Raw genomic sequence first — 44,679 nt, 5'->3', positions numbered from 1 at the left:
TATTTACATAATGGTGATCAATTGCCTTTTTAATCTTTTGCAGTTTATTTATTTCGTCTGAAAGTTCTTTTGATTTTTCTCTTAATAAACTCAAATAATCATTTTTTTCATACGAAGTTAACATGTCTTTAATTTGTGCGATTGAAAGATTTAAGTTTCTCAACATTAATATTTGAGCAAGTTGATAAATTTCCTTCAGAGAATATTTTCGATACCTATTATTATCCGTGAAGGATGGAAATAAGAGCCCTTTTTCTTCGTAATATCGTATTTGATGATGACTAATATCAAATATTTTAGCCAATTGATTTATTGTAATTGTTTCATCCATAATATCCCTCTTCTCTAGATAAATATAAACTTTAGGGCTAGCCTAATGTCAAACAATAAACCTAGGATAAAACAGTAATCATTGATAATAAGAGGATTGGAAGCGTTTGTAGGCATAAATTCCCTGTGATAAATCTAAAGGATTTGCGCTGTGAAGGTTATATTGGGCAAATGAATTGTGAGTTGGGCAAAAAAAGTCGGTTTGACATTAGGTCAACCCTATAGTTTATATTGATGATGTATTAAGCAGAGCGCTATAACATAAGGAGGAACATTTATGACCGAACAGTTACAATCTAAACGGATTGAAGGATTAGATTTTGCTCGAGCCTTGGCTATGTTTGGGATGCTTATAGTCAACTTTAAAATTATTATGGGAGCAACAGGAAGAGGGCCGGATTGGTTAATATGGTTTACTGAACTTTTCGAAGGAAGAGCATCTGCCACTTTTGTTACGTTGGCCGGTATCGGAGTTGCTTTGATGACAAGAAAAGCTAGAAATGGCGGAGACCTTTTTACTATTAAAGAAAATAGCTTGAAATTATCGAAACGTTCCGCTTTTCTTTTCATTTTAGGTTTACTTTTATATGTGGCGGATTGGACTGGAGATATCCTCCATTATTATGGTATTTATATGCTGATTGCATCCTTTCTTATCGTAGCTTCTACAAAGCTCATGATCTTTCTATCAAGTTTTTTTTTAATTACCTCACAAGTCTTACAAGTGAAGATGAATTATTTGAAGGGATGGCATCCAGACCAACCATTTATGGAATATCTAGATTTTTGGACTATAGAAGGTTTTATCAGAAATCTTTTGTTTAATGGGTATCACCCAGTATTCCCTTGGATCTGTTTCTTTTTACTTGGAATGATTCTTGGCAGACTGAATTTATCGGAGAAAGCAATTAGAAACAAAATGTTAATTATTTCTATATTTTCTCTCATTACTATAGAGGTACTTTCACAAGTTTTAATGCGCCTATCTCTAACGATGTTGGATGTAAACAGTGCAGAATTCTTGTTTCAAACAGGGCCAATTCCACCAAACATTTTATATATTTTATCAAATTCAGCTTCTGCAACAATCGTCATCGTTGTTTCTATTTATATTGTAGAAAAGTTTGCTAGACAATGGTTGATACAATCACTTATTCAAACAGGACAATTAACCTTAACCCATTATGTAAGCCATGTATTCATCGGTGTTGGTATATTGGCATTGTTAAATAGGTTAGAAAACCAAACGTTAGCATTTTCATTAGTATTTACACTATTGTTTTTCGTAGCGAGTATTTTATTTTCTGTTTTATGGAGCAAAAAATTTAACAGAGGACCGATTGAGTGGGTGATGAGAAAAATGACAAATTAGTCAGCAGAAGTGAATGTTTGTTTCATATGGGGAGATTCGAAAGCGTTCCCGTAATAAGCAGGAACGCTTTCTACAAAAGAAGCAGGTTATAGCGGGATTATGTTTATATACAGAATGCGAATATCTATTTTTGACGTCATACTAAATGTTGTTTGCAGGGCTAAATAATGCTCAAAATACTCGTCTCGATACGGTTTGATTTAATTTATTAAAAATTATTTTTATGTGCCTGCTAAATAGCATTTTAGAAGGCTACGGTTTTTTCATTCATTACACCCGCTTATATAATATTGTCCGATAAATACTCAACATCCTAAATTCTTCATAGTAATGTGGGCTTTCAAGGACAGCCACTAAATGGTTATCGATATTAACGGACAGACCAATGCCATTTAATAGCCTCTTTTTCAACACTTTTGACAAAATCGTTTTTCCCGTTACAATAGCCATCAATATCATTTGGATACTGCTTGGCAAGTTGGCTCTTTATTTCCCCATACTGCCTGCAAACTTCGGGATGCTCTCGAAGGTAGTCTCTAAATGCTAAGTGTCTTTCTATTTCTGCAATGTTGTTATATTGAAAAGCGTGAATTTGGTGTGTGCGATGATCGCCACCTTTCCGGAAATATCTTCTTCCTGTTATCCCGAATTCGCCCTTAACTTCGTAGCCAATCTCTTGAAATTGCTTAGAAAATGACTCCAATTTATGAATATCATTGACTACTAGTAAAATATCAATAATTGGTTTTGCTTTTAAGCCTGTAACTGATGTGCTTCCAATATGAAAACAATTCACCAATTCTTCTTGAAGGATCGCCCTAATTGAACGTTCCTCTTTCAGATAGTCGTTGCTCCATTTGTGGTTATGATCTACAACTTTTATAATCCTCATTTAATACACCCCATTCTTTGTTTTCATGCCGCTTGACAAATTTTACGCATTATTACAAAATATAAAAAATCTAATGCATTGTCAATGATGTTGTAAGAAAATAAAGGATATTTTTCTATTCTCTAAAAAAGTAGGTGTTCGTTTTTTCATGGGCAACTCTTCATCAATCTAAAGTGGAGGAAAGCAACACTCAATTTTTATTTTTGTGTTGCTTTAATTAATGCGAAATATTGAGAATCCCCTAAACCATATTGAGGAAAAGATGCAACAAGTTTCGAATGATTTCACGGTGAGAAAGATTTTGATGTGTTTGAATGTATTTTATTATTTCATTATCGCTTTGCAACAATTCTAAATACAATTTAATTTCTCTTCAATCCAATCATATTTTGAATCATGTTGTGTGTTTTTTGAATGCACCGAACTGAATTCAACGATATGGTGGACATGATGTAATATCAAGAATCTTTGTGTATGCCTTTACATTATTTCTTAGTGTGGGATTGCGAAATAAATGGAAAATAAACCATATGATAGGGCTAGATGGCCATGAAATTTGGTATTAAATAAATAAAAAGAATGAGGAGAGTAATAGGTGAAAAAAAGAAGATTGCTTATTTTTGCGATATTACTAGGTTTGTTAACATTATTTATAAGTTTTAGCCAATTTTTAAGTCCTTCATCAGAAGAAATGGGGGGAACTGAAAAGGATTTTTCATCAGAACGAGCTCTTGATTATTTAAAGGAAGTTGCAAAGGAACCACATCCAATGGGCTCTTCTGCAAATAAAAAGGTCAAAGATTATATTGTCAAATACTTTCAAGATATAGATGTGCCTGTTGAAATTCAATCGAAGCTAGTTAGAGATATTAGAGATGAGAAGTTTGCTGCGGAAATAGGTCCAGAGACTGTTGAAAATATTATTGCGAAAATCCCGGGAACTTCAGAAGATGACCATGCGATTTTATTAACAGCTCATTATGATTCTGTATCAGAGGCCCCAGGAGCTTCTGATGATGGTTACGGCGTTGTCACAATTTTGGAGACTGCAAGAGCGTTAAAACAAATGCCGGCACCTAAAAATACAATCTATTTTGTGCTAACAGACGGAGAGGAGGTAGGTTTACTTGGAGCGAGTGCTTTTAAAGATCGAACGGTTGTTTTAAATAAAATAAGTGTAATGTTAAATTTCGAAGCAAGAGGAAATAAAGGGGTACCGATTTTGTTTGAAACGAGTCCAAATGATTTAAAGTTAGTGCAATTGTATAAAGAGACCGTTCCATACCCCGTGGCTTATTCATTTGTTTCTGAAATGTATAAAAGGATGCCGAACGATACAGATTTTACTGAATTTAAAGTGACAAAAAAATTAGGGTATAATTTTGCCAATATGAATGGATTAGAGGCGTATCATACGGAGGTAGATCGTGTGGAAAATAGTGATGAGGGAACAATTCGTCACTTTGGGAGCTATGTTTTTCCTTTAGTGAAAAAGTTTATGATGATGGATGCAAAAGAGTTTAAAGTCATAGAAGAAAGTAAAAGTGATGCAATTTACTTTCCACTAATGAAAAAGATAGTAGTCGTGTACTCTCAAAAGGTAGTCATCCCATTGATGGTTGTTTTACTAGTCCTAACAGCTGCGATATTCTACTACTGCTTTAAAAAGCAAGTGATACAAATTAAGGGTTTTGTTTTAATTTTCTTTGCGATGATAGGTAGTCTTGTTGCCATTTTCATCTTCTATTTCCTTTTAGTTCATCTCTTAACTATCGTATTTTACGGTGGAATAAATGAATATAGTATGGTTATGTTTGGTACTTATGATACGACGATTCTTACGTTGATGCTCCTACTCGCTATTGTGTTCAGTTTCTTTTTTACGAAGTGGATTGCGAAAAAATGCGGTCTAGCGAATTTCGTGATGAGTACGCAGGTATTATGGATTTTGTTGGCCGTGATGACTAGTTTTACGTTCAAAGGTGTTAGTTACGCATTTACGATCCCAGCGATCATTAGTTTACTGTTGATTTTACCAATTGTATTAAAAGCGAATTGGGCTATTGGCGTATACCGTTATATAGCAGTTGGAGGATGGACAGTTCCAAGTATTCTATTACTTGCGCCAATTATGTACTTGATGTATGTTGCACAAACAATTAGTGTTGCACCTATAGTTGCAATTCTAACAGCATTAATCACATTCCCGATAGTAGCGATTGTAAATTGGTTAAAGACAGATGATGGTAAAGCATAACTGTGTTTTAAAAAAGAGGAGAAAAGTGCTTTTCTCCTTTTCTTTGTTTGATTAAAATCATTTATACTCAGCTGGGCAACCCCAAAAATTATAATTTTTTGAAGTGATCTAAGAGGCTTTCTACTTTAGCTTGAATACTTTGTTTTAATGATTCAGGCTTCACTGAAATAATAGTTTGACCGTACCATCGGGAAAACAAAGATAATGATGGCAGAGAATACAATGGATGTCACAGAAAAATATGTAGTAGGGAACAACACCTCATTGTGTATACAAAGTGCGAACTTAGAAGAAATCAAACATTTTTACAAAAGCTTGACGACAGATGAGAGAGTAAGAATTATTGTTCCGTTATCAAGTAATGTTTTTAGTAAAGCATATGGGTTACTTGAGGACCCGTTCGGTATTCAAATACAATTAATGTTTGATGATCGATTACATTAAAAAATGGTGATTCGTAGCTCCTCCTTTTTCAAAGAACGTGCAAAAAGCTGGGATGTTGTCCTAGCTTTTTTATCTACATAAAAAAAGCCACCAATGATGGTAGCTTATAAATTTATATATCCTATTGACTTGTAAATTTGAAAATCTCATCGACAGCTTTGTGATACCCACCTGATTTTTGGAAGGAGTCTTTAATATTTGCAACAGCTATATGGAAGGAAGGGGTGTTTAACACATGATTTGCAGTTTCATATAGTTGAGTTGCCGTCAAACTTTCCATTTGTAATTGAATACCTGCTCCGATAGTGGTTACCTGCTGAGCGATTAAAGGCTGATCCGCACTAAGTGGGATAACGATTAGCGGAACCCCGTTATAGAGCGCTTCATTCGTACTGTTCATGCCACCGTGTGTGATAAATAATTTAGTGTATGTTAGCAATTCGGTTTGTGGAACATAAGGTTTCACAATGAAGTTGTCAGGAATTTCTCCCAATTCATCAAGTTTTGTTTGTCCTCCAATAGACATAACAACGGTATGCTCAGTATTTCCAAATGCTTTAAAACAAAGTTTATAGAAATCAATAGCTTGATTTAAGACTGTACCGAGTGAAATGTAAATGGGGCTTTTACCTTCGATTGCAGTAAAGTCGAAATCTTCTTGTGTGGATCGTGAAGAAATGGATGGGCCTACAAATTTATAGGATTGATCAAATGCTTCTCCGTTAAGTTGAAATTCCCTCGTTGTATAAACGATTGTAAGTGGTGCGGGATTACAAAAAACTTCATAAGGTGAATGGATTTCAACGCCATATTTTTCTTTAATTTTTGCTGTTAGCTGTTGAAAATCATCGTTCACCTTTTTTAAAACTTCGGTTGGAATATTTTTTGAAAGATGTTCTAATGTTTTATCAAATGATTGTTTAGTCTCGGCAAAAGATGTACATGAACTGATTGCTGGAAGCTTAAGGATTTTGGCAAGTAAATAGCCACAGCCAAACATAGAATCGTGGATGATGTAATCAAAATGTTCTCCTTTAATCTGTTCAAGAACGCTAGGTATGACGACATCTGCAGTAAGTAAAAGTCCATTGACCCTTTCAAGTAAATGATTTCTTCCACCTGAAATAAAAGCTTTGATAAATTTTTGACCATCAAATGTGCGCACAGTCGCTCCCGTCTGCTCAATACGCTCTCGAAAAGCTTCAATCGTAAAGAACACGACCTCTTCTCCACGCGAAATTAACTCCTGCACAACGCCAATAGTTGGATTGATATGTCCTTCTGATCCACCGTTAATAAATAAAACACGTGCCAAATCTACCACTCCTTCGGTAAGATATTTTTAAGATTGTGTAAGAGTAATGGATACTGTCACATATCATTGCTTAATTATGTTAAAGCAGAATAAGTTCTTTTAGCAAGTTTAAGCATTTATCTTTTTTAGGTGGATAGCTTAAAGTGAAAGGCAGAATGGTAAAAGGAGTAAAATAGTCACTTGCTATTATACCCGTAGTCGAATTTTACACATGAATTAAAGTGTCGTATTTAATTGAAGATGTTTTGTTAAAGTATCTGTGGTTTTGAAAAATATCGCAAAAAAAGTCAAAAATTATTAATTTTTATTCGTTATGATTATAAGTGAAGAGGAGGTGAAATACCGTTGAAAAATGATTGGCTAATTCAAAAAACAATAAATTGGATTGAATCACATTTACATGAGCAAATTTCTGCCAATGATATTGATGCGGTAAGCGGATTTTCAAGATATCATTTTCACAGAGTTTTTCAAACCTCTGTTGGCATGTCTGTCACGGAATATATTCGAATGAGGCGACTTGCAAATGCTGCAAGTATACTTCTTCATACGAATGAAAGAATTATTGATATCGCGTTCTATTATCAATTTGAGTCACAAGAATCCTTTACACGAGCATTCAAAAAATTATATAGTTTGCCACCAGGGCAATACAGAAAAGTAATGAGAGCTATGAGAAAAAACAAGGAGGAATCAATAATGGAAGAAAAAATGAAAGGCTGGTTCATAAGTGGAAGTCATCCTTATAATTATGAAATAGGAACAGATCGGGAAACTGTTCATCAAGGCAAAGCATCGGGCTATTTAAAATCAAAAACGGTTCGGGATCCAGATGAATTTGCAACAATGATGCAACAATTTAAGGCAAATGAATTTAGAAATAAAAGAGTTAAACTATCGGGGTTTATTAAAACTGAAAATGTTAAACAATTTGCAGGACTTTGGATGCGAGTAGATAATGCATCGGAGGATATCCTGCAATTTGATAATATGAGTGATAGACCAATCATTGGTACAAATAGTTGGAATCAATATTCTATAGTTCTGGATGTACCAGAAAATAGTGCAATTATATCGTTCGGTATTTTACTGACAGGAAAAGGAGAAGTTTGGCTGGATGGGCTTAGTTTTGAGGTAGTTGAAAACGATATCCCTACAACCCACATTTGCTTTGAAAACCATCTTTTAGAGGAACCGACAAATTTATCATTTGAAGAATAAGGTTTTTAAAAACCTAGAGCTGTTTCGACGGCTCTTATTTTTGTTAGGAAAAGAATTACTTCAGAATCCCGTTGCTTGGTCAGAGTATCATCTGGCATCTCCAATTCTCAAATGGTATTATATGGTTATGTAGTTCGATAAAGATTTTGCATCAAAGGTAGGAGAGGAAAATGTACACGATTGGGCAAGTAGCTAATTTTTTAGGTGTATCTAGAGATACGTTGAAATTTTATGAAGAAAAGGAATTAGTAAAGCCAAAGCAAAATATGGAGAATGGATATAGAATTTATAATCGTTTTGATATTTATGATATAACAACTGTCAATTTCTATAGAGAAATTGATATTGAAATTAAAAAAATTCAGGAATTAAGAAAAAGTAAGAGTATTGAGGGGATACAATTATTATTAGAAGAGAAAGAACAAGAAGTTTTACGGGAAATAGAATATAAAAAACTTCTATTAAAAAAGCTTCAAATAGTAAAAGAAGATTGTGAGAATATTCAACAATTTTCAGGGCAATACATAGTTAAGGAAATGAAACCTCTAGAAATAAAGGGGGAAATAGAACATTATACTGCATATGATGAATATGACACTTTAAAAAAGAATGCGGACAGTTTAAAAAAAGCAGTTACGCTCACATCTTTAAGAAGAGTCATCAGCTTTAATGAAGATGGTATTATAGAAGATAAGTTTGTCATTGTAAGAAGATTGGAAGACTTGGATGAAAAAGTAGACGGTGAAATCCTATCCCATCCAAAATGTATTTATACAATAATTGAAGATGGAAGATGGTCAACTGGCGGAAAAAATATTGATCAACACGTGGAAGCTAGTTTAAGAAAAATCGCAGTAGAAAAAGGGTATGAACTTTTGGGACAAGTTTATATAAACCTATTACTGACTACTTATGAAGATGGACTTGAACGGGTATTTTTAGAGATTTATGTACCTATCAAGTGAAACTTATTAGTTCCCTCGCTTTACTGAAGAGCCATACTTTGTTCAATTTTATCAAGGGAGAGCCCTTTATATAGGGGTTCTTCCTTTTATTTGAAAAAACACTTGCGAAATTTAAAGTCATAGTGTACTATTTAACTAGTACACAGAGGGCGCGAAATGTATAGCCTGTAATCATTTATTGTAAAATGGCTCGATCATTAAGGAAGTAGAGACGATTTTGTAAATGAAGGCGAATTATAAGAAAGGTCAAATTAATGACAAAATGGATGAAGAAGGAGATACATATGAAAAGATTTACTTTATTTTTATTCATGGTGTTCACGATTGTATTGATGTGTGCTTGTTCACACGAAACAATGCCTAACGAAGAAAACAATAAAGAAAGTAAGGAAAAACCTGTTAACAATGTACTCGTTAAAATTCCTGACGATATTTTTGTTTCTAATAAAAAGAATGAAACGATTAGCGAAGAAGAAATGAAAGCCAGTATAAAAAAATATATGGATTATAGTCATGTGTTAGACAAAGAAATGCAGATAATTGTTTCTATATATGAGGATGCTTCTAAATCTGATCAGGAAAAATTACATACTTTAGTAGCTGAAGGGGAAAAGAATGATGCGAATTTCATTGATTTTATTAGTAATAATACTATCCCTGATGATTATAAAGAACCTTCAAAGACAATCTATGAATTTGTTTCATCGATCAGAAAAACGTTAATACAATTTGAAGATGAAATTGATGGGATGGTCGAAAATGGTAACCTTACAGATATATCAGATTTTGCTTCAGAGCATTTTACTAAAGCGAACGGAAGGCAGCAATTAAAAATCGAAAAATTTCTGGACGAGAAAAATATTAAAACTTCCTATTTCGATGAATAAATTGAGGTTAGGACAAAAGTAGTATAGTGTAAAACCCGAACAAATTTGCAAGACACTCAAACGGTGTTTTGCCATTTGTTCGGGTTTTCTATATATATTGCTTCATTTATTTGAAAGAAGTGTTGACCTGAGAGTAACCCCTAGGTTTAAGCTAAAGGTATTCTTAAAACGAAATTTAGTTTGAAACGGGGAATATGTATGAATAGAGAAAAGAAACTAAAAAAACCGGTAGCAAGTTTTATTTTACTAACCAATATCATTTTTTTGCCACTTTTTTGTCTTGTCGGAGCCACAAGAGTGTTAGGATTTCCTAAATGGATTTTTGATGTAACGCTCTGTATATCAGCTTGGTCCTCAACCTTTGCTTTTGCCATATTGTTTAAAAAAATCTATCCTGGGCAAAGTTTTATGCAATTTGTTAAAGATAAATTTAACAATAAGCTTAAGTTTTCGGTGATTCTTTCTGTGATGCTGATTCAAACATTTATATTTTTGATGATTGTATTTCTCGTATCGAAAAACAGTGAAGTAGACTCTGTTTTTACGATTTCTTCATGGGGAATGCTGATCTATTTCTTTTTTAAAAACCTACTTTCTGGGCCGCTAGGTGAAGAACTAGGATGGAGAGGATTCGCTCAAATGGAGCTTCAAAAGAAGCATTCGCCATTAAAAGCTTCGATTATCATTGGATTTTGGTGGGGGATGTGGCATCTTCCTATTTGGTTTACTACAGGGTATATGGGCATGGATTTACTAAAATATATACTATTCTTTATGATTGCACTTATTTCCACTAAAATCGTCATGACAGCATTTTATAACTTAAATCAAAATTTAATCATTCCAATCATCATCCACCAATTATTTAATTTCTTTATTGGCTTAATAAATGGTAACTTACTGGAACTAATCAAGTACAGCGCAATTCTTTATTCAGTAGTAGCGGTTTTACTTATCGTGATCAATCCAAAAAACGTATTGTATGGAAAAGAAGATACAAAAATTGTTAATGGAAAGCATTACATGGTTTAGAAAAAGAGGATAAGTGATCATCAAAAATTTGTCATGAACTTTCTGCCTCGACATTGAAAATATAACTGTCATTACTAAATCCATTCAGAACCTTTATGGTAAGGATGGCTATTTAAATAAAATTATGTTTAGATCACGACTTGAAATAAAGTACCAAACTTTGTGCGTCCAAACCGATTTTCAGAGTAGCTTGGCTGTCATTTGAAAAACAATGATAGCATTTTTGTTGATGAGGTAGGGCGTACATCACAGGAAAATGTTTTGCAGTGTGGGAGACAGCTAAAGATCAGTCTTCATTAATAGATACAATGGCAGTTGTTTTTGCTCTATTGTGGACATTAAAGGTCTTTAATGTGTGATGAAAGGGAGAGTAGGGTCTAATAATAATTTTAAGCATATTATAACTTCAAGATTTTTATTTTCACAAGGGAGGAAAAGAATTATGTCGATTGTTCATGTAACAACAAAGAAAGAATTAAGAGAACAATTAAAAACTAAAAAAATTGTGTTATTAAATTTTTGGGCCGAGTGGTGCGGCCCATGTAAAATGCTTGCAGGGGTTCTTAATCAACTCAGTGAAGAATTCAGTGGTAAGATAAAAATTATAAAGGTAAATGTAGAAAAAAGCCCAGATATTGCAGCAGAATATAAGGTAATGGGAATTCCTTATTCTCGTTTGTTTATTCACAATAAATCATCTGAACCCATCATTGGATATGTCCCTTTTGAACAACTCAAGCAGATGATTGGTATTTGATGTATGGAATTTTGATTGAAGTATCGGCATAATAGATCTTTCTTGGTGGAACTTATAACAAAGAAAGGCTGCCAATAATAACATTAAACCGATGACGTATCAATATTTGTAGTGAGGCGTTAGATGAAGGTATCTTGAATCTGTTTTATTATTTACCAGTTCATGTTATAATAAATAGCTTAAGGTAATGAAAGAAGTTCCTTATAACTGAACGGATGCTAGAAAAGCCTCCGCATGAGATAAAATATAGAGGTGTAAGAGATTGAATAAAAAATGGACGATTGATAAAATTAAAGAATTTGTAGAGAATAATTCAGAAAGTAAGTTACTAACGACTGAATATCACGGTTTCTCTCAAAAATTACTATTAAAATGTGCATGTGGTAGCAATTTTGAAAAAACATTTACAAAATTTAAAAATAAAAATCAACGTAAATGTGAAGTTTGCCAACCACCAAAAGAATCACGCTAATTATGATACGATTGATTAGCTATACGTATTACTACAGATAAAAAAGAGCAAATGCTACAGCTAAAAAAATATATTAAAAGTGAGTAGGAGAACAAACATGATAGAGATAAAAACATCTCCTTTAAGTGATGGAGAATTCAATAGAGGGGTATTTGCAACATGTGATATCAAAAAAGGAGAGCTTTTACACGAAGCACCTGTTATTTCTTATCCAAACGAACAGCACCAATACATTGAGCAAACTTTACTCGGTGATTATGCTTTTGAATATGGAATCGGTCAATCAGCCATCCTTCTTGGTTATGGAATGTTGTTTAACCATTCTTATGAACCTAATGCAACTTATGAGATTAATTTTAAAAATCGCACATTTGACTTCTTTGCTTACACAGATATAAAAGCTGGAGATGAAATTCTTATCAATTATAATGGCGACGTTGATGATAAAGAGCTACTATGGTTTGATCAGGAATAAAAAGAATTTAAAATAAATCAGGGCGTTAATCCAACAAGGATTGACGCTTTTTTTTTGAGGTTATTGCAAGTAATTTAACTTAGGGTTCTTCATGGCAATAAAAACCCCGAAAGGAATATTGAAATCTGTTGCTTATGTAATTATCGGTGGTCTAGTTAATATTGATTAAAGAAAATCGCTAATATTTTAAAAGTGTCTTCTTTAATTAACGAGGTTCTTTACTTGAAGATCATCAGCTCTTTTTTCTTTATTGAACTAACGGTGCAGGATATTTGAACAAGCAAGTTGTATTATATATTGGAATTGAAAGAAAAGTGAGGAGGGTTTTTCTTGATTTTGAAATCTGAAATATTAACATTTAGAAATACCGAATTAAAGGATATAGATTTTGTTTGTAGCTTAGAATCAAATGAAGAAAATGCAAAATTTATCATCCCATGGTCTAAAGAAAAGCATGAAAAGGCAATCGAAAATACTGATATATTACACTTGATTGTAGAAGGTGGGAAAGGAAATCATCCAGTAGGCTATATGATTATTGCTGGATTAGAGAATCCTGATTTAAGCATCGAGCTTGTAAGGATTACTATTAGGGATAAAGGAAAGGGTTATGGGAAGGAATCAATCAGACTTATTAAAGAATTGGTATTTACGAAACATAATGCTAATCGTCTATGGTTAGATGTAAAAGTAAACAATTTGCGTGCCTTTAATCTTTACAAAAAACAAGGATTTGTCGTTGAGGGAACATTAAGGGAATGTATAAAAAATGATAAAGGTTTCGAGTCTTTATATATTATGTCTATATTAAAGAATGAATTTGAAAAAAGTAATCAAGGCTAATGTATTACTTCACGATAGGGGTGCCTTACTTGAAAAAAATTGAGTTGCATATGCAGCTCTTTTTTCTTTATGAACAACACAGGATAGTTGGAAAAGAGATTTATTGACAATAATTACAATTTTATATAAAGTGTTAAAAAATTCTAAATGTATCAAGCGTTGATGAGAAGTAATTAAGAGATTATTTACAGAGAGCTCCTATTTGCTGAAAAGGAGTAATAGTGATCTTAATGAAAAAAGCCTCTGACATCTTACCATTAACTGAAAAAAATAGGATCGTGAGACGGGTTCTGACAATATTAAGTAGGGTAAGAGGTTTATATGGTGACATATCAATAAACTAAGGTGGTTCTAGTCTTCAAGATGAATGTCTTAGGAAGGAGAGGTTTTTGTTGTAATTTTTATTTATCTAGAAATTGATTTGAAAGGGGAAAATGAAATGTATAATCCTTTACTATTAGATATTCCAACACAATTAACAACAGAAAGGTTAATTCTTCGTGCTCCAAATTATTCTGGAGACGGAAATATTGTTAGCCAAGCAATTAGAGATTCCTTTACTGAATTAAAAGCGTGGATGCCCTTTGCTCAAGAAATTCCTAGCATTGAAGAAACAGAGATTAACCTAAGAAATGCTTATATCAACTTTTTAAAAAGAGAAAGCTTTCGTTTTCTTATCTTTCATAAGGAAACTGATGAATTTATTGGAGTAGCGAGCTTTCAGGGGGTTGATTGGGATATTCCAAAATGTGAAATTGGATACTGGATTAATTCAACTTTTAGTGGAAATGGATATATGACAGAAGCTATAAAAGAGTTAATTAATTTCGGATTAAATCAAATCTTATTCAGAAGAATTGAAATTAGGTGTGAATCAACAAATTATAAGAGTCGTTCCATTCCAGAAAAACTCGGATTTAAGTTAGAAGGAACACTAAGGAATGAGGATTTGTCAGCAGATGGATGTCGATTAACAGACACTTGCATTTATTCAATAATAAAATAACTTTGTGAATAAGTTCACTTAAACTAGGAATGGATTGTTTTGTAGAATGAGCTAATTTCATAAATTTAATCCCTTTAGTATTAAGGGTTCTAAAACAATAAAAAGAAGAGCCAGAGCGACGGAAAGAAGAAGCGAAGTGACGGAAAGAAATTCGAGCGACGGAAAGAAGAGCCAGAGCGACGGAAAGAAGAACCAGAGCGACGGAAGGAAGAGTCGAAGTGACGGAAAGAAATCCGAGCGACGGAAGGAAGAGTCAAAGCGTCGGAAAGTAGAGCCAGAGCGACGGAAAGAAGAGTCGAAGTGACGGAAAGAAATCCGAGCGACGGAAGGAAGAGTCAAAGCGATGGAAAGAAGAGGCGAAGTGACGGAAAGAAGAACCAGAGCGACGGAATATCCGCAACGAAGGAGAGTATCTTGGATTTGATGAGCATTTCAGACCGACATGTGTACGTAAACATAGCTACTGTTACGACAGCTTCGATGAAAAGTATCGGACACTAAAATTCGCAAGGCCAAAGGAATGTGTAACCTGTCCGTTTCGTGATGATTCACTCTGTCAGAAGGTAATCAAGTGTAACAATGATTTACGGTTATAATATGGCTAAATCCATAAAATAAGCCACTGGCAATGCTGGTATCTTTTTATTATATTAATCGTCCCTTTGTTAATACTAGAATTTGAATACAGGATAAGAAACTATGGAGGTATGAAATATGAAGATCAAAAGAATAGATCATGTGGGTGTAATCGTAAATAATCTCTCTGCCGCTAAAGAGTTTTTTCTCGATTTTGGACTTGAGGTGAAAGGGGAGTGGGAAATGGAAGGAGAGTTAATGGGATATGCAGTTGGGTTGAATGACGCTAAAGTAGCGTGTGTAGGATTGGGAACGACAGACGGTCAGACATGGATAGAGCTAATTAAATTTTATACACCGTCAGATGAAAAAGATATTCAGCAACCCTTTGCAAATACACTGGGTCTCCGACATATTGCATTTACTGTTGAAGATATTGAAGCTGTTGTTGCCAAATTGAAAAAGAAGGGTACGGATATCTTTAGTGAGATACAGCAATATGAAGAAAGTTATAAATTATGCTACGTTCGTGGTCCAGAGGGAATTATTTTGGAGTTGGCTGAGGAAATTAGCGTTGATTAAAAATTATTGAGTATATAAGCTGCTCTTTTTCATTTATTGAACTACCAAAAACAATTAGTTCAATAAATGGATTTGTTGCGTAGGTTTATTATGTAGATGGAAGATGAATAATATCCAATTATAGGATAAACCTTTTTACAAGAAATATTTATTTAATAATATCCAGTTTCTAATTTCTTTCCATAGAATGCGCTACATAGAGGCTAACGAGGTGTCTTACTTGAAGATCATTAAGTTGCATAGGTAGCTCTTTTTTTATTAATGAACGAACGGAGCAGCGTAGCTCTTTGAAAAAGGTAAATATTATCATTTTGTAGTATTATGAATGTACTTATAGAAGGGTGGGGTGAGTTTAGCTGAGTAAAATAAAGCATAGTACTAAGTTAGATTTAGAGAGAATAATTTTCATTGGGAGAACTTTTGAAGAGTATTTGGATATGTTCTCCCTTTCAGAAGAAGAACTCCGAGGAAAGAAAATACTTGATTGTCCAGCAGGAGCTTGTTCATTTACGGCCATTGGCAACAAATTAGGTTTCGATGTAATCGCTTGTGACATTGCCTATTATCATTCTGGTGAAGACCTAAAAAATAAAGGTCTTCGAGATATTGAACACGCAATGAAGCATATGGAAGAAGCTAAAACCAACTATAAATGGGACTATTTCAAGGATATAGAAGGTCTTAGAAAATTTCGTTTAACGGCTTTACAAGATTTTGATAATGATATGAAAAAATCGAGTGAAAGATATGTTCCTGTTAAATTGCCTACTTTGCCATTTAAGAATAATGAATTTGAGATTCTTCTCTCAGCACATTTTTTATTTATGTACGCAGATAGGTTAGATTATCAATTTCACTTAGAAACGCTAAACGAGCTGTTGAGGGTTACAAAAGAGGAAGTTCGTATTTTTCCTTTAGTTGATTTAGAGGGAAAAAGGTATCAGCATCTAGACAAAATAGTAAATTATCTTGCTGACAATAACTGTACAGTTGAAGAAGTGAAAGTTCCATATGAATTTCAAGAAAATGCTAATTCGATGTTGAAGATAAAAAAGGGGAGAACGGACTTTTTGAAATGAATACAGATGGTTGAAGAAGGCTCATTTTTATAATACTCCATTTTGATCAAATTTTTTCAAAATGGAGTTTTTTGCATTTTTGAATCTAAAATCTAGTAAATCAATGGGGATTCATCTGTTTTGTTATTTCGTTAATTTGAAAAGTAATAATAGTCCATTAAAAAATAAACAACGAACGAAGGTGGCTTTTCTTATCTTAGATGCGATAGTTAGGGGATTGGGGTGAGAGGTAGCTGATCGATAAAATTTGCTGATGTCCAAATCTTCTGTTGATTTTTCACAAAGGGTTATGTCACAATATATGGGTGGGGTTATATCCCAATTTTTTCTACGAAAGGAGATGTTTGTAATGACAACTTATATGGTATTGGTGGTTTTAGCTTAACCGAAAATCGGGCATAGTAAATTCCAATCTTTAATTAAAACTTGGAATGAGAGCAACCGGGTGGATTACCCGTGTTTTTTGCTATGCCGTAAACAGTAACCTTTCGTGAATACTGCTGTTAGCGGGATACGATGAAGGTCGTATTCCTTTTTGATTTTAGTCGACTTTTGACTTTTATCCGCGAAACAGCAGCTTCTTAGGAGGCTGCTTGTTCGCGGTATTTTTTTGCCCAAAAACAACTTTAGGAGAGGATCGGTTCAATGATTGATTTGAAACAATTCGGCTATATCGAAGTCGAATCGCCGCCGATAGGTTTAATACCTGGAAGGGTTACGGAATTACAGCGAGAGCAATATACCGTCATCACCGAACGAGGAGAAGTGACGGCTGTATTGAAGGGCACTTTCTATCACACCGCGGTGACGCGGGAGGATTTTCCGTGCGTTGGCGATTTTGTATTTCTGAAATACAACGAAAACGGTGCTTCGCGCATTGCCAAACTGCTGCCTCGCCGCTCGAAATTTTCCCGCGCTGACTATTCGGGACATGCAGCAGGGTATGTCAAAACAATACTGGAGCAAGTCGTAGCAACGAATTTTGATTACGTATTTATCATGTCGTCCTTAAACTGGGATTTCAAGGTCAGCCGCATCATGCGCTATCTGACACAGGCACGGCAGAGCAGCGGCCAACCTGTCGTAATTTTAACAAAAGCCGACTTGGCCACGGATTTCAGCGCATCGATAGCTGAAGTTCAGAAAGCTGCTCCTGATGTGCCAGTACATGCAGTTTCCAGCCATACCAGGGATGGTTTAGACGGGTTGAACGAATATCTGCAACCAGGAAAAACCGTGGTATTACTCGGTATGTCTGGTGTGGGAAAATCTTCGTTGCTAAACGCTTTAATGAATCAGGAGGTGATGACTGTCAAGGCTATCCGCGAGGCCGACAGTCGGGGCCGGCACACAACAACGCATCGCCAGCTGTTCATGCTCCCTTCCGGTGCGATGGTTATTGATACACCTGGTATGCGTGAACTTGGGCTGTTTGATGCAGACGACGGGATTAGCGCAGGATTTAACGATGTGGAGGAATTATTCACACAGTGTCGCTTCAATGACTGCCGCCACCAGACGGAGCCTGACTGCGCAGTTCTTGCAGCTCTTGCTGATGGTTCATTGGCACCAGAGCATTGGGAGCGTTACCTTGTACAGAAGCGGGAAAACAAATTTGTGGATGATAAATCGGGGTATCTCATAGATAAACGGGCGTGGCAAAAGTCGATTGCTATGCGACATAAGGATAAAAAGGGAGGATACAAGAAATGAACAACAATAATGAAAAGTTTGTAAAGCCCGAAATACTGACGCTTGTTTTAAATAAAATGCTCGACAAGACGATAATCCACGCAGATTATCAACTTAAAGAGTTGCAAGGCGGGACAATAGGAATTGTTCAGCTTGTAACAGGCATGGCTGAAACTTCTGAAGGCGAACATGTGCCATATAAGATAGTTTGGAAAACACAGAAAAAATTTGAGCGTTATGGTGATCCGGATTCATGGCGTAGGGAATACGACCTCTATACATCAGATTTTAAAAAGATATTCTTTGACTCGTTCCGTTGGCCGGAGTGTTATCACGCCGAAATAAATGGTGATGAGATTCAACTGTGGATGGAATATATTGATGGTGTGTCAGGCTTAAATCTAACTTCGGAAATGTATGAACATATAGCTGAGGAATTGGGGCGATTCCAAGGCAAGTTGTACACTGAACGACCAAAATTGTTGCAAAATTTATCCAATTTAAGCAAGGTTGAGTATATGAAAAACTACTATCAGCATTATCGATCATGGAATGTTTTGTATGATTATATACGCTCCGATGACTGTGAAATCCCGAAGCACTTGTGTAAAATGCTCATAGACTTAGATAACAATGCGAGGGAAATATTCAGTCGAATTGAAAAGCTACCAGTAGTGCTTTGCCACAGAGATTTTTGGGTGGCCAACATATTCTATTCGGACAGTAAAATCGTACTTATCGATTGGGATACCGCCGGATGGGGGTACATGGGCGAGGATATCGCCAGTTTAATAACGGATGAAGCGGATGTTAGTCATATGCTTGAATACTACCAAAAATGCATTCCGGCATATTACAGGGGTTTTTCGGAATATGCGGATGTGTCCCATATATCCGATCATTGTATCTATGAACTAATTCTTGCTATGTTCGGATACAGGCTCGTGGAGTGGTATAAATTCGCTAAATCGCCCGAAGATAAATCATTGCACCTTAATACCTTACAAAAAATCTATGAGATGAGAAATTTATAATAAAAAACTGAATGTATCTTTAATATATGGAATTTAACAATTTTAAAATAAGAAAGTAGAGAAAATAAATGAAAACAACAAATTATCCTTTAATGAATAATTTGAGTTTTGTTTATTATTTCTCCTATGTATTTCTTAGAACTAAAGGTTACAAAACCATTTGGTAGAATTATCCTATTTTGAGAATTATAGAAATGTACAGGGTATGTGTGAAAGTGGCTCGTCTTAGGAGAGGAGATAAAAAAATGATTGAATTACGAAAAATAACAAGGGATAACATAGATGAAGTAATAGCGCTTGAAGTTGGGGAAAACCAGAAAGACTTTATAGAAACTACTAACCTCAGAAGCTTTGCAGACGCTCATGTGTTGAACGCAGACGGGGTACCAGCGACTCCTTTTGCTATTTATGCCGATGAAGTTGTCGTTGGATTTTTGATGTTTATTTATGATACGTTGGATCACGAATCATTTGAAAATGAAGTTTTTTACGGGAAGAAGTGTTATTTTATTTGGCATATTATGATCGAAAAGAGTTATCAGGGGAAAGGATATGGCAAACTAGCCTTTGAAAAAATGTTGATGGATATTGAAACTATGCCATATGGGGAAGCAGAATATGTAGCCCTCTTTTATCGAACAAGTAATATCAAAGCTAAAACATTATACGCTTCATTTGATTTCGTAGATACAGGCATCATTCAGGATAATTCGATGTTGGCGATGAAAAATCTAGATACGAAAATAACAGAATCCTTAGTAAAATAGGATCTCTCGGAAAAAAATGTCGAAGAAAAAACCGATTATATAATATTTATATCGATCGGGCGCGATTGATCATAATCTTTTAAGAGATTCATTTTTTATATCAAACTTAAATCTGCTAAGTGAGAATCCATTTTGATCAATCTTTGTTCAAAGTGGATTCTTTTTATTTAAATGAAAATTGCAGGCTTGCGAGGGTGTTTTGAATAGGGGCGCGAAATGCTAACTGTAAGATCAGCCTGACAGACGATTTTTGATTTCTTCTGATAAAGGTATCTTATATAAACTGCAACTGTATTGAATGTACAATGTATGAACTACAGAACAAATGATGATGAGACAGTATCTTTTAGCCTTTTAGAATGAGATTGAAAGAGGTTGTGCTCAGCTCTGATATTGTAGGGGCTGGGGTGGCGGTTTGTATTACTGGCCATAGGCTACTAAACAGGGCTGTGAATGGATCCGAAGAAGCTTAGGCATTTTTTATAAAACTAACAAAAAGAGACCTAGATAGTTGTCCAGGTCTCTGTTTTATGTAAGCAAATTGCCGCTTATGTTGTACCTAAAAACTAAGTTATTCACATAAAAGAATTTGACGTAAAAACGATTGTTTTTTAGCAACGCATCGATCTTTTATTATCAAACCTGCAGCTTCTATCATGTCATCAATTGTTTCAATTGTAACGACAACAACTTTATCGGCAATTCGGCGAGCATGTTTTATAATATCAAATTGATCTTCTGGTGATGAATGCGTAAATAAGTTATAAGGTAAATCAATTATAGCAACATCATAGTGTTCCGTTACTTCCGAGATGGGACCTACTGTAATTTTGCCTGTTAATCCAAAATAAGCGATATTTTCTCGGGAACCTTTGCAAACATTATAATATATATCTCGCCCTTCCATATTAATTCCCATGGAAAGTGCTTCAATTACTACTGTTCCAATACCACAACAAGGATCAATCGCCCGAATATTTTGAGGCTGGGGAACTGCGATATTCGCAACAGCACGCGCTACTCTTGTACTAAGTGCCGTTGAATAACTGTTTGGTTTGTGTAAATGTTTACGCCATATGGATTCACTCTTCATATACTTTCCAAAATGCCAGATCCCATCTACTAACATAAGACCAAATATAATGTCAGGATGGTTTAGGTCTGGTTCTCCAGCAATACATAATCCTATCTCACGTTCGAATAAACGACGCTCTGATTGAGGGATTTTCTTCGTCTCACCTATAGCCATACTATTTAAACAAACCACTTTAAAAGTTGCTTTATTTATGTTTAGATCCTTCACCATCGTCATGATGTTTTCTACGCTATTATCTTCATATAGCACCTCAAGTCTCTCTTGTATAAAGGGGCTACGGCTTGGATCAATTTTAATATTGCTTATTAAATAGTTTGATTGGGAATCAAGGTTAAAAAATGCACGCATCTCCATTCTGCATAGATCGTACTCGTCAACATGATGGACATATGTGTATATAAATTTATTATTATTTTGCTCGTTGCTCAATTGATTACCATCCTTTTATATTGTTGTTCACTAGATTTTACTAACGTTCATAAAAAACAAATGAAGTTATTTATGTGTAATCGTATCATAGGCGTCTCTATCAAGCTACTCGATACACAATTATGGTAAGGTTCAATCGATATAGTGGGGAAAATCTATGGAATGAAATAATAAAAAATAGACATTTCAGGTCAGTAATCCTGCTGCTTATTCATTTTGTTTTGCTTGATTGCTAAATATAAAGTGAAACTAATCGCACTAAACATTATCATAGAAAAAATAAGTGAAAACGTTGCTTTATAGTAAATAGAGGTAAGCAATATGACGAGAGAGCTCATAATGATGACAACACGTAATAATATATCTGTTTTTTCACTTGGATTAAAAAAATCTTGAATAATAGCAAATAAATAAGACAAACCGAAAAATATCAAGTATTCATAAACAAAAACAGGCTTTACATAATCGGGAATTCCAAAATAAATTATTTCAAATATAAAAATGAGTAACACTATGTATTTTGAATATTTGTTAAAAAAGTTTACCAAAGTACCACCCCTTATCATTAAAATATTAACACATATTGTAAAAAAAAATGAAAGCATTTTAGTTTTCGATCATTAATTGTTTATAGGATAATGATTATGGCAAAATCTTAGAGGGCATACTCGAAAAAGGAAGTGCGATAAATGAATCTAGAGATGGTAATGCAGGAGCTTGAGGCTCTTGGCAAGGAACGAACTAAAAAAATGTATTTGTCCAATGGTGCGCACGAGCCACTTTTTGGCGTGGCAACAGGTGCAATGAAGCCAATAGCAAAAAAAATAAAAATAAATCAACCGTTAGCTGAAGAACTGTATGCCACAGGGAACTACGACGCAATGTACTTTGCAGGCATTATTGCAGATCCAAAGGCGATGACTATGTCAGATTTTGATCGGTGGATGGATGCGGCATATTTTTATATGCTATCGGATTATGTGGTTGCAGTAACTTTAGCAGAAGCAGATATTGCACAAGAAGTTGCTGACAAATGGATCGCAAGCGGTGAAGAGCTGAGAATGTCAGCAGGCTGGAGTTGCTACTGTTGGCTTTTAGGGAATCGCTCAGACGATGAATTTTGCGAGAGTAAAATTGCCAACATGATTGAAATTGTGAAAAATAACATTCACGAATCGCCAGAACGAACGAAATCTGCTATGAATAATTTTCTATACACGGTAGGGCTATCATATTTACCGCTTCATAAAAAGGCTGTCGAAATTGCAAAGGAAGTAGGTCCAGTAGAAGTTAGACGGGATAATAAAAAAAGTAGTATCCTACACGCTTATGAAAGTATTCAAAAGGACGTAGATAAAGGAAGACTTGGTTTTAAACGAAAATATGTAAGATGTTAAATAATAGCCGGTGCTGATTAAAGGAGATCTATATTTTTTAGAAAGCTTAGAACATCTGTATGTAAATACAGGAAGTTTAGTATCAAGGGATTTTATTAGAGGGATGAGAGGAGGATTGGCGAATAGAAATAAGAATCGCCAGAGCGACGGAAGAACCCGCCGAAGTGACGGATGGAATCTTCGAAATGACTTGACGCCAGTATTTAATGTGTGATAAAAATGATAGTATCAATTCGGAAAATTAATATTTGGGCAATGATAGGATTAAGTAGTGAAAATCTCCCTATTTCAGAGAACTGATGGTTGGTGCGAATCAGTATATAGATTATCATGAATTTCAACCTGGAGCATCTTTCATAAATCACAAAATGTGAGGAAGTGGAAGACGGTAGTGAATACCGTTATCAAATAAAGTGGTGAAGAATTTTTTTCACAACTAGGGTGGTACCGCGATATATATCGTCCCTACGTATTAACGTAGGGACGTTTTTTTTAAGGTCTTCCTCTTGTTGTATTTTCATAACTAGGGTGGTACCGCGATATTTAATCGTCCCTACGTATTTACGTAGGGACGTTTTTTATTAAGGCTTTACTCTTGTTATATCTTCATAACTAGGGTGGTACCGCGATATTTAATCGTCCCTACGTATTTGCGTAGGGGCGTTTTTTGTTAAGGTTTTATTCTTGTTGTATCTTCATAACTAGGGTAGTATCGTGATTTTTTTATGATCCCTACGTTGTCGTTGAGGCGATTTTTATTTGAAAGGACTTACGATAGACCAATATGAATAAGGACCGAATTGTAATAAAAAAGAAATAGAAAAAGAGAGGAGATTAAGAGATGGAATCGCAGCAATGGACATCGAAATTAGGTTTCATTTTAGCAGCAGCAGGCTCGGCAATCGGTCTTGGCGCAATTTGGAAGTTCCCATATATGGCCGGTATTGGAGGTGGCGGTGCGTTCTTCCTTATTTTCATCGGTTTTACTTTATTAATTGGTTTACCATTATTATTAGCGGAATTTGTAGTTGGAAGAAGTACGCAAAAAGAGGCTGTTGATGCATATAGAAATATTGCTCCTAAGACGCTATGGCCGTGGGTCGGTAAATTAGGAATTGTAACATGTTTCATATTGCTTTCATTCTACAGTGTTGTAGGAGGATGGATTTTACTATATTTATGGAATGCAATTACAGGTAGACTATGGGAAGGAAATGGCGCGTACGAGGCCACTTTTAATGATATCATTGCCAATCCATTTTTAGCGGTTGGGTCACAGCTATTATTTATCCTTATTACTATATTTATCGTTAGTAAAGGAGTGCAAAATGGTGTTGAAAAAGTAAATAAATATTTCATGCCAGCACTATTTGTTTTATTCTTTGTCTTAATTATTCGTGCTCTTACATTAGATGGAGCTGAAGAAGGGGTTCGCTTCTTCTTACAGCCTGATTTCTCAAATGTAACATCTGAAATTATTTTATATGCGATGGGGCAATCGTTCTTCTCGTTATCTGTCGGTGTTGGAGTAATGGTTACGTATAGCTCATACTTACCGAAAGAAGAAAGTTTACCGCGTTCCGCATTTTCTATCGTCGGTTTAACGCTTGTGATTACATTGCTTGCAGGGCTTGCTATTTTCCCTGTAGTTTTCGCATTTGGAATGGAACCATCACAAGGACCAGGTCTATTATTTATTGTCTTGCCAGCTATTTTCAGTAAAATGGCATTCGGAAAATTTTTCTTCATTATTTTCTTATTACTATTTTTCTTTGCAACTATAACATCAGCCATTTCCATGTTGGAAATTAGCGTTGCCTCTTTAACGACAAAAGGTAAAGGGAAACGTGAAAAAATGGCATTGATGGTCGGATTACTAATCTTTGTTGTAGGGATTCCATCGGCGCTATCATTTGGTGTATTAAGCGATGTGCAATTGTTTGGAAAAACAGTCTTTGATTTAGCAGACTTTGCAGTAAGTAATGTTCTTATGCCACTCGGTGTACTATTAGTGGCGATCTTCGTACCGTTTAAAATGAAGAAAGATGTGTTAATGCAAGAACTAGGTGTAAGTAAAAATAAAGGCTATAAATTATTTGTATTATGGTTATTCTTACTTCGCTATATAGCACCAATTGCAATTATTATCGTATTTTTAAATGTAATTGGATTGATTTAACATACAATACAAAAGCCCTAGCATAACGTTATGTTAGGGCTTTTGCTATAAAATGATCTGCTTTGTCATAGTAAACGAAAATGAGTTATTTTTTGTATGCTTCACTTACCAAGAAAAAAGTGATTAGTCCCTCAACAAACTGCTCTGGTTCCTATTAAGTCAGCCCTCCATAGAATAAAAGCTGAAACCAACGCAAATCAAAGCAATACCCACCTAAAACAGATAAAAAATCCAAAAAAGAATTACTTGACATCATTCGAAATAGCACAAACATCACAAGTTTTTCTGCATATCATAATGGGGAAAGCGTTTTCTTCAATTAATATAGAAGAAAGACACTACAATTTAACTTCTTTCAGCATTCATCGCCCACCAGTTGGTAGGAAGAATGTGGTTTAAGTCACTTTTTCATCGGGTGTCGAAGAAAGAAGTTAAAGCCTCCGGTGTATTACCGAGTCGTAAGGGGTTTTTTTGTGCGTCACAAACCGATTCCGAACACAATTATGCCGAGGCATAATTAATGCAAGATTACTGAAAAACACTTGCTAATTTAAGTATGTACAACTGGTTCTTGCATGGTGTACTTTTCGTTATTTGGTTTTATTACGACTTTAAGTGGAGGGGCATGAAACCTTGATTGGCTAATCTTGGGATCATGTCCGAAAAGCTTTGGCTTATAGTTGTTGTAAAGACCCACATTCTGCTGTTGAATTGATACATCTTATCTTTATACAAGCAAATACTACCACATTTATTTTCGAAAAGACCGTGGTTTAATTCGTTATGCTAGATCTAACGTTGAAAAATTCTGTAAATTTGATGATTTCAGCTAGTTCAGACGAATATTTGTACGATTATAGGAATTTTATGAAAAAAATTTGTAAAAACCTTAACTATTTCCTACGAAATCCGTATAATAAATCAAACAGTGTGAAAATTGTCCATTTTCTTTCGATTAATTGCGTGAATTTTTTAAATTGTATTGACGTGGGGAACGATAATTTGTACACTGTGTACATTCAATTGTTTTTTGGAGGAATACACTCAATTTAAAAAGTTAGGATTTGATGGTTATGATCGTATGTAAATTTGGTGGAACATCTGTAGCAAGCGCAGAGCAAATTCAAAAAGTAGCAAACATTGTAAAATCTAATCCGGCACGTAAAATCGTAGCCGTTTCTGCACCTGGGAAGCGTTCTGGTGACGATATAAAGGTAACTGACTTATTAATTAACCTAGCAATGGCAGCATTAAAAAATGAAGAAATTGAAGAAAAATTACAAATCGTTGTTAATCGCTTTATGGCGATTGCGGATGGTTTGGAATTAGATCATACAATTTGTGACGTAATCGCTGAAGATTTACGTGAACGTGTACAAGGTGATAAATCGAATAAAGAATTATTTATCGATAGCATCAAAGCGGCAGGGGAAGACAATAACGCGAAGCTAATCGCTGCTTATTTTAATTCAATCGGTTTGCCGGCACGCTACGTAAGTCCAAAAGACGGTTTGGTCGTCAATGATTTACCTGAACGAACGTATGCCTTACCAGAGGCTTATGTAAATTTAGCCCCCCTAAAATATACCAAGGAAATTATTGTATTCCCAGGTTTCTTTGGTTACACTAAAGCTGGCATACTACGTACATTTGATCGTGGTGGCTCAGATATTACAGGCTCAATTTTGGCAGCTGCTGTTGAAGCAGAGCTATATGAAAACTTTACGGATGTGGACTGTGTGTTCTCCGCGAATCCGAAAGTTGTGAATGATCCAGTGGAAATTAAAGAAATTACGTATCGCGAAATGCGCGAATTATCCTATGCAGGCTTTTCGGTTTTCCATGATGAAGCGTTGATGCCTGTGTACAAGATTGGGGTGCCAGTTAACATAAAAAATACAAATAATCCATCAGCTCCGGGTACTCGTATTGTCCCAAGACGTTCTGTAACAGGACGTCCGGTTACAGGTATCTCGGCAGACAGTGGCTTTTCAACTTTATATGTGTCGAAATATTTGATGAATAGGGAAGTAGGCTTTGGCCGTAAGCTTCTACAAATTTTAGAAGATGAAAATATTTCATATGAACACACACCGTCTGGTTTGGACGATATTTCTGTTATTATGCGTTCGAATCAAATTACACTTGAAAATGAAGAAAGAATTTTAGCTCGTGTAAAAAATGAGTTGAATGCAGATGATGTGCAAATGCGTCATGGGTTTTCTATGATTGTTATTGTAGGCGAAGGCATGCGAAATAACACGGGTCTAGCGGCACGTGCTGCAACTGCAATTTCAAAAACAGGTGCAAATATAGAGATGATTAATCAAGGCTCATCTGAAGTTAGTCTAGTATTCGGTGTACTACAAGAATATGAAAATCAAATTTTACAAGCGCTTTATGGGGAATTTTTTGCACATGTGAGAGTATAAGGGACAAAAGTGTGACTTAATCAGTGGGGGTTCTTCAGCCCAACTGTAACGGGCAGCTAATGTTCTACCTAACTTTTTGCTTTCGCTAAAGTTTTGGGTGGAGTCTTGTACCTGCCACTGCGCTTTCGGTACAGATCAATTACTGCCCGTAAATGTGGTGTAAACGCTAATCCTTAAACTGGATTAGTGTTTTCTTTTTGACGGGAATACGGTAAAATCAAGGGCGTACATTGATTGGAGGTCTTTCTGTTGAAAAAATTATCAATTGGTATGTTGCTATCAATGATTGGTATACTATTTGTTTGTTTAACAATCATGGATATTTTACCGTCTTCGACAAAAACAATGAAAGTTGTTTATATCGGTATTGGCTGGGTGTTTATCATTGCGGGATCAATTATTCGTTTTAAAACTTTAAAACAAAGGCAATAGCGGAATATCTCAAAATAGAATTGTGATAAAATGTGGATTTGTGATACAATTTCAAAAAAATAAATAATTCGAGTATTATGAAGTTGTGATCTGTACGCAAATTCAAAAGGTTTATATTTGGGATAGGTTTTTAATTTAAGACTAAACAGTACAAATTCTTCTTTGTAGGAATTTGTTTTTTTATTTTTTGTTATACATTGAATAGGGGGCGAGATAATGCCAGTACTACGTAAGGAAGATATTCATATTTCCGACCATTATGTTGCCATCCAAACAGAATCACCAATGAAGGTCGTATCCTCTGCAGTACATAATCCTGGCTTTGGCTTTTATACACATTTGATGAATCGTTCAGTGCCTTATACGTATGATGAACGTAAACCACAGTTAGAATTACAAAGGTTTTTGCAGTCTGAAGGCTTTCCGATTGACAATACAGTTGCGATGATGACGGCTGTCTATGCCCGGTATGCGATAATTCGTGAGTTTACATATGAAGGAATTCATCTTGTCATAATGATTACGGCAGGTCTTGGTAATGCCGTCGATATTACACGTGCCTTTCATCGTCAGGAGCAGTATCATGCTGGGACTATTAATACGTGGGTACTGATAAATGGAAGATTGTCGGATGAAGCTTTATTTCAGGCAATGATTTCTACGACAGAGGCTAAGGTCAAAGCACTTATTGATGAGGGGATAACTGATCCAACAACGGGTACACAAGCTACAGGTACCTCAACGGATAGTTTATTAATTGCTTCAACAGAGGAAGGCAATTACCATCAATATGCTGGACCGATTACGATGCTAGGAAAGGTCATTGGCCATGGTGTTTATGAAACGATGCGTGAGGGTATTCAAAAATATAAAAAAGACAAAGAGGAGATTCCTTTATGATGGCACTAGTGATTGCCTGTATCATTGGGCTTGTTTTTGATTTAATGGTGGGTGATCCTCCTAAAATGCCTCATCCAGTTCGCTGGATTGGGAAGCTTATTCAATCTCAAACAGAATTATGGAATAAAGGAAGAATGAGAAAGTTCCGTGGCATGGTGATGTCACTCGCTGTAGTAGGCACAACGATGTTTGTTGTAACGGCCATTATGCTATTAAGCTATCATGTTAGCCCACTATTTGGCATATTGGTTGAGGGATTATTAATTGGGATTGGACTCGCACAGCGTAGCTTGAAGGAAGCGGCGATGGCAGTTTATGAACCGCTTGTTAAAGGCGATTTTGCTGAAGCTCGTGTCAAGCTTTCTTGGATTGTCGGACGTGACACGGAGAAGTTAGACGAAGATGAGATTGTACGAGGCGTTGTTGAGACGGTCTCAGAAAATACGAGTGATGGCGTAACCGCACCACTATTTTATGCCTTTTTATTTGGCGCAATCGGGTTATGGGGCTATAAGGCCGTCAATACGTTAGACTCTATGATTGGCTATAAAAACGATCAATATAAAGATTTTGGTATGTTTGCTGCAAAGCTTGACGATGTACTAAATTTTATTCCAAGTCGATTAACAGGTCTACTGATGGTGCTAGGTACAAAAAATGAAACGAATGTATCTCTCAGTAAGCGCTTAAAACGTTGGGCACAGGATGCGAAAAAGCATCCAAGTCCTAATAGTGGTTATTTAGAAGCAGCTACAGCTGTTCAATTAGGGGTACAGCTTGGTGGAAAAAATACATATCAAGGTGTCGTTTCTTATCGAGCAATAATGGGCGAGAAATTAGTTCCATTAACTAAAGAGCATATTGCAACGTCTGTTACTCATATGCGTACCGCGACCTTGCTCTTTACGCTTGTTATGTTAACAGTGGAGGTGTTAATTTTTGCAATTACCTAATCACGGAGCAAATCCGCAAAATGTTTATCATCAGCTAGGACTTAATATGCCCGAAGAGGTGTATGATTTTAGCGAAAATGTTAATTCGGCAGGGCCACCCCTGTTTGTTGAGGCGCGTTGGCGGACATTTTATCCGCTCATTCAACGTTACCCAGATCCGGACGGTGAGCCGTTTTTATCAAAGGTGGCAGCTTTTCATGGTGTTCAGAAAGATTCTGTATTACTAGGTAACGGTGCATCCGAGCTTTTTAGTGTTCTAGTTAGACGCTACGCTAATAAGCGTGTTATTATCGTACATCCAACTTTTTCAGAATATGAACGAACATTACGAGCAGTAGGCGCTGAAATTGTGCCTGTCATTGTTGAGGATATTGTCCATTACACATTGCCGATGGAGCATCTGAAGTGTGAAATGGCGAATGCAGACGCATTATATATTTGTACACCGAACAATCCGACGGGGGTGCTTCCTAAGAAAGAGGAGCTTCTCGAATTAATCGCTCACGGTACAAAGGTCAATTGTGAGCTGGTTTTTGATGAAGCATTTATTGACTGGGTAGATGAGGCCTGTTCTTTGATCCAATATGTGGCGGAAAATCCTCATTTAATCATCGTTCGTTCGATGACCAAAATGTATGCGATTCCAGGATTACGTCTAGGCTATTTAGTGGCCAGCCCAATAGTTGTTGCTGATCTAAAGTCTATCCTACCGCATTGGAACTTAAATGCTTTTGCCCTTGTGATAGGCACTGGCTGTTTAGATGAACACGAATATTGTGAGCAAGCTATTGCCTATGCTAAAAATCAACGGGAATCGCTACAGAGCTATTTACAAGAACATGGTTGTCAGGTGACGAATAGTGTAACAAATTTTGTATGTTTTACATTACCGAAAAATCAGCAAGCGGATACATTTTTTACATACTGTTTATCAAAGGGTGTCGTCCTGCGCCATACAAAAAACTTTTTGGGCTTAAATGGAGAATGGTTCCGAATTGGCATTAAAGATATTGCGGCTATGACGTATTTACAAAATTGTTTGCAGGCGTGGTTTAACTTCTTTCAGCAGAAATCTCCTTCCTCTATAGGTAGTGAAATGAATAAGGTTTTAAGTCTCCTTTCTGCGGATGTTCAATCATCTGTACCTGACGCTAGGCTTTCGGTACAAAAAAATCCGCTGAAATAGAGGCATTCAGTCTATGAATGCCACGCCATGTGGCAATGACTGAGTAACCAACCTCGTATTGGCCTAAAGCCTCCGGGGGGTGCCACGAAATCGGAAAGGTGTGCATAGGGGATGTTAGCCTAAAATCATCACATCCATGATAACGGCTAACTGCCCTGCATCGGTGTGGCTGCCACTACGCTAGCACTGCGCTTTCGTACAAAAGAGCCACTACGCTTTCGGGCAAAAAACATATGCAGGCCCAAGCACAAAGCCGATTCCGGACGCAATTATGCAAGGGCACAATTGATTGCAAATTAGGGGTGAGAAAGTTGACAACTTTTTATTTAATAAGACATGGCGAAACGATGTGGAATAAAGAGCATCGACTACAGGGATGGTTAGATTCGCCATTATCCGAGGATGGTATTTTACATGCAGAAAAACTTCGAGATCATTTGAAAAAATGCTCTTTTGCAGCGGCATATAGTAGTTCAAGTGGCCGTGCTAAGGAAACGCTGCATATTCTTCTAGATAATCGCCAGCTTCCAATCTATTATGAGGATAATTTACGGGAAATTTTTTTAGGCGATTGGCAAGGGAAAACAGTCGAGGACATTATGACTACACATCGCCTTGATTATGAATTATATACCGATTATCCAGGACAATTCGTCGCAACCCATACGGAAAGCTTTGGTACGGTAACAGAACGAGCCCTATTTACGTTATCGAAAATTGCAGAACAATATCCCGAGAATAATGTTTTAATTGTGTCCCATGCTGTAACGATTAAATGCGTCATTAACGCCATTTTAGGGCGAAGCATCAATCAGCTATGGGCAGAACCATTTATAAATGGAACAAGTGTCACGATTATTGAGAAAGTCGAGCAACAATGGCTCGTGAAAGATATCGGGAACATTCAACATTTACAACAGGAGGCTTAACGATGCCACTAATTTTCATTACAGGGGGGGTACGTAGTGGTAAATCCCACTTTGCTGAAAAAGCGGCTGTTACTCACTATCAAACAGAATTTAACCAAGCACGACGACTTATTTATATTGCTTCTGGAGTAGCGTTGGACGATGAGATGGAGAAGCGAATAGTACGTCATCAAACAGATAGACAAGCACAAAATATGGAATGGTTGACGATAGAAGCACCTTATGACATAGCAAAAACATTGCATAAACTGACTGATGGAGATGTTGTGTTATGGGACTGTGTTACGACATGGCTGACAAATGCTTTTTACGAGGGTTTTGACACGGGAACTCCCTGTGTGGAACAACCTTGCTGTTTAGAGCGAAAGCTTGATGTTTTAAAAAGGGCGGTAGAGACGTTACTTGAGAAAAGGGTGACGTTTTTTATCGTCTCAAACGAACTATTTGATGAGCCTCCATATTCTAGCGAAGAAGTAGAAGTATACCGCCAAACCCTTGGGAAATTACATCAATGGTTCGTTTCTATAGCGGATGAGGCGTATGAAATAAATTACGGTATCGTGAAGAAATGGAAATAATAAATAACGCTTTGAAAATAAAAAGAAGGAAGGCAAGACGATGAAAAATTTCTGGCATAGCATACAACTTGCGTTTCAATTTTTTACAGTTTTGCCGGTACATAAAGAAATTCCGTTAACAAAGGCAACTATTACCGGGATGTTCGCTTTTTTACCATGGATAGGGGCTCTCATGGGTACTACAGTGGCGGCGGTGATCTATTGTTTAACAGAATGGACGGCAAGCAGTGAAATTTTGCTTACTTTTGTGATTGCCGGATTATTTGCCTTATTTACGGGTGGTTTGCATTTAGATGGTTTTATTGATATGGGGGATGCTTATTTTTCGTATCGAGATCGTGAGAAGCGGCTAGAAATTTTAGATGATCCACGTGTTGGCGCATTTGGAGTACTATCTGTGCTATTTCTAGTGCTTGGCAAATTTGTGATACTGCATGAGTTATTCGTACAGCATAAATTTGCACTATGGATGCCTGTATTTATTCCGTTATTAACAAGAGTAGGCATGAGCTTTTATTTTATGTCGCTCAAATGCTCAAAAGAAAAGGGGCTTGCCTACTTTTTTAAAACACATATTAAGCCGGGAATACTCATTACCTTTATGCTTATCACTTTAGTTGTGGCGTATAGTAGCTTGTTGTTTGTCTTAGGTTTCTCAATTGTTCCACTAGTGTTAATAGCTGTATTAGCAATCGCCTTTTTAGTGTTCCGGCAATTTACAATGCGCAACTTTGGTGGTGTTTCTGGAGATTTACTCGGTGCATCAATTGAAGGAGTGGAGGTTGTACTGTGGGTGACGTTGTTATTGTTCACTTAATGAGACATGCCCCAACAACGGAAAATTTGGAGAAGCGATATATCGGCTGGACAGATTCTTCATTAGCTGATGCATCTTTGCTGACTATAGTAGATTCAGAAGTCACGAAGGTGTATGGTAGTGATTTGCTGCGTTGTAGGGAAACCGCTGCCCATTATTTTCCGAATGCAACATATGTGTCTGATAAAAGATTTCGAGAGTCGAACTTCGGTGCATTTGAAGGACGAACATATGAGGACTTGAAAACAGATAGTCGCTATTGTGCATGGTTAGACGACCCCGTACAGTCACCGCCTCCAAGGGGGGAAGGCTTTGATGCTTTTTGTGCGCGAGTCATTGAAGGGTTTACTGAGTTACCAAAAGGTGAGGATGTTTATCAGCTCGTTGTCCATGGTGGAGTTATTCGAGCACTTCTTGTAGAATTTGCACCGACTGAGCAAACTTTTTGGTCATATCAAACACCGCATGATAAAATGTTTTCTTTAATGTTTACAAGAAAGGCTTGGGAGGAGGGAGCGAGATGCATGTCTTTATCGGAGGCGCCTATAGTGGAAAAACCGGCTATGTCATGAAATTGCTTGCAGGTCAAAAAGTTGAGCTAGTAGATGGCCATCTACCTGATGCCAGCCCAGCCTGTAATGTACTAATTATTAAAAACATAGAGAAATGGCTCGTGACACAAAATCTTGAGGATGATGAACCCCTTGTCAAAACCATTTTGACAAGATTAAAGACTCTTGAAAAAAATTGTGCAGTCTATATAATAGTGACCGATATGGGTCGTGGAGTTGTGCCAATGGAAAAACAGGCACGATTTTTGCGTGATACATGTGGGCGTTTGTACCAGGCATTATTCGCTGAAGCCGAACAAGTCGTACGTATTTGGTACGGTATCGGGGAACGAATCAAATAATATAGTTTTAAAAAATTTAATAGGCTGTTCATTTGGGGATGAGATTTGCAAAGACGTATGCTTTGTAAATAAGTTGATCGGAGTGGAGGCTTGGCACCCCTTGAAAGCGCTTTGCTCTGCGCGTCAGCGACCAAGCGTCCAACGGGAACGGAAATCGACCTACGTTATGGATGACGAGCCAAATATAACAGGAAAGAGGAAATGGGATGGATCGACAAAGATTGATGAAATTGACGCTCACTGCCATGGTAGCGGCAATTTGTGCAGTTGGTGCAGTCATTAAAATTCCAACATTTATTTCAACTGCTGCGCTTGACTCTGCACCTGCATTGTTGAGCGTTGTATTTTTATCTCCAGTATTAGCAGGGGTTGCGGGAGTCATTGGGCATTTTATCTCAGCCTTAACTACTGGCTTTCCATATGGGCCACTACATATTATTATCGCAGTAGAAATGTTTATTGTTGTATGGGTCTTTGGGGTAATGCATAAAAAAGGAATGCGTTTCTGGAAATGGCCTGTGGCACTTGTTTTCAATGGTGTTGTTGCACCTTTACCATTTTACTTTATCATTAGTCCTGCATTTTACTGGGCATCACTGACTAGTCTTCCATTGGCAACACTCATAAATCTAGTGATTGTTGCCATTGTGATGCCAATTCTCTCTAAAGTGTTTATGCGTAAGGAAGGTCGAGTCCATTGAGAAATGCAATACAAATAGGCGGGTTAATTGCAACATCTGATAATGCCGCAGCAATTGGTGAAAAACCACAAGATGTTGTGTCTGCTCCAGACAAAATAACGGCATACTTGACGGCGCGTGTTACTTTTATAGAGCAGCTTGCTGCAAATGCTTTACCAAGCCATATTATACTCGCTAATTTTTCAGGGGATGCTGCATGGGCTCGTTACGTTGCAGGCATTCAGCAGGTTTTTGCTGAGACGGGTCTTAATTGTCCACAAATAGATGGTAGTACTGAGTCCAATATGCCGACTCTACAATCAGGTTTGTCTATAACGATGCTAGGTGAGCAGCAAACACGCACAGCAACTAAGCATGCACAGCTTAGTTGGTACACCTATGGATTACCGCTTGTAGGCAATGAAATCCTTGCACAGCCTAAAGATATGGCGCAGCTCCAACCTATTTTTGAGGCGTGGAAAGAGGGAATAGTGCAGCAAGTATGGCCAGTTGGATCAAAAGGTCTACAAGTCGAATTTACCCGACTTTTTGGCGAGCAACAGGTCAAAAGTTCGTTAGATATTGAGAAATCGGCTGGTCCATGTGCAGTAGTTTTGCTAGGAATTCAGCCAGAAAAAGAGCAGCTAGCACAAAAAAAATTTCCTAGAAATTTTGAAAAACTACGTAAAACTGCATTGTAATTGGGCTTGCTTCGAGAAAATGTAGCACTTTATAACGTGCAAGGTGCAAAACACCTATTGCAACAATAAACACAATATGTTAGATTTGTTTAGGAGTTAAAACACTATATATAGTATTTTGGACGAGCGGTACCAATATGGTTTAAAAGGGAATTCGGAAAGAGAGTCATCTTAGGCCGAAGCTGTCCCCGCAACTGTAAGTGCTGACAAATGATAATTGGCCACTGTGAAGAACGGGAAGGTAATCATTTGGAGGAAGTACGAGCCAGGAGACCTGCCGATTTGTTCAAGACAGCAACACATTCTTCGGGGATTGAGAAGTGGAGGCGAGAGATTTGTTCACTTCTTTGTGTGCATGTCCTTCATTTCCATTTCCGATTTTACAGCGATCACGTAACCGATAAATGTTGCGTGATCGTTTTTTTTGTGTTGCTGGAGAAGGAAAGGGAGAGAATGTTACATGACAATTCAAATCGAACAACAAATTGCTAAGCTCAAGAAAAACTACACAGAGGATGAACTTGAAAGTTTTGTCAGATTATCAGATCGATGGCTACGAAAAAACGACAATGCGACATTTGAAGCATGGGCAGATGCGATGATTTTACAAACGCTTAGCCTTATTGATGAGGAAGAGCCATACTGGACATTTATCGCAGCTCAAATATATTTAGAAAAACTATATGATCAATTTGCAATGCGTCGTGGTGTCTCAGTGAAAGATGTTTATAAAGTTTTCCCAGAACATTTAGCACACTATACAGAAGCTGGATTGTATCATGAAAGTTTAACAACAAAATATAGTGAGCAGGAGCTTCAGGAACTCGCTTCGTACCTAGAATCAAGTCGAGATGAGTTGTTTACGTATATTGGTTTAAAAACATTAATGGACCGCTATGTAGTCCGTGATTACACGAAAACACCAGTGGAGCTACCGCAGGAACGCTGGATGGTTATTGCGATGACTCTGATGCAGGATGAAACAGAAAATCGTTTAGAAAAAGTCCGTGAATCTTATTGGGCAATGAGTAATTTATATATGACTGTTGCCACACCGACATTATCGAATGCGGGTAAAACACATGGACAGCTATCAAGTTGCTTTATCGATACAGTAGATGATAGTTTACAAAGCATTTATGACACGAATACAGATGTCGCAACATTATCGAAATACGGCGGTGGTATTGGTGTTTATATGGGTAAAATTCGTAGCCGAGGCTCATCTATTAAAGGTTTTAAAGGTGCATCAAGTGGCGTTTTACCATGGATTAAACAGCTTAATAATACGGCGGTATCAGTCGATCAGCTTGGACAACGACAAGGCGCTATTGCTGTCTATCTAGATGTTTGGCATAAAGATGTCTTTACGTTTTTAGATTTACGCTTAAACAATGGCGATGAACGTTTACGTGCCCATGATATTTTCACAGGGCTATGCTTACCGGATATATTTATGGAAACTGTTGAAGCACGTGGGGAGTGGCACTTATTTGACCCACATGAAGTACGAGAGGTTATGGGCTACTCACTAGAGGATTTCTACGATGAGAAAAAGGGTGACGGTTCCTTCCGTATTAAATATGAGGAATGTATCGCGAATCCATTGTTAAGTCGTGAAGTCGTACCAGCTATTGATATTATGAAGCGTATTATGCGCTCACAGCTAGAAACAGGCGTGCCGTTTATGTTCTATCGTGATGAAGTCAATCGCATGAATCCGAATAAGCATGAAGGAATGATTTACAGTTCGAACCTGTGCACAGAAATCTTCCAAAATATGTCAGCGACTGAATTCGAATCTATTACACTAGAAGATGATGTCATCGTAACACGTCGCAAGCCTGGAGATTTCGTTGTATGTAACTTATCCTCTATTAATTTAGGTAGAGCAGTACCGGCCGGTGTTCTAGAACGATTAATCCCAGTGCAAGTACGTATGTTAGATAACGTTATTGCGCTAAATACAATTCCAGTAAAACAAGCAGAGCGTACGAACCTACGCTACCGTGGTATTGGGCTTGGCACATTTGGCTGGCACCATTTATTAGCTTTGAAAGAAATTCAATGGGAGTCAGAGGAAGCTGTAGAATTTGCGGACAAGCTATATGAAGAAATTGCGTATTTAACGATTCGTGCTTCTAACGATTTGGCATGTGAAAAAGGAGCTTACCCATTATTTAATGGCTCAGATTGGCATACGGGTGCGTATTTTGACAAACGTGGCTATGACAGTGAAAAATGGAACGCTTTACGTGCCGCGGTTGCTGAAAAAGGTATGCGTAACGGCTATGTAATGGCAGTTGCACCGAACTCTTCGACGTCCATTTTAGCGGGCAGTACGGCTACGATTGATCCAATCTTCCAAAAGAGTTATTCAGAGGAGAAGAAGGATTATAAAATTCCAGTAACAGTACCAGATTTATCACCTGTAACGACTTGGTATTATAAATCTGCTTATTTCATCGATCAAAATTGGACAATCAAGCAAAATGCTGCACGAGCACGTCATATCGACCAAGGCATTTCACTTAATTTATATGTTCAAAATACGATTAAGGCGAAAGATTTACTAGCATTGCATATGAATGCTTGGGCGAGCGGTGTAAAAACGACTTATTATGTGCGTTCAACGTCTGTAGAATTGCTAGAATGTGAGTCTTGCGCGAGCTAGGAGGAAATAACAATGACAACTATTACAAAACGACAAATTATGGACAAGAATGCACCGAACCGTTCAACAGGTATTGTCAACGGACGTTCTTCTAACATTTTAAACTGGGATGATGTCCGTTTTAGCTGGGCATATCCAAAGTATAAAAAAATGCTAGGTAACTTCTGGACACCGTTTGAAATTAATATGAGCAACGATGTCAAACAGTTTCCAGGATTATCAGCAGATGAACAAGAATCCTTTTTAAAAATCATTGGCTTACTAGCACTATTAGACAGTGTACAAACTGATTTTGCAGGAAAAGTAGCGGATTATTTAACAGATTCAAGCTTAAATGCATTAATGATTATTTTAGCGCAACAAGAGGTAATCCATAATCACTCTTACTCCTATGTGCTATCAAGTATAGTGAACAAAGATGAGCAGGATCGTACGTTTGATTTTTGGCGTACAGAGCCAGTCCTAGAGCGACGCAACGACTTCGTCATTAAAGGCTACCATGCATTTTCCGAGGAGCCATCTGTTGAAAATATGCTAGAAGCGATTGTATATGATGTCATTTTAGAAGGGTTATTCTTCTATTCTGGCTTCGCGTTCTTCTATCATTTAGCTCGCAATCAAAAAATGGTGGCTACGTCAACGATGATTAATTATATTAATCGTGATGAACAGCTACATGTCGATTTATTTGTGAAGATTTATCAGGAGCTATTAGAGGAATATCCTGAATACGATACACCTGAACGAGCAGCTCGTGTACAAGAGATCTTCCGTGAAGCTGTTCAGCTAGAAATTGATTGGGCCAATGAAGTGATTGGCGATAAAGTGGAAGGCCTCGATGTAGAAGATGTGCATGATTATGTCCATTTCTACGCCAATGTACGCTGTAATCAGCTTGGTGTGGAACGTCCATTTGAAGGCTATCGCAAAAATCCATTAAAGTGGATTAGAGCGTATGAGGATGTTGATTTAGGGAAAACAGATTTCTTCGAGCAGCGTTCTCGCCAGTATGTAAAGGTTAATGTAGAAGATAACGGCTTTGATGATTTATAATGCCAAGTCCACCTCCATGTTGAAAAAACATGAAGGTGGATTTTTTTTTGAGAAAGGGGGGACGCTTACGTAAAAGAAAAAAATTGCTCGAGTCAAACAAACGAGTTCCCTTTAGGGGGACAAAAGTATTGAAAATCGCACAGATTAAAAAAGAGCGTAAATTACGCTCTATTTAGCTGTTAATATTTAACCACCGTCATTGAGAAAAAAGCTATATACCCCAAAATCGCAAGGATTTGTAAAATAACCCCTATTATACTACAAATTAAACCTGCAGTTGCTAATCCTCTACCACTTGCATTAGTTGTATGAATTTCTTTAACAGCTTTCCTTGAAAATATTATTCCTATAATGCCTAAGATTAAACCAATAAAAGGTATTAGCAATGATAGAATTCCAACCGTTAAAGAAATGACAGAACTATTGTTTGTTTGATTTTTTTCAGACAATCGTTATCCACCCTCTTTTGAGAATTTACCCATTTTTAAAATATTATCGTACTAAACTATTTCGCACTAAAAATCGATCATTAAATGTTATCGGTACACCTTTCCCATCCTTTTCGGCATGAATGTGTAAATGTGGTTCACTTGTATTGCCCGAATTTCCTACTTTTCCAAGTATTTGTCCTGCTGTTACTTTTTCTCCTTTTGCCACTGCTACGCTTCCTTTTTGCATATGGGCTAAAATAATGGTAGCATCATAGTTCTCACATGCTAGGGCGACATGATTTCCCGCTGGGTTTTCTGGATTAGATTTAGGAGGGGGCAGATCGGGTAAATCATTTTGGATGTCGACTACTTTTCCGTTACAAGGACTATACAAAATATCTGCGTAAATTTGATAGTTATTTAATTCTTCTGGATATAGTCCACTTGCACGGGTTCCAAAAGTATTTAATTTTAAAATGTCTAATGCGTATTTTTGACCTGGATAGGCTTGATGATAGTTCATTAATACTTGATTACCACCCTGTCCGACATAATAGGTGCCATTTTTAAGTGGGAAAGATAGCTCAATACCTTTTTCGGCTACTGTATAGCTTTTTAAGACCAAAGCATTATACGTACCAAAAATCAAAATAAGGATAATATAAATACCAATTGAAAACTTTTGATTTACTGAATATTTTATTGTAAACGGTAAATTACTTACCTTTTTCCAAGAATAAATGATTGTGACAATTAAGAGCGCCAACCAAAGAAATCGAACATAATAGCCGACCCAACTCCAGTTTCCTGCTTGAAATAGCCAAACGATTAGTGCTGTCGTCACCAATAAGTCCAACAACCATTCCAGTGTACTTTTAAAAGGAGCTTTCCATAATGAAATGATAAAGCTAGCAGGCAAAATGATAAGCATAGCAATGGAATAAAAGATTGGAAACACTATTTCTCGTCCCCCCTTATGATTTATAACATTATTGGTAATATTTACTTCATCCTAACTTTCATTCTAGCATAGGTAAATGAACATTGGTCCTAATCTTCCTTTAATTCAATATATTGATAAATGGAAATGTTCATTAGGTGATAGCCTGAACAATTACGACAGTGACCAAAACCTACATAAATTAACAATCGTGTCTCGAATATTACGAGACTCGAAAAATTAATTACCGCTTGAGAATGATTTTCAGTTATAATTAAGGTGTGAAAGAAAAGAACGGAGACGAAAGAATGCAGGCAATAAAACAATTAGGAGGGTTTTTAGGACCCTATAAATTTTTCACCTTGATCGCGCCACTATTAATGGTACTTGAGGTAACGATGGATTTACTACAGCCGACTATTATGCAGCATATGATCGATACAGGTATTGCTAATAGCGACAATCCATATGTGCTGAAAATGTTCATTTGGATGCTAATGAGTGCGGTATTTGGACTTGTTGGAGGGATAGGTTGCTCCTATTATAGTTCAAAGGCAGCGATCCATTTTGCATCGGATGTTCGTCAAGCACTGTATGAAAAAATGATGACGTATTCGGCAAAGGAACGTGACGCTTTTACAACAGGGAAGCTCATTACGATTTTAACGAGTGATGTGGAAAGTGTTCAGCGTGCGTTTATGATGACATTGCGTATTTTTGTTCGTGGTCCTCTATTATTTATTGGAGCGGTCATTATTGTTTTTGTGACAGCACGCGAGCTATTTTCTATACTTCTTATTATTGTACCGATATTAATTATGGCGATGTACTTTTTCACAAAGTACTCAGGTGTCCTATACCGCAGAGTACAGGAAGCGATTGATGGTGTGAATACGAAGCTTCAGGAAAATTTAGCGGGGATTCGTGTTGTGAAAGCGTTCCGTCGTGAAACGCAACAGATTGAACAATTTAGCGGGCTAAATGATACGCTGACGAAGCGCTTTATTACAGCAGAGCAAATTGTTGGTGTACTTGTGCCGTTTACAATGTTCGTTGTCAATCTAGCAATTGTAGCAGCACTTTGGCTTGGTGCAATTAAAGTAGAAGCCGGTACACTACAGGTTGGGGTTATCCTAGCATTTATTAACTATTTAACGATTATTTTAAATGGATTGATGACTTCTAGCATGGTGCTCATGCAAATTGCACGAGCTATTCCTTCAGGAGAGCGTATCGTGGATGTTTTAAATAAAGAAGTAGCAGTAAAGGAAGCAGAAAATCCACTTACCTCGCCAATTCAAGGGGCGATTGACTTTCACAATGTGAGCTATCGTTATTATGAATCGGCGGAGGATGTGCTGAAAAATATTACATTTTCAGTAAAAGCGGGGCAAACGGTAGGTCTTATCGGCAAAACAGGTAGTGGAAAATCAACATTAGTGAAACTATTACCACGTTTATTTGACCCGACTGGTGGAGAAATTCACTTGGATGGAAAGCCGCTAAAAGATTATGGAATATCAACTTTACGTAAATATATCGGTTTTACCTCTCAAAAAGCATTACTGTTCTCAGGTGCAATTGACGATAATATTCGTCTTGGAAAAGAGGATGCAACGTCAGAGGAAGTACAGCAAGCTCTTGATGCAGCATGTGCCACTGAATTTGTGGACCGGCTGGATAAAGGCTTAGCATATGAGCTTTCACAGGGGGCAACCAATCTCTCTGGCGGTCAAAAGCAGCGAATAGCGTTAACGCGTGCACTCGTAAGACAACCAGCTATTTTAGTGTTGGACGATACGACATCTGCTCTTGATAGCGCCTCTGAAAAACATGTCCAGCAAGCTATTGCCAATCAATATAAAGATACAACGACGTTTATCGTAGCGTCTAGAATTGCTTCTATTCAACAGGCGGACCTAATTCTTGTCGTAGAGGACGGCGAAATTGTAGGTCAAGGTACACATCAACAGTTATTGCAGAATAATAAACCGTACCAAGCAATTTACGCTTCACAGCAAAAGGCTGGTGTACAACAATGAGTAAAAGTCAACCAAAGCAAATGCATTTCGGACGTGGACCACGTATGGCTGGTCCAACCGAAAAGGCGAAAAATCAAAAAGCAACAATTAATCGTGTATGGCAATATGTGAAGCAACAAAAAATAGGACTTTATTTCTCTATCTTTTTTGTAGTAGCTTCTACATTGTTAAGTTTAGCAGGGCCGTACTTAATCGGACATATCGTTGATGAATATATTATGAAAAAGGACATTGCTGGTACGATTCGTCTAGGTATTGTGTTAGCAGTTATTTATACTGCAGCGTCTATTTTTACGTGGCTACAAACATATGTCATGATTCATGTGGCGATGAAAACAATTCGAGCATTGCGACTAGAACTATTTAAAAAGCTGCAAACATTAACACTGAGATTTTTCGATCAGCGAGCACTCGGTGATTTAATGAGCCGTGTAACAAATGATATTGATAATTTAAATACGGCATTAGCACAAAGTGTGACACAAATCGTATCATCGGTGCTAACGGTAATCGGTGTTAGTATTGCTATGTTCTCGCTTAGCTGGCAGCTAGCAATCGTGACGCTGATTATTATTCCTCTAATTGTTTTTACGACGAAGCAGATTATTAAACGTAGTAGTAAAAACTATGCGGCACGTCAACATGATTTAGGGAAGCTGAACGGTACTATTGAGGAAATGATTACGGGGGCGGAGGTTGTGACGCTTTTTGGAACAGAACAACAAACGATTGAAACGTTCCATAAACAGAACGAAAATCTCCGTAACTCGGCGCAACGAGCAGAAATTACTTCTGGTTTACTAGGCCCAATTAATAACTTTATGAATAACTTAGGTTTAACTGTTGTTATTGGCACAGGAGCATTTTTATCGGTAAAGGGTATCGTTTCGGTTGGGGTTATTGCCGCATTTGTCACGTATACACGTCAATTTTTCCGTCCACTGAATCAGCTATCTAACCTTTTGAATACATTCCAGTCAGCAATTGCTGGGGCGGAACGAGTTTTCGAAATTTTAGATGAACGATCGGAAGTAGCTGATAAAAAACAGGCCCTTGATTGTCAAAGTTTAAAAGGGGATGTGTCATTCCAAGATGTATCCTTCAGTTATGTGCCAGAGAAGCCAGTACTGAAAAATATTAGCTTCCATGCCAAGGCTGGTGAAACGATTGCACTTGTTGGCCCAACCGGATCAGGGAAAACGACGATTATCAATTTGTTAACTCGTTTTTATGATGTCGATGCAGGGGAAATTTTGATTGATGGTCATAATATTGAAGATTATAAAATGGCAACGATCCGTCAACGAGTGGGTGTTGTCTTGCAGGATACGTATTTATTTTCTGGAACGATTCGTGAAAATATTCGTTTCGGTAAACTTGATGCTACAGATGAAGAGGTGGAAGAAGCTGCGAAAATCGCGAATGCCCATAATTTTATTAAATATTTACCGGCACAATATGATACACCTGTACAAGCAGGTGGGGCAAACTTAAGTCAAGGTCAGCGACAATTATTGGCTATTGCCCGGGAAATTTTAGAAAATTCGGATATTTTGATTTTAGATGAAGCAACATCCAGTGTGGATACGCAAACAGAGGTTGATATCCAAAAAGGTCTCCAGCATTTAATGCAGGGGCGCACAAGCTTTGTTATTGCGCACCGTCTAAAAACAATCGAAAATGCCGACCAAATTCTTGTTATTCAACAAGGTGAAATTGTTGAGCAGGGCAATCACGAGCAGCTCATGCAAAAACAAGGTATTTATAGTAATCTCCAGCAAAAACTTTTGCTGGAACAAGTGGAATAACATATAGAAGGCTGTCTATTAAGTGTGTAAAAACTTATTAGACAGTTTTTTTTATTTTCTGCCAAAAATTAATTAGATATTTATTTTTATTGTTTATTGTTACAGTATCAA

At 36.8% G+C, this 44,679-nt stretch carries 41 protein-coding genes, 2 pseudogenes, 1 riboswitch and 1 other annotated feature; of the genes and pseudogenes, 36 read left to right on the top strand and 7 right to left on the bottom strand.

Features of this window, described 5'->3' with window-relative positions; translation table 11 throughout:
• The coding region (locus PVA17_RS15485; protein ID WP_274068186.1) for a helix-turn-helix domain-containing protein at positions 1–331 on the bottom strand (331 nt) is incomplete at its 3' end.
• 276 nt (positions 332–607) lie between these two features.
• Between PVA17_RS15485 and PVA17_RS15480 the strand changes: the two genes are divergently transcribed.
• The gene (locus PVA17_RS15480) at positions 608–1,702 is read left to right on the top strand and encodes a DUF418 domain-containing protein (RefSeq protein WP_132358535.1); all 1,095 of its coding nucleotides are present in this window, start codon (positions 608–610) and stop codon (positions 1,700–1,702) included.
• 370 nt (positions 1,703–2,072) lie between these two features.
• On the opposite strand, the gene PVA17_RS15475 is transcribed toward PVA17_RS15480, so the two are convergent.
• Positions 2,073–2,594, bottom strand: a complete 522-nt coding sequence (locus PVA17_RS15475; protein ID WP_274068185.1) for a GrpB family protein — start codon at positions 2,592–2,594, stop codon at positions 2,073–2,075.
• Positions 2,595–3,189: 595 nt separating this feature from the next.
• On the opposite strand from PVA17_RS15475, the gene PVA17_RS15470 reads away from it, so the two are divergent.
• Together PVA17_RS15470 and PVA17_RS15465 are read left to right on the top strand one after the other, a co-directional pair.
• Positions 3,190–4,851, top strand: coding sequence for a M28 family peptidase (locus PVA17_RS15470; RefSeq protein WP_274068184.1), 1,662 nt, complete (start codon positions 3,190–3,192; stop codon positions 4,849–4,851).
• A gap of 186 nt (positions 4,852–5,037) precedes the next feature.
• Positions 5,038–5,295: pseudogene (locus tag PVA17_RS15465) on the top strand (VOC family protein); the annotation flags it as partial.
• Positions 5,296–5,416: 121 nt separating this feature from the next.
• Here PVA17_RS15465 and PVA17_RS15460 read toward each other — a convergent pair.
• On the bottom strand, positions 5,417–6,610 hold the full coding sequence (locus PVA17_RS15460; RefSeq protein WP_132358525.1) for a macrolide family glycosyltransferase: 1,194 nt from the start codon (positions 6,608–6,610) through the stop codon (positions 5,417–5,419).
• A 345-nt stretch (positions 6,611–6,955) separates the two neighbouring features.
• On the opposite strand from PVA17_RS15460, the gene PVA17_RS15455 reads away from it, so the two are divergent.
• From PVA17_RS15455 to PVA17_RS15385, 15 genes and pseudogenes are all read left to right on the top strand, one after another.
• Entirely contained in the window at positions 6,956–7,831 is an 876-nt protein-coding gene (locus PVA17_RS15455) for a helix-turn-helix domain-containing protein (RefSeq protein WP_274068183.1), read from the top strand.
• 170 nt (positions 7,832–8,001) lie between these two features.
• Entirely contained in the window at positions 8,002–8,796 is a 795-nt protein-coding gene (locus PVA17_RS15450; protein WP_132358521.1) for a MerR family transcriptional regulator, read from the top strand.
• Positions 8,797–9,080: 284 nt separating this feature from the next.
• Entirely contained in the window at positions 9,081–9,683 is a 603-nt protein-coding gene (locus tag PVA17_RS15445) for an NDxxF motif lipoprotein (RefSeq protein WP_274068182.1), read from the top strand.
• A gap of 198 nt (positions 9,684–9,881) precedes the next feature.
• Positions 9,882–10,715, top strand: coding sequence for a CPBP family intramembrane glutamic endopeptidase (locus PVA17_RS15440; protein WP_274068181.1), 834 nt, complete (start codon positions 9,882–9,884; stop codon positions 10,713–10,715).
• 442 nt (positions 10,716–11,157) lie between these two features.
• Positions 11,158–11,472, top strand: a complete 315-nt coding sequence (locus PVA17_RS15435) for a thioredoxin family protein (RefSeq protein ID WP_132358515.1) — start codon at positions 11,158–11,160, stop codon at positions 11,470–11,472.
• A 262-nt stretch (positions 11,473–11,734) separates the two neighbouring features.
• On the top strand, positions 11,735–11,944 hold the full coding sequence (locus PVA17_RS15430) for a hypothetical protein (protein ID WP_132358513.1): 210 nt from the start codon (positions 11,735–11,737) through the stop codon (positions 11,942–11,944).
• Between the two features lie 97 nt (positions 11,945–12,041).
• Entirely contained in the window at positions 12,042–12,419 is a 378-nt protein-coding gene (locus PVA17_RS15425; protein ID WP_132358511.1) for an SET domain-containing protein, read from the top strand.
• A 330-nt stretch (positions 12,420–12,749) separates the two neighbouring features.
• On the top strand, positions 12,750–13,262 hold the full coding sequence (locus PVA17_RS15420; protein WP_274068180.1) for a GNAT family N-acetyltransferase: 513 nt from the start codon (positions 12,750–12,752) through the stop codon (positions 13,260–13,262).
• Positions 13,263–13,701: 439 nt separating this feature from the next.
• Positions 13,702–14,268 carry a GNAT family N-acetyltransferase gene (locus PVA17_RS15415; protein ID WP_274068179.1) on the top strand — a complete coding sequence of 189 codons (567 nt, stop codon included), beginning with the start codon at positions 13,702–13,704 and terminating at the stop codon, positions 14,266–14,268.
• Between the two features lie 389 nt (positions 14,269–14,657).
• A pseudogene (locus PVA17_RS15410) lies at positions 14,658–14,858 on the top strand (IS5/IS1182 family transposase); the annotation flags it as partial.
• 124 nt (positions 14,859–14,982) lie between these two features.
• Positions 14,983–15,426, top strand: coding sequence for a VOC family protein (locus PVA17_RS15405; RefSeq protein WP_274068178.1), 444 nt, complete (start codon positions 14,983–14,985; stop codon positions 15,424–15,426).
• Between the two features lie 356 nt (positions 15,427–15,782).
• Positions 15,783–16,505 (top strand): SAM-dependent methyltransferase, encoded by a 723-nt coding sequence (locus PVA17_RS15400; RefSeq protein ID WP_274068187.1) that lies wholly within the window; start codon positions 15,783–15,785, stop codon positions 16,503–16,505.
• Positions 16,506–17,150: 645 nt separating this feature from the next.
• Positions 17,151–18,218: a ribosome small subunit-dependent GTPase A gene (gene rsgA / locus PVA17_RS15395; RefSeq protein WP_274068177.1), complete on the top strand. Its 1,068-nt coding sequence runs from the start codon at positions 17,151–17,153 to the stop codon at positions 18,216–18,218.
• On the top strand, positions 18,215–19,231 hold the full coding sequence (locus tag PVA17_RS15390; RefSeq protein ID WP_274068176.1) for an aminoglycoside phosphotransferase family protein: 1,017 nt from the start codon (positions 18,215–18,217) through the stop codon (positions 19,229–19,231). The genes rsgA and PVA17_RS15390 overlap by 4 nt, the downstream gene beginning before the upstream one ends.
• Positions 19,232–19,476: 245 nt before the next feature.
• Positions 19,477–19,998, top strand: a complete 522-nt coding sequence (locus PVA17_RS15385; RefSeq protein ID WP_274068175.1) for a GNAT family N-acetyltransferase — start codon at positions 19,477–19,479, stop codon at positions 19,996–19,998.
• Positions 19,999–20,569: 571 nt separating this feature from the next.
• Here PVA17_RS15385 and PVA17_RS15380 read toward each other — a convergent pair.
• Positions 20,570–21,523 (bottom strand): TRM11 family SAM-dependent methyltransferase, encoded by a 954-nt coding sequence (locus tag PVA17_RS15380; RefSeq protein WP_274068174.1) that lies wholly within the window; start codon positions 21,521–21,523, stop codon positions 20,570–20,572.
• 191 nt (positions 21,524–21,714) lie between these two features.
• Positions 21,715–22,071 (bottom strand): hypothetical protein, encoded by a 357-nt coding sequence (locus tag PVA17_RS15375; RefSeq protein ID WP_274068173.1) that lies wholly within the window; start codon positions 22,069–22,071, stop codon positions 21,715–21,717.
• Positions 22,072–22,212: 141 nt separating this feature from the next.
• Here PVA17_RS15375 and PVA17_RS15370 point away from each other — a divergent pair, with 141 nt between their 5' ends.
• The 16 genes from PVA17_RS15370 (at position 22,213) to PVA17_RS15295 (ending at position 39,347) form a co-directional block, all read left to right on the top strand.
• Entirely contained in the window at positions 22,213–22,920 is a 708-nt protein-coding gene (locus PVA17_RS15370; RefSeq protein ID WP_274068172.1) for a DNA alkylation repair protein, read from the top strand.
• Positions 22,921–23,166: 246 nt separating this feature from the next.
• Positions 23,167–23,390: a binding site (T-box leader), on the top strand.
• A gap of 371 nt (positions 23,391–23,761) precedes the next feature.
• Positions 23,762–25,099 (top strand): sodium-dependent transporter, encoded by a 1,338-nt coding sequence (locus PVA17_RS15365; RefSeq protein ID WP_274068171.1) that lies wholly within the window; start codon positions 23,762–23,764, stop codon positions 25,097–25,099.
• Positions 25,100–26,172: 1,073 nt separating this feature from the next.
• Positions 26,173–27,531, top strand: a complete 1,359-nt coding sequence (locus PVA17_RS15360) for an aspartate kinase (protein ID WP_248718906.1) — start codon at positions 26,173–26,175, stop codon at positions 27,529–27,531.
• A gap of 249 nt (positions 27,532–27,780) precedes the next feature.
• The gene (locus PVA17_RS15355) at positions 27,781–27,963 is read left to right on the top strand and encodes a hypothetical protein (protein ID WP_274068170.1); all 183 of its coding nucleotides are present in this window, start codon (positions 27,781–27,783) and stop codon (positions 27,961–27,963) included.
• A 216-nt stretch (positions 27,964–28,179) separates the two neighbouring features.
• Positions 28,180–28,863, top strand: coding sequence for an adenosylcobinamide amidohydrolase (locus PVA17_RS15350; protein WP_274068169.1), 684 nt, complete (start codon positions 28,180–28,182; stop codon positions 28,861–28,863).
• Positions 28,860–29,816, top strand: coding sequence for an adenosylcobinamide-phosphate synthase CbiB (gene cbiB / locus PVA17_RS15345; RefSeq protein ID WP_274068168.1), 957 nt, complete (start codon positions 28,860–28,862; stop codon positions 29,814–29,816). Before PVA17_RS15350 ends, cbiB begins: the two co-directional genes overlap by 4 nt.
• The gene (locus tag PVA17_RS15340) at positions 29,803–31,002 is read left to right on the top strand and encodes a pyridoxal phosphate-dependent aminotransferase (RefSeq protein WP_274068167.1); all 1,200 of its coding nucleotides are present in this window, start codon (positions 29,803–29,805) and stop codon (positions 31,000–31,002) included. The genes cbiB and PVA17_RS15340 overlap by 14 nt, the downstream gene beginning before the upstream one ends.
• 311 nt (positions 31,003–31,313) lie before the next feature.
• Positions 31,314–31,931, top strand: coding sequence for a histidine phosphatase family protein (locus PVA17_RS15335; RefSeq protein WP_132358482.1), 618 nt, complete (start codon positions 31,314–31,316; stop codon positions 31,929–31,931).
• Positions 31,932–31,933: 2 nt separating this feature from the next.
• On the top strand, positions 31,934–32,509 hold the full coding sequence (locus PVA17_RS15330; protein WP_274068166.1) for a bifunctional adenosylcobinamide kinase/adenosylcobinamide-phosphate guanylyltransferase: 576 nt from the start codon (positions 31,934–31,936) through the stop codon (positions 32,507–32,509).
• 40 nt (positions 32,510–32,549) lie between these two features.
• Entirely contained in the window at positions 32,550–33,326 is a 777-nt protein-coding gene (gene cobS / locus PVA17_RS15325; protein WP_274068165.1) for an adenosylcobinamide-GDP ribazoletransferase, read from the top strand.
• Positions 33,299–33,898 carry a histidine phosphatase family protein gene (locus PVA17_RS15320; protein ID WP_274068164.1) on the top strand — a complete coding sequence of 200 codons (600 nt, stop codon included), beginning with the start codon at positions 33,299–33,301 and terminating at the stop codon, positions 33,896–33,898. The genes cobS and PVA17_RS15320 overlap by 28 nt, the downstream gene beginning before the upstream one ends.
• A complete protein-coding gene (locus PVA17_RS15315) occupies positions 33,847–34,239 on the top strand; it encodes a bifunctional adenosylcobinamide kinase/adenosylcobinamide-phosphate guanylyltransferase (protein ID WP_274068163.1) in 393 nt (130 codons plus the stop codon). Before PVA17_RS15320 ends, PVA17_RS15315 begins: the two co-directional genes overlap by 52 nt.
• Before the next feature lie 206 nt (positions 34,240–34,445).
• Positions 34,446–34,940: an ECF transporter S component gene (locus tag PVA17_RS15310; RefSeq protein WP_274068162.1), complete on the top strand. Its 495-nt coding sequence runs from the start codon at positions 34,446–34,448 to the stop codon at positions 34,938–34,940.
• Positions 34,937–35,620 (top strand): hypothetical protein, encoded by a 684-nt coding sequence (locus tag PVA17_RS15305; RefSeq protein ID WP_274068161.1) that lies wholly within the window; start codon positions 34,937–34,939, stop codon positions 35,618–35,620. The genes PVA17_RS15310 and PVA17_RS15305 overlap by 4 nt, the downstream gene beginning before the upstream one ends.
• A gap of 110 nt (positions 35,621–35,730) precedes the next feature.
• Positions 35,731–35,917: riboswitch (cobalamin riboswitch) on the top strand.
• A 163-nt stretch (positions 35,918–36,080) separates the two neighbouring features.
• Complete coding sequence (locus PVA17_RS15300) at positions 36,081–38,294, top strand: ribonucleoside-diphosphate reductase subunit alpha (RefSeq protein ID WP_132358467.1); 2,214 nt, start codon at positions 36,081–36,083, stop codon at positions 38,292–38,294.
• A 12-nt stretch (positions 38,295–38,306) separates the two neighbouring features.
• Positions 38,307–39,347 (top strand): ribonucleotide-diphosphate reductase subunit beta, encoded by a 1,041-nt coding sequence (locus tag PVA17_RS15295; protein ID WP_132358464.1) that lies wholly within the window; start codon positions 38,307–38,309, stop codon positions 39,345–39,347.
• A gap of 179 nt (positions 39,348–39,526) precedes the next feature.
• On the opposite strand, the gene PVA17_RS15290 is transcribed toward PVA17_RS15295, so the two are convergent.
• Both PVA17_RS15290 and PVA17_RS15285 read right to left on the bottom strand, forming a co-directional pair.
• Positions 39,527–39,796 (bottom strand): DUF4190 domain-containing protein, encoded by a 270-nt coding sequence (locus PVA17_RS15290; RefSeq protein WP_132358461.1) that lies wholly within the window; start codon positions 39,794–39,796, stop codon positions 39,527–39,529.
• Between the two features lie 43 nt (positions 39,797–39,839).
• Positions 39,840–40,736: a M23 family metallopeptidase gene (locus PVA17_RS15285; protein WP_274068160.1), complete on the bottom strand. Its 897-nt coding sequence runs from the start codon at positions 40,734–40,736 to the stop codon at positions 39,840–39,842.
• Positions 40,737–41,026: 290 nt separating this feature from the next.
• Between PVA17_RS15285 and PVA17_RS15280 the strand changes: the two genes are divergently transcribed.
• A complete protein-coding gene (locus PVA17_RS15280) occupies positions 41,027–42,760 on the top strand; it encodes an ABC transporter ATP-binding protein (protein ID WP_274068159.1) in 1,734 nt (577 codons plus the stop codon).
• Positions 42,757–44,568: an ABC transporter ATP-binding protein gene (locus PVA17_RS15275; RefSeq protein ID WP_274068158.1), complete on the top strand. Its 1,812-nt coding sequence runs from the start codon at positions 42,757–42,759 to the stop codon at positions 44,566–44,568. Before PVA17_RS15280 ends, PVA17_RS15275 begins: the two co-directional genes overlap by 4 nt.
• The last annotated feature ends 111 nt before the right edge of the window (positions 44,569–44,679 follow it).

Source organism: Lysinibacillus sp. CNPSo 3705 (genome assembly GCF_028674935.1).
GTDB lineage: Bacteria > Bacillota > Bacilli > Bacillales_A > Planococcaceae > Lysinibacillus.
This window is presented reverse-complemented; position numbering and strand designations above follow the sequence as displayed.

Coding starts and splice junctions, on each gene's coding strand:
- PVA17_RS15480 (WP_132358535.1), top strand. CDS start 608: ATGACCGAACAGTTACAATCTAAACGGATTGAAGGATTAGATTTTGCT.
- PVA17_RS15475 (WP_274068185.1), bottom strand. CDS start 2,594: ATGAGGATTATAAAAGTTGTAGATCATAACCACAAATGGAGCAACGAC.
- PVA17_RS15450 (WP_132358521.1), top strand. CDS start 8,002: ATGTACACGATTGGGCAAGTAGCTAATTTTTTAGGTGTATCTAGAGAT.
- PVA17_RS15445 (WP_274068182.1), top strand. CDS start 9,081: ATGAAAAGATTTACTTTATTTTTATTCATGGTGTTCACGATTGTATTG.
- PVA17_RS15440 (WP_274068181.1), top strand. CDS start 9,882: ATGAATAGAGAAAAGAAACTAAAAAAACCGGTAGCAAGTTTTATTTTA.
- PVA17_RS15435 (WP_132358515.1), top strand. CDS start 11,158: ATGTCGATTGTTCATGTAACAACAAAGAAAGAATTAAGAGAACAATTA.
- PVA17_RS15425 (WP_132358511.1), top strand. CDS start 12,042: ATGATAGAGATAAAAACATCTCCTTTAAGTGATGGAGAATTCAATAGA.
- PVA17_RS15415 (WP_274068179.1), top strand. CDS start 13,702: ATGTATAATCCTTTACTATTAGATATTCCAACACAATTAACAACAGAA.
- PVA17_RS15405 (WP_274068178.1), top strand. CDS start 14,983: ATGAAGATCAAAAGAATAGATCATGTGGGTGTAATCGTAAATAATCTC.
- rsgA (WP_274068177.1), top strand. CDS start 17,151: ATGATTGATTTGAAACAATTCGGCTATATCGAAGTCGAATCGCCGCCG.
- PVA17_RS15390 (WP_274068176.1), top strand. CDS start 18,215: ATGAACAACAATAATGAAAAGTTTGTAAAGCCCGAAATACTGACGCTT.
- PVA17_RS15385 (WP_274068175.1), top strand. CDS start 19,477: ATGATTGAATTACGAAAAATAACAAGGGATAACATAGATGAAGTAATA.
- PVA17_RS15370 (WP_274068172.1), top strand. CDS start 22,213: ATGAATCTAGAGATGGTAATGCAGGAGCTTGAGGCTCTTGGCAAGGAA.
- PVA17_RS15365 (WP_274068171.1), top strand. CDS start 23,762: ATGGAATCGCAGCAATGGACATCGAAATTAGGTTTCATTTTAGCAGCA.
- PVA17_RS15360 (WP_248718906.1), top strand. CDS start 26,173: ATGATCGTATGTAAATTTGGTGGAACATCTGTAGCAAGCGCAGAGCAA.
- PVA17_RS15350 (WP_274068169.1), top strand. CDS start 28,180: ATGCCAGTACTACGTAAGGAAGATATTCATATTTCCGACCATTATGTT.
- cbiB (WP_274068168.1), top strand. CDS start 28,860: ATGATGGCACTAGTGATTGCCTGTATCATTGGGCTTGTTTTTGATTTA.
- PVA17_RS15330 (WP_274068166.1), top strand. CDS start 31,934: ATGCCACTAATTTTCATTACAGGGGGGGTACGTAGTGGTAAATCCCAC.
- cobS (WP_274068165.1), top strand. CDS start 32,550: ATGAAAAATTTCTGGCATAGCATACAACTTGCGTTTCAATTTTTTACA.
- PVA17_RS15315 (WP_274068163.1), top strand. CDS start 33,847: ATGCATGTCTTTATCGGAGGCGCCTATAGTGGAAAAACCGGCTATGTC.
- PVA17_RS15310 (WP_274068162.1), top strand. CDS start 34,446: ATGGATCGACAAAGATTGATGAAATTGACGCTCACTGCCATGGTAGCG.
- PVA17_RS15300 (WP_132358467.1), top strand. CDS start 36,081: ATGACAATTCAAATCGAACAACAAATTGCTAAGCTCAAGAAAAACTAC.
- PVA17_RS15295 (WP_132358464.1), top strand. CDS start 38,307: ATGACAACTATTACAAAACGACAAATTATGGACAAGAATGCACCGAAC.
- PVA17_RS15280 (WP_274068159.1), top strand. CDS start 41,027: ATGCAGGCAATAAAACAATTAGGAGGGTTTTTAGGACCCTATAAATTT.
- PVA17_RS15275 (WP_274068158.1), top strand. CDS start 42,757: ATGAGTAAAAGTCAACCAAAGCAAATGCATTTCGGACGTGGACCACGT.